This window comes from Bacillus sp. S71, from assembly GCF_016625265.1.
Lineage (GTDB): Bacteria > Bacillota > Bacilli > Bacillales > Bacillaceae_G > Bacillus_A > Bacillus_A cereus.
On sequence record NZ_JACVUW010000008.1, the window covers coordinates 1 to 57,671 of the forward strand.

Here is a 57,671-nt window from a genome sequence, read left to right on the forward strand (position 1 = left end):
CATGTGGAGCTGACGAATACTAATAGATCGAGGACTTAACCATATAATATGTAGCAATGTTATCTAGTTTTGAAGGAATATGCCTTCATAGTTTGGTGATGATGGCAGAGAGGTCACACCCGTTCCCATACCGAACACGGAAGTTAAGCTCTCTAGCGCCGATGGTAGTTGGGACCTTGTCCCTGTGAGAGTAGGACGTCGCCAAGCAAAAACCTAAGTCGTTTCGACTTAGGTTTTTTTGTGTTTATTTTTATTTACCGGATGTTATAATCCATAAATTTAAAAACGCTAAAGACGAAAAAAGAATGAAATAGAGACTGTTTAAAATAATAGCAATGATTTTTTGTGTTTCTGATTTTCCTAATGCCGCTAAAGTAATACTTAAAATAGGACACATTATTTCTATCATAAGTATATATTTTAAATAATGAGATGCTATAAATAAGTATTCAATAATTACAACAATTACTGCGATAGAAAAAATAAATAGGATAATAGCGTAGTTCTTTCTTTCACGTTTATCCTCCTTAGAAATTAAATCGTTATAATAAAAGTTCTATTGATGTGTAGAATACAAGAGTGTACATATTGTGATTTAAAACATACTGAAGTACTATATAAACGATTATAAGTAAATAGATCTCTAGAAATATATATTCTAATTCCCTTTTCTTCTTGCATATAGTTGCAATTATTCTTTTGAATATAACTAAAACACGAACGTTATTGACTACTAATAAAAAAACATTCGATTATTTATTGACATCGTTTATGAAATATTGTTAATATAGCCATAGAAACAATAATATAAGACCTCATATAATCGCGGGGATATGGCCTGCAAGTCTCTACCTAACGACCGTTATTCGTTAGACTATGAGGGAAAGTCACTCGGTATTTTTCTATTCACAAGGGATACGTATGCCTGAGTAGAGCGCTTTCTCTCATAGTAAAGAGAAACTGTTCTATTTCAGGCTTTTTTTATTTGAATCGGGGGGATTCTAATATGAAATCACTAGTTGGAGTCATAATGGGAAGTACGTCAGACTGGGAAACAATGAAATATGCTTGTGACATTTTAGATGAATTAAATATACCGTATGAGAAAAAAGTTGTATCCGCTCATCGGACTCCGGATTATATGTTTGAATATGCAGAGACGGCTCGTGAACGTGGATTGAAAGTTATTATTGCTGGAGCTGGTGGAGCAGCACATTTACCAGGAATGGTTGCAGCGAAGACAAATCTTCCTGTAATTGGAGTTCCAGTTCAATCAAAAGCATTAAACGGCTTAGATTCATTATTATCCATCGTCCAAATGCCAGGAGGTGTTCCAGTTGCAACTGTTGCAATTGGTAAAGCCGGTTCAACGAATGCTGGATTACTTGCTGCACAAATACTTGGATCATTCCATGATGATGTACATGATGCATTAGAATTGAGACGAGAAGCGATTGAAAAAGATGTGCGTGAAGGTAGTGAGCTAGTATGACGAGAATCATTTTACCTGGAAAAACAATCGGCATTATTGGAGGCGGCCAGCTAGGAAGAATGATGGCATTGGCAGCCAAGGAGATGGGATATAAAATTGCTGTTTTAGATCCTACAAAGCATTCACCATGTGCACAAGTTGCTGATATTGAAATTGTTGCACCGTATGACGATTTAAAGGCAATTCAGCATTTAGCAGAGATAAGTGATGTTGTCACATATGAATTTGAGAATATTGATTATAGATGTTTACAATGGCTTGAAAAACATGCTTACTTGCCACAAGGTAGTCAGTTGTTAAATAAAACGCAAAATCGTTTTACAGAAAAGAATGCAATTGAGAAGGCTGGGTTACCAGTAGCAACGTATAGATTAGTTCAAAATCAAGATCAGCTTACAGAAGCAATTGCTGAGTTATCATTCCCTTCCGTCTTAAAAACGACGACAGGTGGATATGATGGGAAAGGGCAAGTTGTTTTAAGAAGTGAGGCTGATGTTGAGACAGCAAGAGATCTTGTGGATAAAGCAGAGTGTATTTTAGAGAAATGGGTGCCTTTTGAAAAAGAAGTATCCGTTATTGTGATTCGTAGTGTAAGTGGTGAAACGAAAGTATTTCCGGTAGCGGAAAATATTCATGTAAATAACATTTTGCATGAATCTATCGTTCCAGCTCGTATTACAGAAGAGCTTTCTCACAAAGCAATTGCTTATGCAAAGGTACTTGCGGATGAATTAAAACTTGTGGGAACACTAGCTGTAGAGATGTTTGCTACAGCTAATGGTGAGATTTACATTAATGAATTAGCACCAAGACCTCACAATTCAGGACACTATACACAGGATGCATGTGAAACGAGCCAATTTGGTCAACATATTCGAGCAATCTGTAATTTACCTCTAGGAGAAACAAATTTGTTAAAACCAGTTGTCATGGTAAACATTTTAGGCGAACATATAGAAGGGGTCCTAAGACAAGTGAATAGATTAACCGGGTGCTATTTACACTTGTATGGAAAAGAAGAAGCAAAAGCACAGCGAAAAATGGGGCATGTTAATATTTTAAATGATAATATTGAAGTCGCTCTAGAAAAAGCGAAGAGTTTGCATATTTGGGACCATCAAGAACAACTGTTGGAGGGAAAAAGATGATTAGTCGTTATACACGCCCTGAAATGGGTGCGATTTGGACGGAAGAGAACAAATTTAAAGCGTGGTTAGAAGTTGAGATTTTAGCTTGTGAAGCATGGGCTGAGCTTGGCGATATTCCAAAAGAAGATGTTAAAAAAATTCGTGAACATGCATCATTTGATATTGATCGTATTTATGAAATTGAAAAAGAAACACGTCATGACGTAGTTGCATTCACTCGTGCTGTATCAGAAACGCCAGCACTAGGCGAAGAACGTAAATGGGTTCATTACGGTTTAACATCTACAGATGTAGTAGATACAGCATTATCTTACATCTTAAAACAAGCGAATGAAATTATATTAAAAGACTTAGAGAACTTTGTAAGCATTTTAGCTAACAAAGCGAAAGAGCATAAATACACAATCATGATGGGAAGAACACACGGTGTTCATGCAGAACCAACGACATTTGGTTTAAAACTTGGTCTTTGGTATGAAGAGATGAAACGTAACGTAGAGCGTTTCAAACAAGCTGCTGATACAGTTCGTGTTGGTAAACTATCTGGTGCGGTTGGTACATATGCAAATATCGATCCATTCGTAGAAAAATATGTTTGTGAAAATTTAGGATTAGAAGCAGCACCAATTTCAACACAAACATTGCAACGTGATCGTCACGCACACTACATGTCAACACTTGCATTAATCGCAACATCTATCGAAAAGATGGCAGTTGAGATTCGTGGCTTACAAAAGAGTGAAACACGTGAAGTTGAAGAAGCTTTCGCAAAAGGCCAAAAAGGTTCTTCTGCAATGCCACATAAGCGTAATCCAATTGGATCTGAAAATATGACTGGTTTAGCTCGTGTTATCCGCGGTTATATGATGACAGCTTATGAGAATGTTCCATTGTGGCATGAGCGTGACATTTCTCACTCTTCAGCAGAACGCGTAATTTTACCAGATGCTACAATCGCATTAAATTACATGTTAAATCGCTTTGGTAATATCGTTAAAAACTTAACTGTATACCCAGAGAATATGAAACGCAATATGACAAGAACATACGGCTTAATTTATTCTCAGCGCGTAATGCTTACACTAATCGACAAAGGTATGGTACGTGAAGAAGCTTATGATATCGTACAGCCTAAAGCGATGGAAGCTTGGGAAACACAAGTACAATTTAAAGAGCTTGTAGAAGCTGATGAGCGTATTACAAGTAAGTTAACACAAGAAGAAATTAATGAATGCTTCAACTATGAGCATCATATGCAACACGTTGATACAATCTTTGAACGCCTTGGATTAAACGAAGCGTAAAATTTCATATGGCACAGAATAGAGTCATTCTGTGCCATTCTTTATAAAAAAATTATTCACATTTTTCAAACTACAGGGGGCTTGCGAAATGCAAAAGCTAGAATTGCTGTATGAAGGTAAGGCAAAAAGAATTTATCGTACAGAATCAGCAGATATGGTTTGGGTAGAGTACAAAGATAGTGCGACTGCTTTCAATGGGGAGAAAAAAGAGACGATTACAGGAAAAGGTCGTTTGAACAATGAGATTACAACTTTATTGTTCAGAAAGTTACAAGAAGTAGGAATTAAAACACATTTTGTTGAGAAGTTATCTGAAACAGAACAACTTGTTAAAAAAGTGAGTATTATTCCTTTAGAAGTTGTCACAAGAAATGTAATTGCAGGAAGTCTTTCAAAACGATTAGGAATGGAAGAGGGAACTGTACTTGCAGAACCAATCGTAGAATTTTACTTCAAAGATGATAATTTAGGAGATCCGCTTGTAACGGAAGATCATATTCGTGTATTAAACGTTGCATCGCCAGAGCAAGTAAGCGTATTACGAGATATGGCTCTACAAATCAATCAAGTGTTGATTGATCATTTCGCAAGCTGTCGTGTAAGATTAGTAGATTTCAAATTAGAGTTTGGTGTAACGGAAGAGGGAGAAATCATATTAGCGGATGAAATTTCACCAGATACTTGCCGTTTATGGGATGAAACGAGCAATGAGAAGTTTGATAAAGACGTATTCCGTCGCGATCTTGGAAATTTAACAGATGCTTATGAAGAGATTTTAAAACGTTTAGGGGGAATTTCACATGTATAAAGTTAAGGTATATGTAACATTAAGAGAAAGCGTATTAGATCCACAAGGAACAGCGGTAAAAGGAGCTCTTCATAGTCTTTCATTCACAGAAGTAAAAGACGTTCGAATCGGAAAGTACATGGAACTAACAATTGATAAATCTGTATCTGACTTAGATAGCAAGGTAAAAGAAATGTGTGAAAAACTATTAGCGAACGTTGTAATGGAAGACTTCCGTTATGAAGTTGAGGAGGTTGTCGCACAGTGAAATTTGCCGTAATAGTATTTCCAGGTTCGAACTGTGATGTCGATATGTTCCATGCAATTAAAGATGAGCTTGGCGAAGAAGTAGATTACGTTTGGCACGATACAGAGAATTTAGATGAATATGATGCAATTTTACTACCAGGTGGATTCTCTTACGGTGACTACTTACGCTGCGGTGCTATTTCTCGCTTTGCTAATGCAATGAAAGCAGTACAAAAAGCTGCTGAGCAAGGAAAGCCGATTTTAGGTGTATGTAATGGATTCCAGATTCTTGTTGAATCAGGATTACTACCAGGAGCATTAATGAGAAACGAAAACTTAAAATTTATGTGTCGTACTGTTCAGTTGCGTGTTGAAAATAATGAAACGATGTTTACATCACAATATGAAAAAAATGAAGTAATCAATATTCCAATCGCTCATGGTGAGGGGAATTACTATTGTGACGAAGAGACTCTTAAACAATTAGAAGAGAATAATCAAATCGCATTCCGTTACGTAGAAAATCCTAACGGTAGCGTTTCAGATATTGCTGGTATTGTAAACAAAAAAGGAAATGTACTTGGTATGATGCCACATCCAGAGCGTGCTGTAGATGAATTACTTGGCGGTGCTGAAGGGTTAAAAGTCTTTCAATCTATCTTAAAACAGTGGAGGGAAACATATGTCGTTAATGCTTGAACCAAATCCAACACAAATTAAAGAAGAGCGTATATATGCGGAAATGGGGCTAACAGACGAAGAGTTTGCCATGGTTGAAAAGATTTTAGGTCGTCTGCCAAATTATACAGAAACAGGATTGTTCTCTGTAATGTGGTCTGAACATTGTAGTTATAAAAATTCAAAACCAGTTCTTCGTAAGTTTCCAACGACAGGTGAGCGCGTTCTGCAAGGACCTGGAGAAGGCGCTGGAATTGTAGATATCGGTGATAATCAAGCAGTTGTATTTAAAATGGAAAGTCATAACCATCCTTCAGCTATTGAACCATATCAAGGAGCAGCAACAGGTGTTGGTGGTATTATTCGTGACGTATTCTCTATGGGAGCACGTCCGGTAGCTCTATTAAACTCACTTCGTTTCGGTGAATTACAGTCACCACGTGTGAAATATTTATTCGAAGAAGTAGTAGCAGGAATTGCAGGATACGGTAACTGCATCGGTATTCCGACTGTTGGCGGCGAAGTACAATTTGATCCATGTTATGAAGGAAATCCACTTGTAAATGCAATGTGCGTAGGTTTGATTAACCACGAAGACATTAAAAAAGGGCAAGCGCACGGTGCTGGTAACACAGTAATGTACGTAGGAGCATCAACTGGTCGTGACGGTATTCACGGTGCAACATTCGCATCTGAAGAACTATCTGAAAGCTCAGAAGCGAAACGTCCAGCGGTTCAAGTAGGGGATCCATTTATGGAAAAACTTCTTATTGAAGCGTGTTTAGAATTAATTCAATCTGATGCACTTGTTGGAATTCAAGATATGGGTGCGGCTGGTTTAACATCATCATCTGCAGAAATGGCAAGTAAAGCAGGAATGGGTATTGAAATGTACTTAGATGATGTACCACAGCGTGAAACAGGAATGACACCATATGAAATGATGCTGTCTGAATCACAAGAGCGTATGTTAATTGTTGTGAAAAAAGGTAGAGAACAAGAAATAGTAGATTTATTTGAGAAGTATGGTCTCGCAGCGGTTACGATGGGGAAAGTAACGGAAGATAAAATGCTTCGTTTATTCCATAAAGGTGAAAAGGTAGCTGAAGTTCCAGCAGATGCTTTAGCAGAAGAAGCACCAATTTATCATAAACCATCAAAAGAAGCAGCATACTTTGCTGAATTCCAAGCAATGAAAATGGAAACGCCAAAAGTAGAAAATTATAAAGAAGCGTTATTCGCTCTATTACAGCAACCAACAATTGCAAGTAAAGAGTGGGTATACGATCAATACGATTACCAAGTTCGTACAAGCACAGTGGTTACACCAGGTTCAGATGCAGCAGTTGTACGTGTACGCGGTACAGAAAAAGGATTAGCAATGACGACAGATTGTAATTCTCGCTACATTTATCTAGATCCAGAAATGGGCGGTAAAATTGCAGTAGCAGAGGCAGCGCGTAATATCGTATGCTCTGGCGGTGAGCCACTTGCAATTACAGATTGCTTAAACTTCGGTAACCCAGAAAAACCAGAAATCTTCTGGCAAATTGAGAAATCAGTAGACGGTATGAGTGAAGCTTGTCGCACATTACAAACACCAGTTATCGGCGGAAACGTATCGATGTATAACGAACGTAGTGGCGAAGCTGTATATCCAACACCAACTGTTGGGATGGTCGGACTTGTACATGACTTAAAACATGTAACAACACAAGAGTTTAAGCAAGCTGGTGATTTAGTTTATATAATCGGTGAGACGAAAGCTGAGTTTGGCGGAAGTGAATTACAGAAAATGATTCACGGAAAAATTTTCGGTCAATCACCAAGTATCGATCTAGATGTAGAATTAAAACGCCAAAAACAAGTATTAGAAGCAATTCAAGCTGGTCTTGTTCAATCTGCACATGATGTTGCTGAGGGTGGTTTAGCAGTTGCAATTTCAGAAAGTGCAATTGGTGCTAACGGCTTAGGTGCTACTGTGAAATTAGATGGAGAAGCAACAGCAGCATTATTCGCTGAATCACAGTCTCGCTTCGTGATAACTGTAAAACGTGAAAATAAAGAGGCGTTTGAGAAAGCGGTAGAAGCAATCCAAGTTGGCGAAGTAACAAGTACAAATGAAGTAACAATTCATAATGAAGAAAATGAAGTATTACTTACAGCAAATGTAGATGAAATGAGAAAGGCTTGGAAAGGGGCAATCCCATGCTTGCTGAAATAAAGGGGTTAAACGAAGAATGTGGCGTTTTCGGAATTTGGGGGCATGAAAATGCAGCACAAGTTTCATACTACGGATTGCACAGTTTACAGCACCGTGGGCAAGAAGGCGCAGGCATTGTCGTAAATAATGGGGAAAAAATCGTCGGTCACAAGGGATTAGGTTTAATATCAGAAGTGTTTTCAAGAGGTGAGTTAGAAGGATTAAATGGAAAATCAGCAATCGGACATGTACGATATGCAACAGCTGGTGGAAGTGAAGTTGCTAACGTTCAACCATTGTTGTTCCGTTTTTCCGATCATAGTATGGCGTTAGCTCATAACGGAAATTTAATTAACGCAAAAATGCTTCGTCGTGAATTAGAAGCAGAGGGAAGTATTTTTCAAACTAGTTCAGATACAGAAGTACTTTTACATCTTATTAAACGTAGTACGAAAGACTCTTTAATTGAAAGTGTAAAAGAGGCTCTAAATAAAGTGAAAGGTGCGTTTGCGTATCTTTTACTAACTGGAAATGAAATGATCGTTGCGTTAGATCCAAATGGATTCCGTCCGCTTTCAATTGGAAAGATGGGGGATGCTTACGTTGTAGCATCTGAAACATGTGCTTTTGATGTAGTAGGTGCAACATACATTCGCGATGTAGAACCTGGTGAATTACTTATCATTAATGATGAAGGAATTCACGTAGATCGTTTCACAAACGATGTAGAACATGCGATTTGTAGTATGGAATATATTTACTTTGCACGACCAGATTCTAATATTGCTGGTGTTAACGTTCATGCAGCGCGTAAAAATATGGGAAAACGTTTAGCAGCGGAAGCTCCTATTGAAGCGGATGTTGTTACTGGTGTACCAGACTCTAGTATTTCAGCTGCGATTGGCTATGCGGAGGCAACAGGCATTCCGTATGAATTAGGATTAATTAAAAATCGTTACGTTGGACGTACTTTTATCCAGCCTTCTCAAGAACTGCGTGAGCAAGGGGTTAAGATGAAGCTTTCCGCAGTAAGAGGTGTGGTTGAGGGGAAACGAGTTGTTATGATTGATGACTCTATCGTAAGAGGAACGACAAGTAAACGAATTGTTCGTATGCTTCGTGAGGCTGGAGCGACAGAAGTTCATGTAAGAATTGCTTCACCACCTCTGAAATATCCATGTTTCTATGGCATTGATATTCAAACGAGAAAAGAATTAATTGCAGCAAATAATACAGTAGAAGAAATCCGCGAAATGATCGGAGCAGATTCTTTAACATTTTTAAGCGAAGATGGATTAGTAGATGCAATTGGACGTCCATATGAAGGGAAATATGGCGGCCTATGCATGGCTTACTTTAATGGGGACTATCCAACAGCTCTTTATGATTATGAGCAAGAGCTTTTAGAAAGTATGAAATAAGAAAAGTGAAAAAAGCTTCTACTTCTTTTGCTGTAGAAGCTAGCTTTTTTCTTAAAACGGCCGGCCCTGGATGGGGAGAAATTAAAAGACGAGGTGTAAATAACGATGGCGAATGCATATAAGCAAGCAGGAGTAGATATTGAAGCTGGATATGAAGCGGTATCTCGCATGAAAAAACACGTACAAACAACTATGAGAAAAGAAGTACTAGGCGGTTTAGGCGGTTTTGGAGGTATGTTTGATCTATCAAAATTTGCATTAGAAGAACCTGTATTAGTATCTGGAACAGATGGCGTGGGAACAAAATTGATGCTCGCTTTTATGGCAGATAAACATGACACAATTGGTATTGATGCAGTAGCAATGTGTGTAAATGATATTGTTGTCCAAGGAGCAGAGCCGCTTTTCTTCCTTGATTATATTGCTTGTGGTAAAGCTGAACCTAGTAAAATTGAAAACATCGTCAAAGGTATATCAGAGGGCTGTCGCCAAGCTGGTTGTGCATTAATCGGTGGAGAAACAGCTGAAATGCCAGGAATGTATTCTACGGAAGAATATGATTTAGCTGGTTTTACAGTTGGGATTGTTGATAAAAAGAAAATTGTAACAGGTGAAAAGATTGAAGCTGGTCACGTGCTAATTGGCTTAGCATCTAGCGGTATTCATAGCAATGGTTACTCTTTAGTACGAAAAGTGTTACTAGAAGATGGAGAACTAACTTTAGAGCGTATTTATGGACGCTTAGAACTACCTCTTGGTGAAGAATTATTAAAACCAACGAAAATTTATGTCAAACCTATTTTAGAACTATTGAAGAAGCATGAAGTATACGGTATGGCGCATATTACAGGGGGCGGATTTATTGAAAATATCCCACGTATGTTGCCAGAAGGAATTGGTGCTGAGATTGAACTAGGATCTTGGAAAATTCAGCCGATCTTCCATTTACTTCAAGAAGTTGGGAAACTGGAAGAGAAAGAAATGTTCAATATTTTTAACATGGGTATTGGTATGGTAGTAGCAGTGAAGGAAGAAGATGCAAAAGATGTTGTTCGTCTTCTTGAAGAGCAAGGAGAAACGGCTCGTATTATTGGACGTACTGTACAAGGAGCTGGCGTTACTTTTAATGGGGGCAAAGCACTATGAGTAGATTAGCAGTTTTTGCTTCTGGAAGTGGATCTAACTTTCAATCTCTCGTTAATGCGGTAGAAGAAAAAAGATTGGATGCAGAAATTAGTTTATTAGTATGTGATAAACCAGAAGCACGTGCTGTTGGGCGAGCGCATTATCATCATATTCCGTGTTTCGCTTTTTCAGCGAAAGCATATGAGTCCAAAGAAGCGTTTGAAAAAGAGATATTAAAGAAGCTAGAAGAATATGAAATTGATTATATTATTTTAGCTGGATATATGCGTTTAATCGGGCCGACGTTACTAGAAGCATACGGCGGAAAGATTATTAATATTCATCCATCATTACTACCGAGCTTTCCGGGTAAAGATGCTGTCGGTCAAGCGTTAGAAGCAGGTGTGAAAGTAACTGGAGTAACAATTCATTATGTAGATGCAGGTATGGATACAGGGCCAATTATTGCGCAAGAAGCAGTGGTTGTTTCTGAAGGGGATACGAGAGAAAGCTTACAAAAGAAAATTCAGCAAGTTGAACATAAATTATACGTAAATACAGTGAATCAAATTGTTCAGTCTGTGAAAGAAACAACTGTTAACTAACATACAACCAGGGGTGAAGGATAAATGAAAAAGCGTGCATTAGTAAGTGTTTCAGATAAAACAGGAGTAGTAGAATTTGTTAAAGGGTTACTAGAGCAAGGGATTGAAGTTATTTCAACAGGTGGTACGAAAAAGTTACTAGAAGAAAACGGCTTACAAGTAATTGGTATTTCTGAAGTAACTGGTTTCCCTGAAATTATGGATGGTCGTGTGAAAACTTTACATCCAAATATTCATGGTGGTCTATTAGCAGTTCGTGATAATGAAACACATGTAGCGCAAATGAATGAATTAGGTATTCAAGCAATTGATTTTGTTGTTGTTAACTTATACCCATTTAAAGAAACAATCGCTAAGCCTGATGTAACATTTGCTGATGCAATTGAAAATATTGATATCGGTGGCCCGACAATGATTCGCTCTGCTGCGAAAAATCATAAATTCGTATCTGTAATTGTAGATCCAGTAGATTATGATATTGTGTTAGCAGAACTGAAAGAGAACGGTGAAGTAGCAGAGGAAACGAAACGTAAACTAGCAGCGAAAGTATTCCGTCATACAGCAGCGTATGATGCGTTAATTTCTAACTACTTAACAGAGCAAATGGGTGAAGAAAGTCCAGAAACATTAACTGTGACATTTGAGAAAAAGCAAGACTTACGTTATGGCGAGAACCCACATCAAAAAGCTACTTTCTATAAAGCGCCATTCGCAGCAACTTCTTCTGTTGCATACGCAGAACAATTACACGGTAAAGAATTATCGTATAACAATATTAATGATGCAGACGCAGCGCTTAGCATCGTAAAAGAATTTACAGAACCAGCAGTAGTAGCAGTAAAACATATGAATCCATGTGGTGTTGGAGTAGGAACTAATATTCACGAAGCATATACTCGTGCTTATGAAGCAGATCCAGTATCAATCTTCGGCGGTATTATTGCAGCAAATCGTGAAATTGATAAAGCTACAGCAGAAAAGTTACATGAAATTTTCTTAGAAATTGTTATCGCACCTTCGTTCTCGCAAGAAGCTTTAGAAGTGTTGCAAAGTAAGAAGAACTTACGTTTATTAACTATAAATATTGAAAAAGCGACAAGTGCAAGCAAAAAACTAACTTCTGTACAAGGTGGACTTCTCGTTCAAGAGGAAGATACGTTATCATTAGATGAAAGTACAATTTCAATTCCAACGAAACGTGAACCTTCAGAGCAAGAATGGAAAGATTTAAAACTAGCTTGGAAAGTTGTAAAACATGTGAAATCAAATGCAATTGTTTTAGCGAAAGATGACATGACAATTGGTGTCGGTGCGGGACAGATGAACCGTGTAGGTTCTGCAAAAATCGCGATTACACAAGCTGGTGAAAAAGCACAAGGTAGCGCGCTTGCATCTGATGCTTTCTTCCCAATGCCAGATACATTAGAAGAAGCAGCAAAAGCGGGAATTACAGCAATCATTCAACCAGGCGGATCGATCCGTGATGAAGATTCTATTAAAGTGGCAGATACGTATGGGATTGCTATGGTGTTCACTGGCGTACGTCATTTTAAACATTAATAGAGCAATTGTGGAAAAAACAAACTAGGAGCAGCATAGCTTCTAGTTTGTACTTATTTAATTATTGGGGGATGAAATATGAATGTTTTAGTAATTGGCCGCGGTGGGCGTGAGCATGCTTTAGCTTGGAAGTTTGCACAATCTGCAAAAGTGAAAAAGGTATATGTAGCACCAGGTAATGAAGGTATGCGAGATGTTGCAATACCAGTTGATATTGATGAAAATGATTTTGATGCATTAGTTTTATTTGCCAAAGAGAATAATGTGGAATTAACTTTCGTTGGACCAGAAATTCCACTTATGAATGGAATTGTTGATCGTTTTAAAGAAGAGGGACTTCGCGTATTTGGTCCGAATAAAGCGGCTGCTGTTATTGAAGGTAGTAAAGCTTTTACAAAAGAGCTTATGAAAAAGTATGATATTCCAACTGGGGCGTACGAAACTTTTACCGATTATGAAGAAGCAGTACAGTACATTCAAAAAGTTGGTGCACCAATCGTTATTAAAGCTGACGGATTAGCTGCTGGTAAAGGGGTAACGGTAGCAATGACGCTTGAAGAGGCATTACAAGCTGTGAAAGAAATGCTACAAGATGTGAAGTTCGGCGCGGCAAGTAAGAAGGTTGTTATTGAAGAGTTTTTAGATGGACAAGAATTTTCATTAATGGCATTTGTAAATGGAACAACTGTACATCCGATGGTAATCGCTCAGGACCATAAACGAGCTTTTGATGCTGATAAAGGCCCAAATACAGGCGGAATGGGTGCATATTCTCCAGTACCACAAATTCCAGAATCAGCAGTCCAAGAAGCGATTCAAACCGTATTACATCCAACTGCTCAAGCGATGCTCCAAGAAAATCGATTGTTTACAGGGATTTTATATGCAGGGCTTATTTTAACAAATGATGGTCCAAAGGTAATTGAATTTAATGCACGCTTTGGTGATCCTGAAACAGAAGTTGTATTACCTCGCTTAGAAAATGATTTAGTTGATGTATGTAACGCTGTATTAGATGAAAGTGAGTTAGTGTTAGAGTGGTCAGAGGAAGCAGTAATTGGTGTTGTACTTGCTTCAAAAGGATATCCAGAAGCGTATAAAAAAGGTGAAATTATTACAGGATTAGATCGTTTAGAAGATGCTATTGTCTTTCATTCAGGTACAGCGATGAAACATGGGGATTTTGTAACAAATGGTGGCCGTGTACTATTTATTGCTTATAAAGCGAAAGACTTACAAGAAGCGAAAGATAGAGTGTATAAAGAAATCGCAAAGATTGAAAGCGATGGCTTATTTTATCGTAGTGATATAGGATATCGTGCGATTGGGCATGAGATTACGCGAAGCTAACATATGTTAGCTTCTTTTTTTATAGGAAATAGAGTATAGTACGTTGAATCTTTTCAAGAGATTATAAACTATTTGTATCTATATACACTTTTTCTCTACCTGCTTACATCTTATTTCTCCAATTAATAATAGCAGTATTGAGATGATTAACGTAAGAGCAGCGACAAGGAGTGGGAGGGAAAAACTTTGCATTTGCTCTGCAATAATACCTGTAAAGATTGGACCGATAATTTGGCCAATCCCATAAACACCTGTCGTATAACCAATGATTTTATTACTTTCATTCGGTCTTATTCGTTTTGCTTCTGTAGTTGTTAAAATTGTAATTCCGACGAATGTAGCACCTAGAAGGAATGCACTTAGAAATGCCCCAAAAAGGTTTGGAATAAGGAGTAGAGAAAGTAAACTTATAATTTGTAACATATAGGCGGATGTAAGAGCTCGTGTTGGTCCGTACTTCCGAGCAACAGTGGACCAAATGTAACTAGATGGGATGACAGCAATACCGACAATAATCCAGCTACAAGATGCATAGAAGGGTGATAGTGTAATTCTTTCTACAATGGTGACAAGGAAGGTCCCTGTAATGATATAGCCAAACCCTTCGAATCCGTAAGCTAAAATAAGCCAAAATAAATAGTTTTTTCTATGAGATGTAGCTTGTATAGTACTTTTTGGTTGCTGTATAGTATGTCTACTGTCCTCTCTTAACCATTTCCATACAAGGATAGCTAAACTAAAACTAATAATTCCTAACCCAATCCATGCACCTTGCCAATTCCAAATTGAGTTGAATAAAGGTGCGAAACTTCCAGAGAAAATAATGCCAATTCCAACACCGCTATAAATCATGCCACCTAGCATGACTTTATTACTTTGAAATAAATAATCTAAAACAATACTAGAGGCAAGAACAAATACAATTGCACTTGTGAAACCACCGATAAAGCGAAGGGGAAACCATAAAAAGATATAAGAGGTTAAGCCCATACAAAGAGTTGAAAGAACATTGAAGAATAAACAGTGGTGTAATATTTTTTCACGATTTTTTATCGTAATGAATCCAATAAAGAATGCCCCAAGTAAATAACCAAGATAATTACTGGACGCTAAATATCCAGCGAGGTCATCTTCTATATGGGCTTGCTTTTCCATAAAAGAAATAATCGGTGTGTAGGCGAACCGACTAATACCCATGACAGCTATTAAAGAACATATCCCAGCTATAATCATTTTCCATGTTTTTGTTTCTTTCATATAATCTCCCTTCTTGAAATATCTTCTAATATATATGATAGAGGAATATATATGGGGCGTAAAATACTGATTTTTTATATGTAATATCAAAATTAATGATATGAACGAAGGGATATGAACGAATGAACTTACAAGATTTTGTAGCTTTTTATATGGTCGCGCAGGAGAAAAGTATTTCAAGAGCAGCTATTCGGTTGAATTTTGTTCAATCAAACATAACAGCAAAAATAAAACGGCTAGAAGCTGAATATGAAACACAATTATTTTATAGGCATCGAGATGGAGTTACATTAACACCAGCCGGAGAAAAGTTGTTAACATACGCTGAAAAAATGATTCAATTATTAAATGAATCAAAAAGGCAAGTGAAACATACAGCGGAGCCTGGAGGAGTATTGAAAATTGGAGCGATGGAAACAGCAGCAGCTGTTAGATTGCCCACGATTCTAGCTAATTATCATATGCGCTATCCAGAAGTGGAAATTATGTTGCAAACGCACAATACGGAAGAATTAACGAAGAAGGTACTCTTATATGAAATAGAGGGGGCATTTGTAGCTGATTGTATAGCTGATCCAGCTTTAGAAAAGATAGAAGTATTCCAAGAGGAAATGATGTTACTTTCAAAGCGGAATGTTTTGTGGGATAACGGATATTCGGAATCGCAGTCTTTTATCGTTTTTCAATCAGGTTGTTTTTATAGAAAAGTTTTAGAAGAATGGTTACTATCTGAAGGGATTGTTCCAAAAAAAATAATGGAATTAAATTCTTTAGACGGTATTATTGGATGCGTAAAAGCTGGACTTGGGGTGTCTATGTTACCACGTGAAGTAGCAGAGCAATTTGATAGCCATAAAGAACTTATTCATACACCGTTAGTACATGAAAACAGGTTTATTCCGACTTATTTTATTTATCGGAAAGATAGTGTGAGAACAGCAGCGTTAAGCAAGTTTATTGATGACTTGCTTTGTATAAAAACAGCCCGCTGAAAATTCAGTGGGCTGTTTGTTCATGCATCTTTATCTTTCTTCAATTTTCCTTTTTGCTTTGCCATTTCTCGAAGTAAATACTCGATGTGTGCATTGACGCTACGAAACTCATCATTTGCCCATTTTTCGATGACTGCGTGTAATTCAGGATCAATACGTAATGGAAAGCTTTTCTTTTTAGCCATAATTACTTATAGCCCTTAGTATAGGCTTCCTGTATTAATAACTGGTTGCGCACCTTTATCTGAAACGATGGCAACTAATAGGTTGTTTACCATATTCGCTTTACGCTCGTCATCTAATTCAAGTACGCCTTCCTCATCTAACATATGGATGGAATCTTTCGCCATCTTCACAGCACCTTCAACAATTTCTTTTCTAGCAGCTAATACTGCTTTTGCTTGCTGGCGTTGTAGCATTGCATGGGCAATTTCTGTTGCGTAAGCTAAGTGCGTTAAACGAGTTTCTAATACTTCTACACCAGCAATTTCAAGACGCGCCTCTAATTCACGTTTTAATTCTTCAGAGATTTCTTCAGTATTTCCGCGTAACGTAACGCAGGTTTCATCTTGGAAATTGTCATAAGGATATTTTGTTGCAACATGGCGGATTGCCGTTTCGCTTTGAATTTCTACAAATCGATCATAATGTTCAACACCGAACATTGCTTTTGCAGAATCAACAACTTTATATACGATAACAGCTGCAATTTCAATTGGATTTCCATCAACGTCATTTACTTTTAATTTTTTACTGTTAAAGTTTTCAACACGTAAAGATACAGTTTGACGGAATGCGAACGGAATCGTTAAAAATAAACCGTTTTGACGAATTGTTCCTAAATAATTACCGAAGAACGTAATAACCTTCGCTTGATTCGGTTGAACAATACCGATACCTGTAGCGAGAACTGCGGCTAATATAATAGTTAGTGCCGCTCCTATGAAAATTTCTTGTGCAAGGAAAAATACACCGATAGCAGCTAAAATCAAAATTCCAATAATACCGAGAAAACCATTTACATAAAATACTTGTTTTTCTTTCATATGATCGCCTCCTGATATAAAAATGATATCACTTTTATATCATTTTAAGCAAGGGGTATGCACCTAATTTTCTGAAATTTATTGATTGATATCTTTTATGTACATTTTAAAGTTAGAAATAAGAATATACGTTCTGTTTTATGGTAAAATAAAGAAGACTTAACCGCCCACTGCAGCAGCTAAGTCCCTTTGAGAGCATCTTGCATCGTGACAAATGATTCAAAGCGGTTTTGCCAGGATTATTTCTTCAATCGCTGACTCAATCTCTTTGTCAGAAGCGTCATAACTTCCCTTTGACTTTGGCTTGTCATGAGCGGAAGTTTGATTCACTTCTTCTTTAGCATGTCCTTTTTCAGTAAAATTCATGCCAGGCATTTTAAATGCGCCCATATTCATGTATTTTCCAAATTTCCACGCTTCAACAATAGGGCAGAAGCGAACAATTCCCTCTGCAACTTTCATTGCACCAATCCATAGAAAAATGTTAGACCAAGTGCACCACGGCTTGCGTACAAGTTTAGTTGCACTACATCCGAAGAGGACAAGCCCAAGTGTAATTCGAATTAGAGCGTTTATTGTCCCGATGTTTTGCTTCATTAGAAAAACACTCCTTTTTATGAAAATTGAAATAGTAAATACTACTTCTCTTATTAGTATCCCGTGTGATTTTTGGGATATGTAATCCAACATTTGACGTTGAAAAAGATGTTGGATTCGGCGTGTGTGTCAGTAGCTTTTTTTGTTATAATGAAAGAATGCATAAAAAGAAGGTGAAATTAAATTCTTCTTTTTGAAAAATATTTAATAGCTATTTTAAAAAATCAAGATAAAAACTAACTGTTATTTTAAACAGAACTATAGATATAACTAGAGAAAAGGAAGGGTGTTTTCATGTACGATATTTCCGGATGGAAACATGTATTTAAGCTTGATCCAAATAAGGAGTTAAGCGATGAATATTTAGAAATGATTTGTGAGTCTGGAACGGATGCTGTTATTGTAGGCGGAAGTGATGGAGTTACAATTGATAACGTATTACACATGCTAGTTAGCATTCGTAGATATGCAGTTCCTTGTGTATTAGAGGTTTCTGATGTAGAAGCAATTACACCAGGATTTGATTTTTATTACATCCCAAGTGTTTTAAATAGCCGAAAAGTAGAATGGGTAACAGGTGTTCATCATGAGGCATTGAAAGAATTTGGGGATATTATGGACTGGGACGAAATTTTTATGGAAGGGTATTGTGTTTTAAATCCCGAAGCGAAAGTAGCCCAGCTTACAGATGCGAAATGTGATTTAACAGAAGATGACGTTATTGCATATGCGCGTTTAGCAGACAAGTTATTACATTTACCGATATTTTATTTAGAATATAGCGGTACGTATGGAGATGTTGAACTTGTTAAAAATGTAAAAGTAGAATTGAAACAAGCCAAGTTATATTATGGCGGTGGTATTTCTAATGCAGAACAGGCGAAAGAAATGGCGCAATATGCTGATACAGTAGTTGTTGGAAATATTATTTATGATGATATAAAATCGGCGTTAAAAACAGTTAAAGCAGTAAAAGGAGAGTAGGTGCAGGCGTATATGAGTATGACAGATAAGTTATTAAACGGTTTAAATCCACAGCAACAAAAAGCAGTACAAACAACGAATGGACCACTTCTACTAATGGCAGGTGCAGGTAGTGGTAAGACACGCGTGTTAACACACCGTATTGCGTATTTGCTTGGTGAAAAAGGTGTAGCACCATGGAATGTACTAGCTATTACCTTCACAAATAAAGCAGCTCGTGAAATGCGCGAGCGTATTGATAAACTTGTGGGACCAGAAGCAGAAGATATTTGGATTTCGACGTTCCACTCTATGTGTGTACGTATTTTACGACGCGATATCGATCGTATTGGTATTAATCGTAACTTTACAATCTTAGATTCAGGTGATCAGCTAACTGTAGTCAAAAAAATTATGAAAGAGCGCAATATTGATCCGAAGAAATTTGAGCCGCGCTCTATTTTAGCGGGTATTAGTAATGCAAAAAATGAACTGTTATCTGCGGATAAATATGCAAAAAAAATTACAATGGCTGATCCATATGAAAAATTAACGAGCGATGTATACACAGAGTATCAAAAACGTCTTTTGAAAAATAATTCATTAGACTTTGATGATTTAATTATGACGACTATTCAGCTATTTGAACGTGTTCCAGAAGTATTAGAGTTTTATCAGCGTAAGTTCCAATATATTCATGTTGATGAGTATCAAGATACGAACAAAGCGCAATATCTTCTTGTTAAACATTTGGCAGCACGTTTTAAAAATCTTTGCGTTGTAGGTGACTCTGACCAGTCTATTTATCGCTGGCGTGGTGCAGATATTTCTAACATTTTGTCATTTGAAAAAGACTATGAGAATGCACAGGTAATTTTGTTAGAACAAAACTATCGTTCGTCACAAAATATTTTAAATGCAGCGAATGCTGTTATTGAAAAAAATACGAATCGTAAACCGAAGAAATTATGGACAGACAATCAAGTTGGAAGTAAAATCTCGTATTATCGTGCCGCAACTGAAAAGGACGAAGCATATTTTGTTGCGAAAAAAATTCGTGACGATCTTCAAATGGGGAAACGAAAATACACTGATTTTGCAGTGCTATATCGTACGAATGCTCAGTCTCGTATGGTCGAGGAGATTTTCCTTAAATCTAACATTCCGTACAAAATTGTCGGGGGAACTAAGTTCTACGACCGTAAAGAGATTAAAGATATTTTGGCGTACTTACGTTTAATCGGTAATCCAGATGATGAAATTAGTTTTGCACGTATTATTAACATGCCAAAGCGTGGTATTGGTGCGACTTCTATCGATAAAATTATTAATTATGGTGTGCAAAACGGAATTTCATTAACTGCTGTATTTGATGAGATTGAGCATGTTGGAGTAAGTGCAAAAATTACAAAGGCAGTAAAAGAATTCGCAAGTTTATTACACAACTGGGTAAATATGCAAGAGTATTTATCTGTTACAGAATTAGTAGAAGAAGTTATTGAAAAAACAGGCTATCGCGATATGTTGAAAAATGAGCGTTCTTTAGAAGCGGAAGGTCGTTTAGAAAACTTAGACGAATTCTTATCTGTTACGCAAACATTTGAATCTCAAAGTGAAGATAAGAGCCTTGTTGCATTCTTAACAGATTTAGCACTTGTTGCTGATATTGATCGTGTAGATGAAGACCCAACTGCTGGTGAAGAAGTTATTTTAATGACGATGCACTCAGCAAAAGGATTAGAGTTCCCGGTTGTCTTTATTGTTGGTTTAGAGGAAGGGATATTCCCTCATACTCGTTCTCTTATGGAAGAGGATGAAATGCAAGAAGAACGTCGTCTTGCTTATGTAGGTATTACTCGTGCAGAAGAAGAGTTATATTTATCTAATGCGCAAATGCGTACTTTATTTGGTAGAACAAGTATGAACGCTGCGTCTCGCTTCATTACAGAAATCCCGGCAGAACTAGTGGAATCATTAAATGAAACAGCGCCGAAGCGTGAAAATTCGTTTGGTGCAAAAGGCAGAACAACAAGTAGCAGTAAAATGACAACCGCAACACGCTCTCGTTCAGCTTTCGCGCGTCCAGCAGCTAAGACGACAGGCGGTGAGCAAATTGGCTGGGCAGTAGGCGATAAAGCTTCCCACCAAAAATGGGGAATCGGTACAGTTGTAAGTGTAAAAGGTGAAGGTGATGCAAAAGAATTAGATATTGCGTTCCCAAGCCCAATTGGTGTTAAACGTTTGTTAGCAAAATTTGCACCTGTGACGAAACAATAGAAAGGAATGAGGATATGTCAAAAGAGATAGCAAAAAAACGTATAGAAGAACTGCGTGATTTGTTAAATACATTTAATTATCAATATCACGTATTAGACAATCCTTCTGTTTCTGATGCGGAATATGACCGTGATATGCAGGAGCTTATAAAATTAGAAGCAGAGAACCCAGAGTTTATGAGTGAAGATTCTCCCTCCGTTCGCGTTGGGGGAACTATTCTTGATATATTTGAAAAAGTAACACATAAGTCACCAATGTTAAGTTTAGGGAATGCATTTAACGAAGGGGATTTGCGTGATTTCGACAGAAGAGTATGTCAAGGAATTGATGGTGCGAATGTAAGATATATATGTGAATTAAAAATTGACGGGCTTGCCGTTTCGCTTCATTATGAAAAAGGACGCTTCATTCAAGGGGCGACACGTGGTGATGGTGTAACGGGTGAAGATATTACTCAAAATTTAAAAACGATTAAAGCTATCCCACTTCGTTTAAATGAAGAAGTAACGTTAGAAGCACGAGGCGAAGCTTATATGCCGAAGCGTTCATTCGTTAAACTAAATGAAGAAAAAGAGCAAAATGGAGAAGATGTATTTGCGAATCCGCGTAATGCAGCAGCAGGTTCAATACGTCAACTTGATCCGAAAATTGCAGCGAAGCGTAACTTATCTATGTTTGTGTACGGTCTTGCGAATGTAGAAGAAAAAACAATTCCATCGCACAGTGAATCGCTTGATTTCTTAGGTGAACTCGGATTTAAGACAAATCCAAATCGCCGTACATGTGAAACAATCGAAGAGGTTATAGCTTATGTAGAAGAATGGCAAGAAAAACGTCCGCATCTTGATTATGAGATTGATGGAATCGTTATAAAAGTAGATGATGTTGCTCTTCAAGAAAGTCTAGGAACTACAGCGAAGAGTCCACGATGGGCGATTGCTTATAAATTCCCAGCTGAAGAAGTTGTAACGAGACTAACAGGCATTGAATTAAGTGTTGGCCGAACAGGGGTTGTAACGCCGACTGCAGAGCTAGAGCCAGTGAGAGTTGCTGGTACGATTGTTCGCCGTGCTTCTTTACATAACGAAGATTTGATTCGTGAAAAAGACATTCGAATTGGTGACTACGTTGTTGTGAAGAAGGCTGGAGATATTATTCCTGAAGTTGTGAACGTTATTTTTGATAAGCGTACTGGTGAAGAAGAAGAATACCGTATGCCAACGCATTGTCCAGCATGTGAGAGTGAACTTGTTCGTTTAGAAGAAGAAGTAGCACTTCGATGTATAAATCCGACTTGTCCGGCTCAAATTCGAGAGGGATTAATCCATTTCGTTTCAAGAAATGCGATGAATATTGATGGACTTGGAGAACGTGTCATTACACAACTCTTTGATGCAGATTATATTCGTACATTTGCTGATTTATATGCATTGACGAAAGAGCAATTATTACAGTTAGAACGTTTTGGTGAAAAATCAGCAACAAACTTAATACAAGCAATTGAAAATTCTAAAGAAAACTCGTTAGAGCGATTATTATTTGGTCTTGGAATCCGCCACGTTGGAGCGAAAGCAGCACGTACATTTGCAGAGCACTTTGAAACGATGGATGAGCTTGTAAAAGCAACAGAAGAAGAACTAAAAGCAATTAATGAAATTGGCGAAAAAATGGCTCAATCTGTTGTGACATATTTTGATAATGAAGATGTATTAGAATTATTACAGCAGTTTAAAGAGTATGGCGTGAATATGACATACAAAGGTATAAAAATTGCAGATTTACAAAATGTTGAATCTTACTTCGCAGGAAAAACGGTTGTTTTAACAGGTAAGCTAGAAGTTATGGGACGAAGTGAAGCGAAGAAGAAGATTGAGGCATTAGGTGGAAAAGTAACAGGAAGTGTTAGTAAGAGTACGGATTTGGTTGTTGCAGGTGAAGCAGCTGGTTCGAAATTAGCACAAGCGGAGAAACATAATGTTGAGGTTTGGAATGAAGAGAGGTTCTTACAAGAGCTAAATAAGTAAGAGGTGCAAACTTACCATGAAAAAAATAGCATTAGCGATATTAAGCCTGGGCCTACTTGTAAGTGGGTGTAGTGCAGGTGCCGACAAAGATGAAAAAGTGGCTGAGAAATCGGGGAAAGCAAAAGAACAATCAGTTGTTCCAAAATACGCTATTTCGGATGAATATTATAAGACGACTATTCCATTTGATGGTGGAAATGCACGTGGTTTAGTGGTGCAAGGGCTAAATAGTCGTCTTGATATAGATGAATTTGAAACAGGATTAATGCGAATTGCAAAAGAATCATTTAATACGAAAGATAATTTTTTAAAAGGCGGAAGTGCTCTAGATACTCAAGTGATACAGATGCTTGTTAAAAGAAAACGTACAGATGCTGAACAAAAGGAACTAGAGGACAAATTAAAAAAAGATGCAGTTAAATTTCCTAATATAGGATTAAACCCTGCGTTAGGAACGGGATCCGAATCACTAGAAGTGAAAAATAAAAAAAATCCAATATATATTTCAAATATTTTAGAGCATGATTATTATGTGAAAAAAGGCGATAACAGCGAGGAACGTGTTGGTATGGTAGTTGGATTAGCAATGAATTCTGTTCAATATTTTAACGAAGAGCATGGTTATCCACGTGAAGCTGCAATCCCGGATGAAAAGATGTTAGCTGAAGGGAAAAAAATGGCGCAAGAAATTTTGAAAGTTATACATCAAAAACAACCTGATACAAAAAATATTCCGATAACATTTGCGATTTATCGCCAATCTCCAAAGTCTTCGCTCGTACCAGGTAACTTTGTTTCTTATGCAAATGTAGAAAAAGGTAGTGAAACGGTTGAAGATTGGAAACAAATTAATGAGAAATACTATTTGTTCCCATCAGAGCAAGCGAAAACAGATAATAAACGTGAAGATCTTGCAAGAGTATCCAACTTTAAGGCAAAACTAAGCGATTATTTCCAAGGCGACTATACAGCTGTTATTGGTACTGGTATGTATAGAGATGATGAATTAAGAGAAATGAAGCTTGATATTCCTGTCCAGTTTAATGGAAAAGCTGAAATAATTGGTTTTACACAATATGTGGCAGGGCTTGTTATGGAATACTTCCCGAATTATATGAAAGTACAAGTAACGATTAAATCTGTAGAACGCCCAGAAGCTATTATTATACGTGAAGCAAAACAAGATGAACCACTTGTGAAAATTTTAGATTAAATATGAAGGCTGTTCCTCTATGGAACAGCTTTTTTTCTTATGTAATTTTGTTATAATTTAAAATGTTGTAAATAATAGGGGTAAGGGGTAAAGTTCATGGAAGAATTAAGTTTTCAAGTCATTATTTTATTAATTGCATTCGGTTTTTTAGCAGCTTTTATTGATTCTGTTGTTGGAGGAGGAGGGTTAATTTCGCTTCCTGCGCTTATGTTTGTTGGCTTATCGCCAGCTTCGGCAATTGCAACGAATAAATTAGCAGCAACAATGGGGACGTTTACGAGTGCGATGTATTTCATTCAATCAGGAAAAGTTGATTTTAAAATTGTAGGAAAGTTAATCCCGTTAACTATTGTTGGAGCTGTTGCAGGTGCTTTAGTAGTAAAATTTATTCCATCGGATATTTTACGCCCATTAGTACTTGTAATGTTGGTATTTATTGCTATTTATATTATTGCAAAAAAGAATTGGGGAAGTGTGTCTACCTATAAGAAGATGACGCAAAGAAAAACATTAATATTTTTCTTTGTTATTTTAATGATAGGATTTTATGATGGATTTTTTGGACCAGGGACAGGGTCATTTTTAATTTTTGCATTTTTATTAATTGGTTTGGATTTTATTCAAGCGGCAGCATCTGGAAAACTTTTGAACTTTGTTAGTAATATTGTATCTTTAATTACTTTTTTATTTTTAGATATAATTCATTTTGAATACGGTATTATCATGGGATTATCAATGATCTTAGGTGCTTATTTGGGATCGAAGTTTGCGGTTCAAAAAGGCGTTGGATATGTAAGGACTTTATTTTTATTAGTTACTATATTATTGATCGGGAAAAATGTTTTGGAATATACTCATATTTTGTAGATTCATACGCATGTATGAATCTCTTTTTTTTATTATATTTTAAAAATTTATTAATTTTTAAAATATAAGTCTAGGAATATTTGAATAAATCTAAATTATCGTGTAGAATAATGTTGTAAAATGTAAACGTTTTTCTAAGGGGAGGCTAAAAAAAATGGTAGTAGCATACAAACATGAGCCATTTACAGATTTTTCAGTGGAGGCTAACAAATTAGCGTTTGAAGAAGGTTTAAAGAAAGTAGAATCTTATCTTGGACAAGACTATCCATTAATTATTGGGGGAGAAAAAATTACTACAGAAGACAAAATTGTTTCTGTAAACCCTGCAAATAAAGAGGAACTTGTTGGTCGTGTTTCAAAAGCAAGCCGTGAGTTAGCTGAAAAAGCAATGCAAGTAGCGGATGAAACATTCCAAACTTGGAGAAAATCAAAGCCAGAAATGCGTGCAGACATTTTATTCCGTGCTGCAGCAATCGTTCGTCGCAGAAAACATGAATTCTCTGCTATTCTTGTAAAAGAAGCAGGTAAGCCATGGAATGAGGCAGATGCTGATACAGCAGAAGCAATCGACTTTATGGAATATTATGGTCGTCAAATGTTAAAATTAAAAGACGGTATTCCAGTAGAAAGCCGTCCAATTGAATATAATCGTTTCTCTTACATTCCATTAGGAGTAGGTGTTATCATTTCTCCTTGGAACTTCCCATTCGCAATTATGGCAGGTATGACAACAGCTGCTTTAGTTTCTGGTAACACAGTATTACTAAAACCAGCTAGTACAACTCCTGTAGTAGCAGCGAAATTTATGGAAGTATTAGAAGAAGCTGGCTTACCAGCTGGCGTAGTAAACTTCGTTCCAGGTAATGGTTCTGAAGTTGGTGACTACTTAGTAGATCATCCTCGTACACGTTTCGTAAGCTTCACGGGATCTCGTGATGTAGGTATCCGTATCTATGAGCGTGCAGCGAAAGTAAACCCAGGCCAAATTTGGTTAAAACGCGTTATCGCTGAAATGGGCGGTAAAGATACAATCGTTGTTGATAAAGAAGCAGATCTTGAATTAGCAGCTAAGTCTATCGTTGCATCAGCATTCGGATTCTCAGGACAAAAATGTTCTGCATGTTCTCGTGCAGTAATCCACGAAGATGTATACGATCACGTATTAAATCGTGCTGTTGAATTAACAAAAGAATTAACAGTTGCTAACCCAGCAGTATTAGGTACAAACATGGGTCCTGTTAATGACCAAGCTGCATTCGATAAAGTAATGAGCTATGTTGCAATTGGTAAAGAAGAAGGTAGAATCTTAGCAGGTGGAGAAGGAGACGATTCTAAAGGCTGGTTCATCCAACCAACAATCGTTGCTGATGTTGCAGAAGATGCTCGCTTAATGAAAGAAGAAATCTTCGGACCAGTAGTAGCATTCTGTAAAGCAAAAGACTTCGATCATGCACTTGCAATTGCAAACAATACGGAATACGGTTTAACAGGTGCTGTTATTACTAACAACCGTGACCATATTGAAAAAGCACGTGAAGACTTCCACGTTGGTAACTTATACTTCAACCGTGGATGTACTGGTGCAATCGTAGGTTACCAACCATTCGGTGGCTTTAACATGTCTGGTACAGACTCTAAAGCTGGTGGACCTGATTACTTAGCACTTCACATGCAAGCAAAAACTACTTCTGAAACTTTATAAGAAATAGTAGAGGAGCTCTTCACAAAGTGTGAAGAGCTCCTTTTAAAATTGAAACCCCATATATTACCGTCGTTCGAAGAGAATGAGCTAAAACCTATTAATAGCGGGATAAACATGTAAACAGAAATAAAATAATGAGAAAAGTTGACGTATTAGTCATATTTTTTAGTATTCATTTTGAGAATTTCCTGTATAATACAATTTGAAAGAAAATCTATGGTTCGACAAGGAACACTCCTTTCGGTTTTGCTCACTGAAAGGAGTGTTTTTTTATTGACATAGATCAAGAGTTTTGATTTCGGAATGTTCAATAATTAGATAGAAGAAAAACTCTCTATTTAAGTAGTTGATTTGGAAAATATTAAATATATAAGAAAAAAATTGAATTTATTTTTAGGATTTTGTATAGTATACTAAGTGGTTTTATAATCGAATATCGAGATTTTAAGTTTCAGTTATTATTTTAATATTGATTATATTCTGGCATAATAGATTTGTACTTTTGGAAAAGACAAAAATGGTGAGGGGAAATGTTATGTGGGAAGGGATGATTGTTAGATGAATAAAAAGAATTATGTTGAATATGTTGACGTACTACGTGTATTTTCGATGTTTGCGGTAGTGTTTCTTCATACTGCTGCAGGAAGTTTACGGGGGAATATCGGTTCGGGTACTTGGCATATAACGAATGCACTGACAACTGTATTTAGTACAAGTGTACCTATCTTCTTTATGATTTCTGGTGCGATGTTAATGAGGAGTAGTAAAACGGAATCACTTAAAATAACTTATACAGAACGTTTGCCAAAATTAATTGTGCCATTTATTATATGGTCAACTATTGCTGTGTTATACTTTACGCCAAGGCCGATACAAATAACAAATGTTATTAAGAGTATTTTATACATACCGAATCAAGCAGCGACAGTACATCTTTGGTTTATGTATGCCATTATTCCTTTGTATATTCTTTCTCCTCTTTTGAAGAAAATGGTAGATGCTTTAAGTAAAGAGCTTATAAAGTACATGTTAATTCTTTGGTTTATAGTAAGTTCGCTATTGCCAACAATTGCAGTACTAGTTCCAAATGAATTAAAACCAATATTTACGTTGTATCCTAATTTTGATATGAACTTTTTAGGCGGATATATAGGGTATTTCCTCATAGGTTATTATTTAATGACATATGAGAAGAAGGTATCCAAAAGGTTGTTACTATCCATAATCGTTATAGATACACTTTTAATTATATTGGGTACTTGGTATGCAACGGTTAAAATAGGGGAATACTCTGAGGATTTTAAGGCATACGTTAGAGTATTCGAAGTAATGCTTTCAGGTTCAATCTTCTTATTAGTAAAAGAGTATTTTAGAAATTACTCAATGAATCCGTTTATGTTTAAGTGGATACAAATTTTATCTGCTTTTTCATTTGGTGTGTATTTAATGCATAATTTAGTAGTTGTATATATTGGGAATAGATTGAATATTTGGCCAGCACAATCAATTTGGATGTTATTAGTTGCTTTCATAATAATTACAGTTATAACAATGATAGCAATTATAATTTTTGCAAGTATAAAAATCACATGTTATCCATTAACAGGAATGAGTTTTAAGGAAGCTTCTCGTACATGTAATATTCAATTTTTATGGGGAAATTGGACTCAATCAAAAGATATTAAAAATGATAATGTATCAATGTAAATAATTAGTGAGATTTTTATAAGTATGATATGAATTCCTCAAAATAGGGCATGAATAGATGGTAAATATAATATAGTCGAAAAAAATCCTTTTGAATTTTCAAAAGGATTTTTTTCGTTGGACAAACTCTTTTGTGCTAAGTATTTCCGCATATATATTATTCAAACTTGCTAAAATTGTATTATGAATATAAACAGCTGGTATAGTAGCATTCTTAAAAGAAAGGTCTTTTGTAGCACAAGCATCATGTATAACGGTACATTGAAATCCAAAATCGAATGCAGCCCTTACTGTAGCATCAATACACATATGAGTCATCATCCCGCATACGACGACATGTTCAATGTCTAAACGCTGTAATTGCTCTAGAAGATTAGTTTCTCGGAAGCTATTTGGATAATGTTTGACTATAACTGTTTCTTCTCTAAGTGGACGTACGCTTTCGTGAATATGTACACCTTCTGTATTAGGTAGGAAAAAAGTAGCGTCATCTTTTATAGCTACGTGTTGGATATGAAAAATAGGTTCGCTGTTTGTTCTAAAGTGTTGTAATAACTGATTAGCATATTCGCTTGCTTCTACTGGATTACGCAATTCCATCTTTCCATTTGGAAAATAATCGTTTTGAATATCGACGAGTAAAAGAGCTGTTTTCATATATTTATCTGCCTCCGAGTTTCATATTCAAATAAATTTATTCAATTCGTAGAGAGGATTCTCCTGTTTAAAAATATGAGGAAGAAGAATTTTAAATAACCTTGAAAGTTACTATTTTCTCATGAATTTTAATCTGAAAATTTTAATAAAGGAATAATTAATATTTTTCTAAAAAATGTATTGACTCTTATTATTCTGAGTTCTATAATGAGAATTAATTAAATGACAATTAAATCGATACATTCTTATCCAGAGAGGTGGAGGGACTGGCCCTACGATACCTCAGCAACGGGTTTTTTAATACCGTGCTAACTCCAGCAAGCCATATAAAGGCTTGGAAGATGAGAAGATGTGAACGAGTACATATAAGTGCTCTCCTTCTTATCTTTATGGTTGATAAGAAGGAGAGCACTTTTTATTTTACCTCGAAAGCTCTACTTCAAGTTTTTACAGCATATAGGAGGGGAAAAAATGATTTCTTTTAACAATGTAAGTAAAGTGTATGAATCAGCTGGGCGATCTGTTCATGCGGTGGAGGATGTAACATTATCAGTTGAGAAAGGCGAAATTTTTGGCATTATCGGTTTTAGTGGCGCTGGAAAGAGTACATTATTACGCTTAGTAAATATGTTAGAGAGACCAACGTCAGGAACGATTGCAATAGATGATAAAGATATTACATCATTATCGACGAAAGAATTGCGCAAACTAAGACAAAGAATCGGAATGATTTTTCAAAGCTTTAATTTATTTAATTCAAGAACAGTGTTTGGGAATATTGCTTATCCATTAAAGTTATCGAAATTGCCAAAGAACGAGATAAAGGAACGAGTGAATGAACTGCTGAAGTTTGTAGGGTTAGAAGATAAAGCAAACTATTATCCAGAACAGCTATCAGGGGGACAAAAGCAACGTGTTGGTATTGCTAGAGCACTTGCGACATCGCCAGATATTCTTATATGTGATGAGGCAACATCAGCCTTAGATCCAGAAACGACGACAGAAATTCTAAACTTATTAAAGAAAGTAAATCGAGAATACAATTTAACAATCCTTCTTATTACACATGAAATGCATGTTGTGAAAGAAATTTGTCACCGTGTAGCTGTAATGGAGAAGGGAAAAGTTATTGAAGAAGGAAAACTGTTCGATGTTTTCACGCAACCAAAAACAAAGACGACTCAAAACTTTGTACGTTCTGTTATTAATGATCATTTACCAGAAAGTGTTCTAGCGAAAATTCAAAATGGTGGTCAAATTTATCGTCTAACATTTACTGGTGAGGAGACAGGACAGCCGGTACTATCATATATCGCAAAAAACTATAACGTCGATGTAAATGTACTGTACGGAAATATTATTGAACTTCAAAATGTGCTATTTGGAAATCTGCTTGTAGAATTGCAAGGTGAGCAGAGGGAAATTCAAAAAGCATTACAACATCTAAGACTGCAAGTGCAGCTGAAGGAGGTAGAAGCTCATGCGAGTTGATTGGAGTATATTTTGGCCGCGCATACTAGATGCGACGGGGGATACCCTCTTAATGGTAATTGTAACCCTTATATTCGCTACAATTCTGGGTATACCTCTAGGTTTACTTTTATATGTAACGAGAAAAGGAAACTTTTTAGAAAATAAATGGGTCTTTTCTATTCTTAACATCATAATTAATACAATTCGTCCGGTACCATTCATTATCTTTTTAGTAGCTTTAAGTCCACTAACGAGAAGCGTTATTGGAACGACGATTGGAACAGCAGCAGCAATTTTCCCGATGACGTTAGTCGCATCAATTGGTATTGCTAGAATGGTTGAAACAAATCTTGTTTCCGTTCCGAAAGGAGTAATTGAAGCAGCGCAAGCAATGGGCGCCTCGCCAATTAGAATTGTTTTTGAAATCCTTGTACCAGAAGCGTTAGCACCATTAATCTTAGGTGTCACATTTATGACAGTTGGTTTAATTGAATTTTCTGCAGTTGCTGGGCTTGTCGGTGGTGGCGGTCTTGGTGACTTGGCAATGACATATGGTTATCAACGTTTTGATACATCAGTTATGTTTGTAACGGTTGTTTTACTTATTATTCTCGTACAGATAGCTCAAAATTTAGGAAACTACTTTGCGAAAGTCTTGTTACGTAGATCATAAAAAGGAAGAGAGGAAAAGAAAATGAAGAAAATTTTAGCATTTGCATTATCAGCGATTGTAGGAGTCTCAGCATTAAGTGGCTGCTCAAGTGGAGACACGGGTGCAGGAGCGAAAGAAAAAGTAGTTCGCGTCGGTGTAACTGGAACGGATGGAGACGCTTGGGAAATTTTGAAGAAAAAAGCTGAAAAAGAAGGGATTAAGATTAAACTGGTGGAGTTCTCTGATTATACAACTCCAAATAAAGCTTTAGCTGATGGAGATATTGAATTAAACTCATTTCAGCATATTGCTTTCTTAGAGCAATTTAAAAAAGAGCATAAGTTAGATATTACAGCTGTTGGTACAACACAAATTGCGCCAATGGGTTTATACTCTGAAAAATATAAGAAGGCAAATGAAATTCCAGATGGTTCAGAAATTGCAATTCCAAACGATCCAACGAACCAAGCACGTGCATTAAAACTTCTTGATGCAGCTGGAGTATTAAAGCTTAAAAAAGATTTTGGCTTATTTGGAGATCCAAGCGGCATTGCTGAAAATCCGAAGAAGTTAAAAATCACGCCGGTTATCGCACAGCAAACACCTCGTGTGTTAAAAGATGTAGCGGCATCAGTTATTAATAACGGTGTTGCTGGTCAAGCTGGATTAGATCCAGCGAAGGATCCTATTTTCTTAGAAGATCCAAAGAATGAAAATGCGAAGCCTTATATTAATATTTTCGCAGCTCGTACGAAAGATAAAGATGATCCAACACTGAAAAAAGTAATTGAACTATACCATTCAAAAGAAGTAACAGATGCAATTAAGAAAGAAACAAATGATGGTTCAATTTCAGTTGATCTTTCACTTGAGGAGCTTGAAAAAATCGTAAAATAATGATTGAGTTTAATGGACTAACAGAAGGAACCCCTCCGCTGTTAGTTCGTTCAACATATAAACTTAACAAACGAACCCTAATTCTGTACCTTCCAATTTTGTATAACGTAGAATCCAATGTTTGTTAAGTAGAGTAATGGACCAGGAGTTTTCCTGGTCTTTTTTTATGAATGAAAGTAGCTAGCGAACAGTAAGGTAATCTGAAAAACCAATTGTTTAGATTGTTTTTTCAGATTAGGCAGAAAACTTTCTTTAAAATAGTATTCTTTTATGATAGATTTATAAATATAAAACTAGAATTTACATAAAAATCCATCATGGTAAATATACTTATCTATAATGGGTATACAGCTAACGAGGGGGAGAACGATGAGAAGACGTAATACGCAAGCGTTCACGTTTTTAGCATGGACTTCATTTGTTTGTGCGCTTTCAGGTATGCTAATTGGGATTTATACGTTAGATGAAACGCTTAGTGTAAAAGGATACTATTTAATTGGAACATTATTTTTAACGATGTCTTGTTTTGTATTACAAAAAACAATTCGTGATAATGAAGAAGATAACGAGAGATTTCCGAAAAATAAACCGTTAGATAAAGAGTAAATTGTAAAGAAAGGCATTTGCCTTTCTTTTTTTATGTAAAAATGGCGTAAGTACTCTGTGTTGACTTGCTTGAAGTACTGAAAATTTGGTATCATCAATAGTATTGTAGATTGAACGATATATTATGGAGGTGGCCTAGCCGTGTCAAGAATTTCCGTTGAGAATGTAAAGCACGTAGCACATTTAGCACGTCTTGCAATTACTGATCAAGAAGCAGAAAAATTTCAAAAACAACTAGATGCAATTGTTACATTTGCAGAACAGTTAAATGAATTAGATACAACAGATGTAAAACCAACAACTCATGTATTAACTATGAAAAATGTTATGCGTGAAGATGTACCAGAAAAAGGTTTACCAGTCGAAGAAGTATTAAAAAATGCACCGGATCACAAAGATAATCAAATCCGTGTTCCAGCAGTATTAGAATAGAGGAGGGGAATTTCGATGTCATTATTTGATCATTCAGTATCAGAGTTACATAAGAAGTTAAACAACAAAGAAATTTCCGTTACGGATTTAGTAGAAGAATCTTACAAACGTATTGCGGATGTTGAAGATAACGTAAAAGCTTTTCTTACATTAGATGAAGAAAATGCACGCGCAAAAGCGAAAGAATTAGATGCAAAAATCGGCGCTGAAGATAATGGTTTATTATTCGGTATGCCAATTGGTGTAAAAGATAACATTGTAACTAACGGTCTTCGTACAACTTGTGCGAGCAAAATGTTAGCAAACTTCGATCCAATTTATGATGCGACAGTTGTGCAAAAGCTAAAAGCTGCTGACACAATTACAATCGGTAAATTAAACATGGACGAGTTCGCAATGGGTTCTTCAAATGAAAACTCAGGATTCTACGCTACGAAAAACCCATGGAACTTAGATTACGTTCCAGGCGGATCTAGTGGTGGTTCTGCAGCAGCTGTAGCAGCAGGAGAAGTACTATTCTCTCTAGGTTCTGATACGGGTGGTTCTATCCGTCAGCCAGCTGCATATTGCGGTGTTGTAGGTTTAAAACCAACTTACGGACGCGTATCTCGTTACGGATTAGTAGCATTCGCATCTTCACTTGACCAAATCGGACCGATTACACGTACAGTAGAAGACAATGCATACTTATTACAAGCTATTTCAGGTATTGACCGCATGGATGCAACTTCTGCAAACGTTGAAGTTGGAAACTATTTAGCTGGTTTAACAGGCGATGTTAAAGGTTTACGCATTGCTGTACCGAAAGAATACTTAGGCGAAGGTGTTGGCGAAGAAGCTCGTGAGTCAGTACTAGCTGCTTTAAAAGTATTAGAAGGTATGGGCGCAACTTGGGAGGAAGTATCTCTTCCACACTCTAAATACGCTCTAGCAACGTATTACTTACTATCTTCTTCTGAAGCATCTGCTAACCTTTCACGCTTTGATGGCGTGCGTTACGGTGTTCGTTCTGATAATGTAAATAACTTATTAGACCTTTACAAAAACACACGTAGTGAAGGTTTCGGTGATGAAGTTAAACGTCGTATTATGCTTGGTACATTTGCTCTTAGCTCTGGTTACTATGATGCATATTACAAAAAAGCACAACAAGTACGTACATTAATTAAGAACGACTTTGAAAATGTATTTGCTAACTATGATGTTATTATTGGACCAACAACACCAACTCCTGCATTTAAAGTGGGAGAAAAAGTTGACGATCCAATGACAATGTATGCAAATGACATTTTAACAATCCCAGTAAACTTAGCGGGTGTTCCAGCGATTTCAGTTCCATGTGGATTCGGTGCTAACAACATGCCACTTGGTCTACAAATCATTGGTAAACACTTCGATGAAGCGACAATTTACCGCGTTGCACATGCGTTTGAGCAAGCAACAGACTATCATACAAAAAAAGCAAGTCTGTAAGGAGGCGAGCATAGATGAATTTAGAAACAATTATTGGTTTAGAGGTTCACGTTGAGTTAAAAACAAATTCGAAAATTTTCTCTGCGAGTCCAACAGAATTCGGAGCGGAGCCAAATACACAAACAAGTGTAATTGACTTAGGATACCCAGGGGTACTTCCTACTTTAAATAAAGAAGCAGTTAACTTTGCAATGAAAGCTGCAATGGCATTAAACTGTGAAATCGCAACGGAAACGAAGTTTGACCGTAAAAACTATTTCTATCCAGATAACCCGAAAGCTTACCAAATCTCTCAATTTGATAAGCCAATTGGTGAAAATGGTTGGATTGAAATCGAAGTAGACGGTAAAAAGAAACGTATCGGTATTACACGTCTTCATTTAGAAGAAGATGCTGGTAAATCAACGCATACAGCTGATGGTTCATTAGTAGACTACAACCGTCAAGGTATGCCTTTAATCGAGATCGTATCGGAGCCAGATATGCGTACGCCAGAAGAAGCATATGCATACTTAGAGAAGTTAAAATCAATCATTCAATACACTGGTGTATCTGATTGTAAGATGGAAGAAGGTTCTCTGCGTTGTGATGCGAACATTTCTCTTCGTCCAGTTGGACAAGAGAAGTTTGGTACAAAAGCGGAACTGAAAAACTTAAACTCATTCACTTACGTACAAAAAGGTCTTGAGCATGAGCAAGTGCGCCAAGAAAAAGAACTGTTATCTGGTGGTATCATCCAACAAGAAACACGTCGTTATGATGAAGCAACGAAGAAAACAATCTTAATGCGTGTGAAAGAAGGATCTGACGATTACCGTTATTTCCCGGAGCCAGACTTAGTTGAACTTTACATCGACGATGAGTGGAAAGAAGCAGTTCGTGCCTCTATTCCAGAACTTCCAGATGCGCGTAAAGCTCGCTACGTTGCAGAAATTGGCTTACCAGCTTATGATGCACACGTATTAACATTAACGAAAGAAATGTCTGATTTCTTTGAAGCAACTGTTGCAGACGGTGCTGATGCGAAATTAACATCGAACTGGTTAATGGGTGAAGTACTTGCATACTTAAACAAACAACAAAAAGAATTAAAAGACGTTGCATTAACGCCTGCTGGTTTATCTAAAATGGTTCAATTAATTGAAAAAGGTACAATTTCTTCTAAAATCGCGAAGAAAGTATTTAATGAATTAATTGAAAAAGGTGGAGACCCAGAAGAAATCGTTAAAGCGAAAGGTCTTGTTCAAATTTCTGACGAGGGTACACTTCGTAAAGTTGTAACAGAAATTCTTGATAATAATGAGCAATCTATCGAAGACTTTAAAAACGGTAAAGACCGTGCAATTGGCTTCTTAGTTGGTCAAATTATGAAAGCTACAAAAGGACAAGCAAATCCACCGCTTGTTAACAAAATCTTACTTGAAGAGATTAATAAGCGATAATAGTAGTGACTTTTAAAGATTAAGCAGAAAAACACCCATACATGGGTGTTTTTCTAGGTTAATCAAACGTTTGTTTAAATGAGACAAAATCGTTTAAACAAACGTTTGATTAACTGTCAAAAGTGGAAAAATGTTTGTATAGCAACTATGGTATGATAGTTGCAAAAAGGTGGGAATAATGATAAATCTAAACATAGAGGTTTTTTTCATCTCATGAAATAATAGATAGTTATTATTCGTTATATGTAAATTTTTATGGAAGAATGGATAGAAATAAAGTGAAACTTTAATCAGTAGGAGGTTCATCTAACACTGATTATTAGCCCTCACCAATCGGGCATTTACTGCCCGCAAATAGCGGGATAAATTTTTGGGTCAAATAAAAAAACCATTGAAATGAATATTTACTTTTGATGGACTACACGAATCGGGTTCTTACTGCCTGTTTGAGCGGGATAAAAGAAGGATAGCAAGATGAGAGGAGGTAGGCATGGGAATACTGAATAGAAGTTCAGTATGTTCTTTTTCGATACATAAAGAAATTTCCTGTGCTAATAAATGATGAAGCGAGCAAGAATTATTTATAATCCTACTTCTGGGCGTGAGCTATTTAAGAAGAGCTTACCAGAAGTATTACAAAAATTAGAACAAGCTGGCTATGAGACATCTTGTCATGCGACAACGGGTCCTGGAGACGCTACTGTGGCGGCGAGGCAAGCTGCGGATCGTAAGTTTGATGTTGTTATTGCGGCTGGTGGCGACGGTACGTTAAATGAAGTAGTAAACGGTTTAGTTGGGCATGAATTCCGTCCGAAATTTGGAATTATTCCAGTTGGAACGACAAATGACTTTGCACGTGCGATTGGTGTACCTCGTTCTATTGAAGAGGCAGCAGATATTATTTGCGAAGGAAAAACAGTGCCATTAGACCTTGGTAGAGCGAACGATACATATTTTATTAACATCGCTGGTGGCGGTCGTATTACAGAATTAACATACGAGGTACCGAGTAAGTTAAAGACAGTATTAGGACAACTTGCTTATTACCTAAAAGGTATCGAGATGTTACCATCATTACATCCAACATATGTTGAAATTGAGTATGATGGAAAATTACTACAAGAAGAAATTACAATGTTTTTAATTACGAATACTCGTTCAGTAGGTGGATTTGAAAAGGTAGCACCGTATGCATCTATTAACGATGGGTTATTTGATCTATTAGTACTGAAAAAAGGTTCTATCGCTGATTTGATTAAAGCAGCAACACAAGCACAACGTGGTGAACATATTAACAATCCAAAGGTGTTATACACACAAGCGAACCGAATTAAAGTACATTCACCAGATAAACTAATGATTAATTTAGATGGTGAGTACGGTGGAGATGCACCGATGGAATTCGAAAATATATATCATTGTTTAGAACTATTTGTTCCTGAACATCAAGAGGATGCCCTGTAAAGGCATCCTCTTTTACTTTGTTAAAATGAATTGTAAATTGGGAGTTAGTTTGATTTTTATGGTATTTTTACAATTCTTTTATTTTACATCCATATTTTATTGATACACTGGAGGAGATAAGAAACGAGAGGTAGGATGCTATGGAGAAGGTAAAAGCAATACTATTTGATAAAGATGGGACATTAATGGATTTTCATTCAATTTGGATAAAAGTAGCTGAAGAACTTGTAGCTGAATGTATAAGTTTATATCATTTACCAAGTACAATAGGGCAGACCTTATTAGAAGAGATTGGTGTAGAGGGAGCATTTGTTAATCCGAGGAGTGCAATAGCTGCTGGAACAAGCCTTGATGTAGCGAAGGGGCTTTGTAATTATATTGAGTCTGCTAGAGAAGAAGAGATGCATCAGTGGGTAAGTGAGAAGTTATTTTCCCTTATGTATGAGCATCGTTCGCATATGAAAATGACAGCGGATTTACCGAAAGTGTTACAGGCATTAAAAGATAAAGGATTTATATTAGGGGTTGTCACGGCGGATGATTTCGCACCAACAGAATTATTTTTAAAACAATATAAGTTGGAGAACTTTTTTGATTATATTATAGCCTCGGATACATTCCTTGCGCAAAAACCAGATAAAAAGATTATAGAAGTGTTTTGTGAGAAATTTAATTTAGAATCATGTGAGGTTGCGGTTGTTGGAGATACGCCAACTGATTTACATTTAGCTAAAAATGGCGATTGCTATGCAATTGGGGTGCTATCTGGTACGGGAGACCGTCCAACATTAGAACCACTTGCTGATTTAGTGTTAGATTCTGTTGGAGAGTTTATTTCTCAATCGGGTGAGTTTTTCTGGGAGAAAGAAAAGTCTAATGTGTAAGGAAAATAAGTCTATAAAGACTCTTAATGAGTCTTTATAGACTTATTTTTTATGCCTGGATACAAAGAATATAGGATAAATGCTAGAAAAGAAAGTTGGCATATATTTTGCAATAAGAAGAGAAAACAATGTAAAGAAAAGGATGGGGTACGCAATGAACACAAAAAAATTTGCTAAAGTAAATGAACAAATTCCAGGACCGAAAGCGGCATCTTTATTAGAACGCCGTCAAAATATAGTACCAAAAGGAGTAAGTAACGGCATCCCAACGTTTGTACAATCTGCAAATGGTGCTCTTGTAACAGATGTTGATGGCAATCAGTACATTGATTTTGCAGGAGCAATCGGGACAATTAACGTAGGGCATTGTCATCCAACGGTTAAAGAAGTGCTCCATAAACAAGTCGATCAATACATTCATACTGGATTTAATGTCATGATGTATGAGCCATATATTGAATTAGCAGAAAAGCTTGCGGCATTGGCACCAGGAAGTTTCGATAAGCAAGTCCTATTTTTAAATAGTGGTGCAGAAGCAGTTGAGAACGCGGTGAAAATCGCTCGTAAATATACGAAGAGACCTGGTATTATCGCATTTTCTAAAGGTTTCCACGGTCGTACATTAATGACAATGACGATGACAAGTAAAGTGAAGCCATATAAATTTGGGTTTGGTCCCTTTGCTCCAGAAGTATATAAAGCGCCATTTCCATACGAATACCGTCGCCCAGAGGGATTAACGGAAGAGCAGTATGATGATTTTATTATTGAAGAGTTTAAGAACTTCTTCATATCGGAAGTAGCACCAGAAACAATTGCAGCTGTTGTAATGGAACCTGTTCAAGGGGAAGGTGGATTTATCGTCCCAAGTAAGAAATTTGTTCAAGAAGTACGCCGCATTTGTTCAGAGAACGGCATCTTATTTGTAGCGGATGAAATACAAACAGGCTTTAGTCGTACAGGAAAATATTTTGCAATTGATCACTATGATGTCGTTCCAGATTTAATTACAGTGTCTAAATCATTAGGGGCTGGTGTACCGATAAGTGGTGTCATTGGACGTAAAGAAATTATGAATGAATCTGCACCAGGTGAACTTGGTGGAACGTATGCAGGAAGTCCATTAGGATGTGCAGCTGCATTAGCTGTTCTCGATGTAATAGAAAATGAGAAATTAAATGATAGAGCGATAGAATTAGGAAAAGTCGTAATGAACCGATTCGAAGAGATGAAAAATAAATATCATTGCATCGGTGATGTGCGTGGGTTAGGAGCAATGTGTGCATTTGAGGTCGTTCAAGATCGTAAGACGAAAGCACCTGACAAAACGTTAACGGCTAATCTATGTGCAGAAGCAAATAAGCGTGGGTTACTTTTATTATCAGCAGGAACGTATGGAAATGTTATCCGTGTGTTAATGCCTTTAGTTATTACAGATGAGCAACTTGAAGAAGGTTTAACAATAATTGAAGAATCATTGCAAGCTTGTTATGAGCAAACGAACATCGCTCGCGTTTAAAAACTGAAGTATAAATAGCAAACATTCTAGCTGACTCTATATTAAATGCAGAAAATTCACTTTATAATAAAGATAGTGAAGTGGATCGATGGATTTGAAGTTAGGGGTGGCTAGGATGGTTGCAGAAAAGGAACGAGTGTTAATGGATTTAAAAGATGTATTTGAATATGCGTTTGACGAAATTTTTGTTACAGATGAGCAAGGGATCGTTGTGCGTGTAAATAGTACATGTGAAAGGCACTACCAACTAGCTGCAGAAGAGTTAGTTGGTAAGCATGTAAAAGAACTACAAAAGGATGGAATCTTTTATCCATCAGCGACATTAGAAGTGATTGAAAAAAAGAGGCCAATTGAACTCGTTCAAACTACAAAATCAGGAGAGTATTTACACGTTCGTACAAGGCCTGTTTTTGATGATGAGGGAAATTTAAGAAGAGTGATTAGTTATTCTCGCGACCTTACTGAACTCTATCAATTACGTCAAAAGGTAGAGGAAATGGATAATCAGCTAAAAACATATAAAAAAGAATTAAGAGAAACATATGAGCATGAAGGACTTATTTTTAAAAGTCTAGCTATGCAAAAAATAGTCGATACAATCAAAAAAGTATCTGTAGTGGATAGTACTGTTCTCGTTTTAGGCGAGACTGGAGTAGGAAAAAGCCGATTAGTACGCCATTTACATGAAGTGAGTCACCGTAAGAATGAAAGTTTCTATGAAATTAATTGTGCGGCATTGCCAACTAATTTAATTGAATCGGAGCTCTTTGGATATTCAGGTGGATCTTTTACAGGTGCGAATCGTGAAGGGAAAAAGGGACTATTAGAATCCGCGCATAAAGGAACTCTTTTTTTAGATGAAATCGGTGAAATGCCGATTGAAATTCAAGCGAAGCTTTTGCAAGTATTGCAAGAAAAAACATTTCGTCCTATAGGCGGAAGAGAATTAAAAAAAGTAGATGTTCGAATTGTGGCGGCAACAAATAGAGATTTAAGCGAGATGGTGAAACAAGGAACATTTCGAAAAGATTTATACTATCGTCTGAATGTCATTCCAATTGCAATTCCCCCGCTTAGGGAAAGAACAGAAGATATTTTACCGCTTATTTATCATTACTTGCAGCACTTTAATAAAAAGTACGGACGTGATGTGAAACTAGCACCGGGTACATTACAAATGTTTGTCGGATATCCGTGGGAAGGAAACAATAGAGAGATAGAGAATGTAATTGAGAGAATTGTTATTACTGTCGATGATGTTGTAACGGTAGAGGATTTGCCACTCTCTATGCAAGAGGCTGCAGTTGAACAATCGGGGCAAAGCCTTTATAAAATGTTGGAAGAGGTAGAGAGAAATATTATTCTTAAAGCGTATAAAACGTATGGATCAAGTTATAAAGTGGCTGAGTTTTTGCAAATTAGTCAATCTGCTGCTACTAGGAAAATTAAGAAGTTCATAGAGGAGGAAGAAAACATTGGATAAAAAGGCGACTTTCGTAAGTATAGATAAAAAGGCGATGTATATAAATGGTGAGTGGATTACACTACAAGAACAAATTGAAGTAAATAATCCTGCGACGAAGGAAATATTTGCAACTGTACCAAAAGGCGGAGTAACAGAGGCAAAGCAAGCTGTTGATGCTGCGCATGAAGCTTTTAAAACGTGGTCTAAGTTAACGGCAGCAGATCGTGCCACGAAGTTAAAAAAGTGGTTTACGCTTATTGATGAAAATAAAGAAGAGATCGCAGCGATTATGACGAAGGAACAAGGAAAGCCGTTTGCAGAAGCGCTTGGTGAAGTAAATTATGCAAACAGTTTTGTTGAATGGTATGCAGAAGAGGGGAAACGCGTATACGGTGAAATGATTCCTGCTTCTCATCCGAATAAGCGCATTTTAGTTATGAAGCAACCAGTTGGCGTTATGGCAGCTATTACACCTTGGAACTTCCCAGCTGCTATGATTACGAGAAAGGTAGCCCCAGCGCTTGCAGCAGGCTGTACAGCCGTTGTGAAACCAGCAAGTCAAACGCCATTAACTGCATTGAAATTAGCTGAATTAGCCCATGAAGCAGATATTCCAAAGGGCGTAATCAATATCGTAACAGGTAGTGCAAAAGCAATTGCTGATACATGGATGAAAGATGGTCGCGTTCGAAAAGTGTCCTTTACAGGGTCAACGGAAATCGGGAAAGAGTTAATGGCTAGTGCGGCGCAAACGATGAAAAAAGTTTCGCTTGAGTTAGGGGGACACGCTCCGTTTATCGTAATGAATGATGCAGATTTAGATAAAGCAGTAGAAGCGGTGATTGGTTCGAAATTCCGTAATGCAGGACAAACGTGTATATGTACAAACCGAGTATTCGTTCAAGAAGAAGTATACGAAGTATTTGTAGAGAAGTTCCAAAAGTCAGTAGGGCAGTTGAAAGTAGGAGACGGTTTCGGTGACGGAACGACTGTCGGGCCACTTATTGATGAGAATGCAGTTTCAAAAGTACAAGAACATATTGAAGATGCTATTCAAAAAGGTGGAACAGTTTTATATGGTGGTCAAAAGGTCGCAGAGTTAGAGGGACATTTCATTCAACCGACTGTAATTGGGTTGGCAAATGATACGATGCTTTGTATGAATGAAGAAACATTTGGGCCAGTGGCACCAGTTGCGAAATTTAAAACAGTTGATGAAGTAATTGAACGTGCAAATAATACACCATATGGTTTAGCTGCGTATATTTTTACGAAAGACATTAGCCAAGCATTCCAAATTAGTGAAGCGCTAGAGTACGGTATTATTGGTCTAAACGATGGTCTTCCATCAGTTGCACAAGCACCATTCGGTGGATTTAAAGAAAGTGGTATCGGCCGTGAGGGAGGCCATTTCGGTATCGAGGAATATTTAGAAATTAAATATATTTCATTAGGACTATAAGTAGTATACTAGAATCTCTAAAAGGTAACAGAGAAGGAGATTCTAGTATGGTATATTGGCTATTATTACTTGTTACAATTATTTTTGAAGTAGCTGGAACAATCGCAATGAAACTATCAAATGGTTTAACAAAGCTCGTTCCAAGTGTACTTATTTTCGTATTTTATGGAATTTGTTTCAGCGTGTTTGCTATCGTCGTTAAAAAGATTCATTTAAGTATTGCTTATGCCATTTGGTCTGGCGTTGGAACGTTACTTATTACAATCATTAGTGTGTACTTTTTTAAAGAGCATATTAGCTTATTCCAAGCATTTTGTATTCTCTTTATTGTTTTGGGTGTCATTGGGCTTAAGGTTTCATCGGCATCATGAAAGCTATCTTTTGTAGAAGATAGCTTTTTTCTATTTGTGCAGTTAGCAATTAATACGACAAAATATGACAAGAAAGAGTAAAGCGTTTTGTTATGATACATATGAAATATTGTCTTATGTGGAGGAAAGAGTATGTTAAAAAAGGTAAGTCAAATTGTTTTAATTTTTGGCATAGCTTTTAGTTTAAGTGCTTGCACTGAGACTAAAGATAGTAATGAAAGTAAACAAGAAGATGTTCAAGATAAAGTGTATAAAATAGGGGAGACAGTAGACGTAGATGGTTTGCAAGTAACTATCGATTCAGTTAAATTAGGATATCCGGATTATGATGAGAATAAAAAGAAAGAGGAGATTTTGGGGATTATTTTCAAAGTAGAAAATAATAGTAAAAAGGAAATACCTTTTGCATTTTATGAATTTGAGATTACCGATAAGAAAGGTACAAGATTTAAAGAATATAATAACCCTGATAGCTTTATTAGTAAAAAGTTAGCACCAGATGAAAAAATTCAAGATATCATGCTATTTGACGTAGCGAAAGAAAATACGTATATCGCTACGTATAGACCGGAGTTTACGCATGAAAATAGAACGATAAAATTTGAATTGAAACCAAATAAATAAAGAAACACATTGGATTATCCAATGTGTTTCTTTATGGTAATAAATTTAAAACGCCCAGTTACCTTTACGGAAGATAGGCTCATGTCTGCCATCAGCAGTAATACCGTCAATATCAAGCTCAGCTGATCCAATCATGAAGTCGTTGTGTGTAATACTAGCGTTTGCGCCGTTTTCAGCAAGTTCTTCTTTAGACATTGTTTTTCCGCCAACTAAGTTAAATGCATAAGCATTTCCGATTGCAAGGTGGCAAGATGCATTTTCGTCAAATAGTGTATTGTAGAATAAAACATTTGTGTTTGAAATTGGTGAGTCATGAGGTACTAAAGCTACTTCTCCTAAGAAGTGAGAACCTTCATCTGTTTCTACTAAATGTTTTAAAGCTTCTTCACCAGCTTCAGCTTTATAGTCTACGATACGTCCGTTTTCAAATGTTAATGTGAAATTATCGATAATATTACCTGCAAATACTAACGGTTTTGTACTAGAAACTTGGCCGTTTACACCTGTTTTAAGTGGCATTGTAAATACTTCTTCAGTTGGAATATTAGCCATAAATGGTACGTTCTTTTCATTTAAGCTACCAGCACCAGCCCATACATGTTTTTCTGGAAGTTCGATTGTTAAATCTGTTCCAGGACCTGTATAGTGAAGAGCTTTATAATGCTTTTCGTTTAAGTAATCCACTTTTGTATGTAATGTTTCATCATGTTCTTTCCATGCTTCTACAGGATTTTCTAAATCAGCACGAGTAGCTTTGAAAATAGCATCCCATAACTTTGCTTCTTGTTCTTCTGGCGCTACGTCAGGGAATACTTTTGCAGCCCATTCTTTCGTAGGAACAGAAATTACACACCAGCTTACTTTATCGGCTTGTACGTAATCACGGTATACTTTCATCGCTTCTCCAGCTACTTTATGAGCTGTCGCGATACGTGTTGCTTCTACACCTTTTAATAAATCAGGGTTTTCTGCATAGATAGACATAAATGCAGCGCCTTCTTTTGCTAATTCTTCACGAGCATGTGCTTTCCAAGAAGGGAATTCAGAGAAAGCTTCTTCAGGAGCTAGATCGAACTTTAAGCGTGTTAACGTCTCATCATTCCAATCTACATATACGTGTTTTGCACCAGATTTATATGCTTTTTCTGTAACGAGGCGTACAAATTGTACAGCTTCAAGAGGTGCACTAATTGATAAAGTTTGTCCAGGTTGAATATTAACACCAACATTAACTGCAAGAGCAGCATATTTCTCTAACGTTTGTTCAAATGACATATGTATAATCTCCTTTAATTTGAAAGATTTCTTACTATATATAATACAAGAAAATTCTAAAAATATATATAAATATAAAGTAAAAAGAGAGCTCAAAATGTATTGAGCCCTTATATTTACTTAATTGAAGAAGCAAACTGCTCTACAGTCGTTGTATGGTGTATACGAACGCGCTTCATCTTTAACAATTCATCAGGTTCACCCTTCGTAATGAATTGCCCAGGCTTTGTCGTCGTCGCAAATTGATAATACTTCTTCGTTTCTGTAACAACCTTATCATCTACATGACCGAATGGATAAGCAATCGCGATAACAGGCTTACCTGTTATTTTTTCTAGTTTTTCTTTTGAACCTTTTAACTCTTCCTCATAGTTTGTAATTTTCGGTAAGTCTGCATGTGTTGCAGTATGAGATTGCACCGAGAAAATGCCGGAATCAACCATTTCTTTTATTTCAGAAGTAGACAATGCTCCTTCTACATCAACGTTATCAACAATCATATATTCTGTTGCTGCCGGTTTAAAAGTATCATCTTTTAGCTTTTGTAAAACGCGAAATGCATTCATATTATTTTTCATACCGTCATCAAATGTAACGAAAATCGGCTTATTTACTTTATTTATATCGCCCCAGCGTTCAAATGTTAAAAGCGTATAACCATTGTCTTTTAAATGTTTCATTTGTGCTTCAAAGTTAGCTGGTGATACGAATAAGTCTTTAATACCTTGACCATGATAATCATCAATTGCGTGATACATAAGAACAGGAACCTTTTGTTCGAAAGTAATAGTAGATTTCGTAAGCGGGATTGTTTTCCCATCTTCTTTCATTCCTGTTGCTTCAATTTGGAACTCACCGCGTTTTCCTTCAAATTCCTTTATATCAAAAGGAAGTGTGAATTGCTTCTCTTTTTCTTTAGAAGAAAAAGATTTAGCACTTTCCTTGCCATCAGCTGTGCGCCAAATTTTATATTGTACTTCATTTAAAGAATCTTTTATGTCTGTAATATGAATACTTGTGTTTGTAGATTCGTGTGTAACTGCATTATATGAGATTTTACCTTGTTTTTGCACAGTCTCTTCTTGATTCTTAATCCCTTGAGCCGTTTTCTCTTTTTTAGGTTCTAGACTTACATTGTTAGTATTACAGCCTGCTAGAATGGCAGACGTACATAAAGCAATTGCTGCGTATTTTCTCATAAAAATCACCTTCTATTGTGTAGTATGTTGCATATTGACATTAAAATCCCCACCGCTATAAGAGTGGTGGGGATATACCCTTGTTCATCATATCATTTGAAGAAAATGAGGGGAATATGATTTTTAGGAGGCTATTAAGGTAATAGATTAGTGACTTTGAATAGATGTATTTTTTTGTTTCTTATTAGAATTAATAATAATATAACCGACTACAAAGATAAGAGGAATAATGAAGACATAGATAGGCATTCCCCATACATAATAGCTTTTCAGCGTTAAGACTAGTAAATGTAAGAAATCGAAAATTGCGTGGGCTTTCATAATATCCTCCAATGGTTTTTTGAAAATTATAACATTTTAAACTTGTTATTTGTATAATTTGGAAAGTAATTTAAGCTAATTTTAAAGTAAGAAGAAGACTTATTGATATGCAATTTTGCATACAGATATAGATTTTATTAAAATATAAAGATTTTATACTATAATAAAAACCGCTATAAAACTAAGTAAGAATAATGTATGGAGTGGAGAATAGAAATGAAATATAAAAAAATAATATATATCTTTTTCATATCACTATTTATAGTTGGTTGCCAAAGTGAAGTGAGTAAAGCGAATAGTGTGGAAGAGTATATTCCATCGCATCTTATGAATGCGGAAGTGACGGCGGATATTATGACACTAGAGATGGATCGTGATACACGTAAAAAAGTAGAGGTTATTACTAAAAAGATGAGTGATCATGTAAAGAATGATAAAGAGTGGTACGTAAACTATATATCAGGGCATATAGATAAACAGGTGAAGCCGTATCATCCTAACTTTGGTATTACAGAAGAAGAATATAACTTTTTTAGAAACGCCGTTGAGAATAGTAGTTTATCTAATACAAGTGATGGAAAACTTCAATTTAAGCAAAAAAGTAACCATGAAATTGAAATTGTTTCAAGTAGAAACCTAGAACTATTCCAGCATCTGGTAATTGATACAGAGAAGAATATAATAAAAACTTCTTTTGGAGAATGTCAGTATGTTGGAGAAATAAAGCCATCTTCAGAAAAAAGAATATTAGGTCGAGTAAATGGCAAACAATGGATGTTACAAAAGGAAAATTTAATCTATTTATTCTCTTTAGGAAAGCTTGAAGGAGAAGATAAATCTGTTATGGTTATTTCAGTAAAAGGCATACACGAAGGAAAACTTATTAGTAACGAGGAAGTAGTCGAATTCCGTTCGATTTCATAAAGAATCAAAAAAATCACCTTACTCGTTAAAGTAAGGTGATTTTTTATTAAATAAACAATCCAGCGATTGTCGCAGATAAAATAGAAGCAAGTGTTGATGCAAATAGCATTTTCCAACCAAATTTAGAAACAACGCTTCCTTGTTTTTCAGAAAGGGCACGGATTGTACCAACGATTGCACCAATTTGGCTAATACTTGCGAAGCTAATTAAGAATACTGTAACGATTCCAACTGTACGTGGAGCTAATGTTGTAGCTGTGTCTTTTAAATCAAGGATTGCTACAAACTCATTTAAAACAATCTTCGTACCCATAATACCACCAGCTGGGATAATATCTTGAGTTGGAATACCCATTAAGAATGCGAATGGAGAAAGTACGTAACCGAAGATTTGTTGTAAAGTAACAGCATGTCCCATTGCACCTGAAGCAGCACTAATTACGTAGTTTACAACTTCCATCACACCGATAAAGGCGATCATTAATGCGGCAACGATACCAGCTACTTTTAAACCATCAAGCGCACCGTTAATCATTGCGCCGATAAAGCTGTCTCCGAATAGAGTTCTATCAAATTTTTGAATCACTTCATCTTCTTTTTTCGTATCAACTGGTGTTAATAACGAACAAACGATTAAGCTTGAGAATAAGTTTAGCGGAAGAGCTGCTAGTACGTATTTTGCATCTAACATCATTACGTATGATGCTGTAACAGAAGCAGAAACGGAGCTCATCGCAGAACAACAAATGATAAACATACGATTTTTATTGAAATGCTGTAAATCGTTTTTAATAACGATTAACGCTTCACTTGAACCGAAGAATACAGAGTTTACTGCGTGGAATGATTCAACGCGTGGTAAACCAGTAATTTTTGAAATAGCACCGCCGACAACGCGAACGATGAATGGTAAAACACCTAAATAACTAAAGATTGAAAGTAGTGCTGAGAAAAATACGATAATTAATAATACGTTTAAGAAAAAGACAAAATCTCTGTGAATTCCATTAAAGAGAAAATCGACACCTGTCGTACCAAGTTTAATTAGTTTGTTGAAAACTTTACTAATGAAAATAATGATTTGTTGACCAACCTTTGTAGCAAACATAAACCAACCGATTAAAATTTGGAAACCAATCATAATTGCAATTGCACGGAAGTTGATTTTACTTTTGTTGTTTGACAAAGCAAAACATAAACCTAACACGGCAAGAATACCGATAATGCTCATTACATATTGCATGTAGTTGCCCCTTTCAGAAGTTCGTATAAAGTTTGTACATAAAACGCTCGTTATATTACTAAAAATAAAAGAACGAGGTTTTATGTCATACGTAAGATGTCTGACCTTTTAGAAAAATAAAAATAAAAAAAGACCCATATGGATTCACTTTCATCTATGAGAGAAAGCTAATCAATATGAGTCCTTTTTTGCGCATAGGCTAATATTCATTAGTTTTCCCCATAGTCCAGCAATTTAAGGTTGCCGGGTAGAAACTCTCGATCCATATTATCAAGTATATATGAGGTAACATCGTCCGTATTAAATTAGTAGTAGCGTAACATTAACAGAGAACTATCGTCAATAGCTTTTTTTCTTCCAATAGAAAAAGACCATATAAGTATGATAAAATGTAACGCAGTGTTATGAAAAAGAGAGGTCGGAAAATGAGTACTAAAATGACGCCACCAGTTGAGAAAAACGAGTTTATAGATGTAGTATTTGAAGATTTAACACATGATGGTGCCGGTGTTGCGAAAGTAAAGGGCTATCCTATTTTCGTTAAAAACGGATTACCAGGTGAAGAAGCGCAAATTAAAATTATTAAAGTGAAGAAAAACTTCGCATTTGGTCGTTTAATGAAGCTTCATACAGAAAGTCCATATCGTAAAGATGCAGAATGCCCAGTATATAACCAGTGCGGCGGTTGTCAGCTTCAGCATTTAACTTATGAAGGACAGCTACAAGCGAAAGAAAAACAAGTACGTGACGTTATGCAGCGTATCGGAGGACTAGGTGATGTTCCTGTTCATCCTGTACTTGGCATGAAGAACCCGTGGGTATATCGCAATAAAGCACAAGTACCAATCGGAGAACGTGAAGGCGGACTTGTAGCTGGTTTCTATCGCCAAGGAACGCATGACATCATTAATATGGAATCATGCTTAATTCAGGCAGAAGAAAACGATACATTAATTCAAGAAGTAAAACGTATTTGTGAAAAGCACGGTATCAATGCGTACAACGAAGAGCGTAACAAAGGAACACTTCGTCACGTAATGGCTCGTTACGGACAAGTAACAGGGGAAATTATGCTTGTCTTCATTACGCGTACAGCAGAATTGCCGAACAAAAAAGCAATCATTGAAGAAATTGCAGCGAAATTCCCAGAAGTAAAATCAATCGTTCAAAACGTAAATACGAAGCGTACGAATGTAATTTTCGGAGACAAAACGACAGTACTGTACGGATCAGAATACATTTATGACTTTATCGGTGACATTAAATTTGCGATTTCAGCACGTTCATTCTATCAAGTAAACCCAGAGCAAACGAAAGTGCTTTACGATAAAACGTTAGAATACGCAAAATTAAATGGTAACGAAACAGTAATCGATGCCTATTGCGGAATCGGATCAATCTCGTTATTCCTAGCGCAAAAAGCGAAAAAAGTGTACGGCGTTGAAATCGTCCCAGAAGCAATCGAAGACGCAAATCGTAACGCAGCACTAAACAACATGACAAACGCTGAATTTGGCGTAGGAGAAGCTGAAGTAGTTATTCCAAAATGGTACAAAGAAGGCGTAATTGCCGACACAATGGTCGTAGATCCACCGCGTAAAGGTTGTGATGAGGCACTACTTAATACAATCATCGACATGAAACCAAAACGCGTTGTATACGTATCATGTAACCCAGCAACATTAGCGCGTGACTTAAAAGTACTAGAAGAAGGTGGATATAAAACACAGGAAGTACAACCTGTTGATATGTTCCCGCATACGACGCATGTGGAGTGTGTGGCTTGGCTTAAGTTAGTATAATAGGAAAGCAGTTGATATAGAAAAAATCTATACCACCTGCTTTTTGGTTTATCTCGCTTTAATGGGCAGTAAGACCCCCACCTCAAAATCCAACGAAAGCAAAGAGGTCTAAACACAATCATAGAAATGAAGCCAAAGCGCGTTGTATACGTATCATATAACCCAGCAACATTAGCCCGTGACTTAAAAGTGCTAGAAGAGGGCGGATATAAAATACAGGAAGTACAACCTGTTGATATGTTCCCGCGTATGATTCATGTGGAGTGCAATGCGTTGATAGAGAGAATGGGAGAATAAGCAGATGGATCCGAGAATCGGTAAAAGATTCTCGGATCCATCTGCTTCTATTTCAATTAGGTTAATAAATCGATGTGAAATCTCAGGTGTGAGCTTTGGGGAATTTATAAAAGCATCAAATTGATCAATGAATGCCTTCATCATTAATTCGTTTTCTTTGGTTTAAAAAGAAGACTTAATTTTCTTAATCTTAGAAGGCGTTTCATTTATTTGTTCATTAATCATATTGATTAAATCATCACACAAAATAAAATAACGATTTTAAAGTGGATCGTATTTAATAATTGTTATGGATAAATGGGTATCATTTACAATAGTTGATAATTTAATTTCAATTTTGTTGTAACTATTTGAAGTTATATAAAAATTAGTTCACTGAAGGGGAGGAAGATTGATGATTGAAATTACAGGTAATGAGATAAGTGAGTTAAGCGATAGCGATTTGAGAGCGTTGGTTGGTCTTCTCTGTGAAGCAGAACTTCGGGAGCAAGGACTGCCGACAGCAGGTGTTACATGGGGAGGGCATCAAAATGCCGCAGATGGCGGAATTGATGTCCGAATTGAACTTCAATCGTCTTTATCAGAAGATGGTTTTATCCCAAGAGGAAACACTGGTTTTCAAGTAAAGAAGCCTGATATGCCACCGTCAGCGATAATTAGCGAAATGCGACCTAATAATGTGTTAAGGCAAGTTATAAAAGACCTGGCGGATGTCGAAGGGGCCTATATTATTGTCAGTAGCCAAGGAACAACTGCAGATGCACGTCTTAATGAGCGTAGAGAAGCCATGCGGAGGGCTTTAACTGATTATCCAAGTTCATCTAGTCTCAAAGTGGATTTCTATGATAGAGAGCGGATTGCAGGATGGGTGCGTAGCCATCCTGCTCTTGTTCTTTGGGTAAGGGATAGAATAGGTAGACCTATTCAAGGCTGGAAGGCTTACGGGAATTGGTCTAACTCCCCTAAGGGTATAGAAGAGAAATATATAATAGATGAACATGTACGTGTTTTTAATAGTGCAAAATACCAATCAGAAGGATCCTCCGCAGTGGATGGAATTAATGAAATCCGGCGAGTGCTACACGTTCCAGGATCCTCTGTACGTTTAGTGGGCTTGTCAGGCGTAGGGAAAACTAGGATTGTTCAAGCATTATTTGATGAACAAATAGGCGAGAGGCCGCTGAACCAATCTCAAGTGTTTTATACAGACCTTAGCGACAGTCCAAATCCAAATCCACGTAGTTTTGCAGAGGGGATAATTGCTCAGAAGATACCAGCCATTTTGGTTGTTGATAATTGTACACCTGATTTGCACAGGCAACTGACGTCAACATGCACTGCATCAAGCAGTTTAGTTAGTTTAATAACAGTGGAGTATGATGTTAGAGATGATTATCCTGAAGAAACTGAAGTGTTCCGATTGGAGCCATCCTCCAATCATCTAATTAAAAAGTTAATCAGTTCCCGATTTGCGTATATTAGTGAAGTAGACTGCCGTACCATTGCTGATTTTGCGGGTGGAAACGCTCGAATCGCAATGGCCTTGGCCAATACTATTCTAAGGGGAGAGAACCTAGGGAGACTAAGAGATTATGATCTCTTCGTTCGGTTATTTCAACAGAGAAATAGTGCAAATCAAGATTTACTCAGAACTGCAGAGGTCTGTTCACTTGTCTACTCTTTTAATACTCAAACTTCTGAAGGTAACAACGATGAACTGAAATTGCTCGGCTCGCTAATTGGGTTGAATGTGCGAGAAATTTATTCAAATATAAGAGAGTTGGAGCGTCGTGATCTTATACAAAAGAGGGGTATATGGAGAGCGGTATTACCTCATGCTATAGCAAACAAACTAGCTGGAAGTGCTCTAGAGAATGTACCAATTGAAGATCTACTTGATGTATTTGTACAACAGGGAAGTCCGAGATTTCTTAAATCATTTTCTAGGCGTTTAAGCTTTCTGCACGAGTCTAAAGAAGTCTTAGAAATATCGATAAGGTGGCTTAGGGAAGATGGCTTGTTAGGATGTGTAAATAAATTAGATGAATTACAAATAGCTATGTTAAAAAATATAGCACCAATAAGCACAGAGCTAACACTTGCTGCTATTGAAAGGGTAGGCAATCAAGATGATGCAGTAATATTCTTTTCACGAGATAACAGATATTATAATGAAATCTCAAGATTACTTAGATCAATTGCATACGATAAAAATCTGTTTGTACGTGCTGTAAAATTACTCTCCCAGTTTGCCTTGTCTGAAAAACCTAAGGAAAATATCAACTCAATTAGGTCTATGCTTAAATCTCTTTTTCATTTATACCTTTCGGGAACACATGCTACAGTGGAGCAAAGACTTAGTATAATTTCAGATTTGATTGAATCCAATGATGAAAACAGTATTGAGCTAGCGCGTTTGCTGTTAAGTTCTGCTTTGAAAGCTGGGAGTTTTCAGTCTTATCATGAATTTGAATTTGGGGCCCATTCGAGAGATTATGGTTACCTGCCAGCAAATAGAAGTGACGTAAAGGAATGGTATAGTTCTTTTATTAAGTATACGGTATCCCTTGCAACTTCTGACTTGCCGTTTGCTCCTAGGTTTAAAACACTTTTAGCAGAAAAGTTCAGAGAGCTATGGGTAAAGGCTGGCATGTACAGTGAGCTCAAGGTAGTTGCCGAAATAATTGGAGCCAATGGAACTTGGAGAGAAGGTTGGCTAGCAATTAAAATGACTGCAAGATTTCATAGTAAAGAAATGAAGCCTGAAATTTTAGCACAACTTAATAAGTTAGCTGTATTAGTTGAACCTAAGAGTTTGGCTGAAAGAGCAAAACTATATGCGCTCTCTAATCATAGAAATTCATTAGATTTGATAGACGTCAAGTATGGGGAAGATGATGAGGGAGTAAAAATTGATTATGTTGGAATAGAAGACATAACTCGGTTATTAGGAGAAGAGGTAGGAGAAAACGAAGAAGTATTAAAGGAAATACTGCTGGAACTCTTGTGCAATGAAGGGGAGAGGTTAATTAGTTTTGGCGAAGGTTTAGCAGCAGGAGTTGCTAATCCAGAAGGTTTATGGCGAACTTTAATGGAACAATTATCATATCTTGATGAGAGTGTTAGAAGCTTTCAACTTCTTAGAGGTGTCCTAAGGGGGATTTCTAAAATAGATATAAACCTGGTCGAGCAATGTCTTGAAATGGTAGTTGCGAATGAAGTATTAGCTCCAATATATCCCTGGCTACAGGCTAGTGTAAACATTAACTCTCGAGGTTTAGAAAGGCTTAAGCAATCACTGTCATTAGGGATAAGCCCAGTGTGGCAATATGTACATTTAGCATATGGAGGTACTCATAAAAGTATTCCTGATAATGATTTATGTGAGTTGTTAAAACTCATTGCATCAAAGCCTGATGGTGTTAATATTGCAATTAAAATCCTAGATATGAGACTTCATGGAAGAGATAAAGAGGGCAAGACTAGTGATATTATTGCTTTAACAGGGCAGTACTTGGTTCTGCAGTATGATTTTTTTAGAAATGATATACGTGCAGATTTAATGGATTATGAACTAGCTAATATTATTAGTGTTTGTTTTGTTGGATATAATGCAGTGGAAAGTGCTAAAACGTTGAGTAATAAGATTTTTAATGCTGTAGAGAGTTATAAGGTATCTCCAATGGATTATAATGATGTTCTAAAAACTCTTGCGATTACCCACCCACTGGTATTTATCAATTCTCTGCTAGGAGAAAGGGACTTTACTAAGAGAACTAGGTTAGAGTTTTCTGAAGAAATGGATCTTTTGTCTGTCATTGGGGATGACATTATTATTACGTGGTGTGAAGAGGAATCAAAAGCAAGATATCCAGCAGTTGCTTTAGCTATACGACCTTACAGGAGGATTGAAAGTAACGGCAGTTTAGAATGGACTCCACTTGCACTAGAGATTTTGGCTAAGGCTGATAATCCAATTGAAATACTGGAGCAATTTAAACTATCTTTTAGACCAATGTCTTGGAGTGGTTCATTAGCAGATATAATGCAGCAATGTTTTGGTTTAATATCAGATTTGAAAAGGTATGACAATGTATCAATTGTGAAGTGGGCTAAGGAAGAAGAGGTTAGACTTGAACAGGAAATTCGTTCACAACGAGAGTGGGAATTAAAGAGGGAAAGTCGTATCAATGAAACTTTTGAATAAGGAAAGAAATTTATTAAAAAAGTAGTATGTTACATTATGCTGTTCCAAAAACAGGTCGGCAATGAGTCATAGGTTAATGGAAACTAAAAGGGTAATGGTATATTATTATTACCCTTTTATAAGAACAATAATATTTATTTAGTATATTATAAGAACTTCTGAATTTTTTAGCTTATCCAGTAGTAATTCAATAGCAAAAAACGGAAAAGGATGCCGTAGAGAATCAAAATACGGCAAGTAAATATCTGAACTGAATAATATCCTGGAACAAGATTATCGATTTATTCAGAGGCGAGTTCTTCTTATGTTAGAGTTCAATTCTTTTGACACGCCTACATCCATTGTAAGATTTAATTCAACACTGTTAATTGTTGTCATGATAGATTCCTTCACATACTCAATTTGATGACTTAGAGCTAGTCGTAATTATATTTTCACCAAAACGTCCCGGATAGGACTACTGGATGGAGTGAGGTTGCCATTCCCACAGCCTCAAAAAGTTTAAGAAATCCTAGTGAGATCCGTTCGCCTTTATTAATAAATACACGATCGATTTGTGGTGGTATTGTGAACGTTTTTGAAGGTGGAATTCCCCTGTTTTTGCCAATATATATACTAACCTACTTCAATCCTACCAGATTATTGATGGAGTCAATATTACGAACAGGATAATATGTGAAATTTTGGAATATACAGTATGTGTTGGTCACAGATCAAGTATACTTTCCAAAAATTAAGGTTATCATTTATAATAAAATTAATAGAATTATGAAGAAGGGAGTGATGTGTATGTACCAACAACTTATCTATCCAGAGCGGGCAGAGGATCTAAAATACAATGAATTTATAAAGGATAATTATAAAATCTTTTTGGATCACTGGCAAGATAACATTCATTTCCTGAAATCTTCCTATGAAAAGGTATTTTCTAATAAGGGTATTTCATTCGGCTTAGTTATTTATGGCCCTCAAGGGGTAGGAAAGACGATATTAGCTAGTAAGCTTATGAGTGATTATGAAACAACTAAAGTTCAAATTGCAGCTAAAAACTTAATTTATGATGAAAATAACTTATGGCACCTAATCACTTGTGGGAATACTCAGTCAAAAGAGCTTATTAAAAATGCAACTGAGAAGACAAAGATGATGAATATGTCAAACGATATGAAATGGGTAGAAAATATAGCACCAGGTGACCATACAAATGTTGTGATAATTGATAATGCTGAAACGGCTAATTTCGGTGCTTCTTTGACTGGCTTGAATGGGATAGAGTACATGGCTCAAAGGAATTCTGAACACGTAGCTCAATTTGCGGCTCAACAGTTTGTATCTTTGGCTCGTGAAAAGGTTAGAGGAACTTTATTCATTATCTTAGGAAATGATGATAAATATCTAAGAAATTTTGCAGAAACTTGCGAAAAGCAACATGCGGGAATGGTAAGGTTTCATAGTTTAGAAATACCTGTATCTGAAAAAAAGGAAAAAATCGTTAGAACCAATATAAATCGATTAAATAGCGCTTCTTATTGGAGTTTGTTAGATAAAGCAAAAAAAGAAGTTAGAGAAACTTTATATGACAAATTACATGATGCTTCAACTTTTCCACAAGTTTTTAATATAGTTAATGAGGCATTTTCAGGTGCTGTTCCTCGTGCAGGAAGACCCGCGAATAAATGTGTACTTTCTTTTGTGCTATGTGTAAATAATTTTGAGGAAGCGCAAAATATTGCAAGTGGTTTAGCAGGAAAACTTATTGAAGAACCTGAATTTGAACATGATTTAGCTAAGATATATATTCTTCCTGACAGTTATTGTAAACAGGTATTAGGTGATAATAATAGTTCAGAAATGCTAGAATCTGAATTTACAATGCACTTAATTATCTTGTCAGATGTATGGTTTTCAAAATTACTTGGAGATGAACTTTCAAGGGAAACTGCTCTTAATACTTTAAACACATTAATTGATAGTAGAGATAAAATTAAAAGAGAAGAGCTAAAAAAAATGTTGGAAGTAAATGGTGGTATAAGTTCAGAAGAGCTAAGAAAATTTTGGAAATTAGGTGCTACGAGGGCAGGTAAATATGAGCCCTTATTAAAAGGATATTACGGTAATTATAACCAAGCTTTCTCTAAAGATACCAATAAACGTCCAGATATTTTAGTTTCTGAATATAAACCATGTTCAATTTTAATGGCACCAATAAAGGAAGATATTAAGGAGTCAATAAAAAGAACATGTCATGCAGTTGAAATAACGTCAATAAAAGATGTAAGTAGCCAGAAGGTAAAAGATTATTTGAAGAAAAAGTTACCAAACTATATTGAACTAATTAAAGAATCTTAATAATAAGGGACAGAGGTTGGTCTCTTATTTTTTTATTTGTGGTATTAGAGATAAATATGGGTAAGT

The 57,671-nt window shown here is 36.4% G+C and carries 48 protein-coding genes, 1 rRNA gene, 1 pseudogene and 3 riboswitches; of the genes and pseudogenes, 40 read left to right on the top strand and 10 right to left on the bottom strand.

The window, feature by feature from the left end:
* Window positions 1-91 precede the first annotated feature (91 nt).
* Window positions 92-207 (top strand): 5S ribosomal RNA (gene rrf / locus IBT51_RS17840).
* 43 nt (window positions 208-250) lie between these two features.
* On the opposite strand, the pseudogene IBT51_RS27320 reads toward rrf, so the two are convergent.
* Window positions 251-516, bottom strand: a pseudogene (locus tag IBT51_RS27320) (hypothetical protein).
* 279 nt (window positions 517-795) lie between these two features.
* Window positions 796-897, top strand: a riboswitch (purine riboswitch).
* Window positions 898-1,006: 109 nt separating this feature from the next.
* On the opposite strand from IBT51_RS27320, the gene purE reads away from it, so the two are divergent.
* The 12 genes from purE to purD all read left to right on the top strand — a co-directional run bounded on the left by purE (window position 1,007) and on the right by purD (window position 13,922).
* Window positions 1,007-1,492, top strand: a complete 486-nt coding sequence (gene purE, locus IBT51_RS17845) for a 5-(carboxyamino)imidazole ribonucleotide mutase (protein WP_053565403.1) — start codon at window positions 1,007-1,009, stop codon at window positions 1,490-1,492.
* A complete protein-coding gene (purK, locus tag IBT51_RS17850) occupies window positions 1,489-2,640 on the top strand; it encodes a 5-(carboxyamino)imidazole ribonucleotide synthase (RefSeq protein ID WP_053565402.1) in 1,152 nt (383 codons plus the stop codon). Before purE ends, purK begins: the two co-directional genes overlap by 4 nt.
* The gene (gene purB, locus IBT51_RS17855) at window positions 2,637-3,944 is read left to right on the top strand and encodes an adenylosuccinate lyase (protein WP_000625682.1); all 1,308 of its coding nucleotides are present in this window, start codon (window positions 2,637-2,639) and stop codon (window positions 3,942-3,944) included. The genes purK and purB overlap by 4 nt, the downstream gene beginning before the upstream one ends.
* An 88-nt stretch (window positions 3,945-4,032) precedes the next feature.
* Window positions 4,033-4,752 (top strand): phosphoribosylaminoimidazolesuccinocarboxamide synthase, encoded by a 720-nt coding sequence (gene purC / locus IBT51_RS17860; RefSeq protein WP_001170549.1) that lies wholly within the window; start codon window positions 4,033-4,035, stop codon window positions 4,750-4,752.
* Window positions 4,745-4,999 (top strand): phosphoribosylformylglycinamidine synthase subunit PurS, encoded by a 255-nt coding sequence (purS, locus tag IBT51_RS17865; RefSeq protein ID WP_075717447.1) that lies wholly within the window; start codon window positions 4,745-4,747, stop codon window positions 4,997-4,999. The genes purC and purS overlap by 8 nt, the downstream gene beginning before the upstream one ends.
* Window positions 4,996-5,679 (top strand): phosphoribosylformylglycinamidine synthase subunit PurQ, encoded by a 684-nt coding sequence (purQ, locus tag IBT51_RS17870; protein ID WP_075717445.1) that lies wholly within the window; start codon window positions 4,996-4,998, stop codon window positions 5,677-5,679. The genes purS and purQ overlap by 4 nt, the downstream gene beginning before the upstream one ends.
* The gene (gene purL, locus IBT51_RS17875; protein WP_000055560.1) at window positions 5,663-7,882 is read left to right on the top strand and encodes a phosphoribosylformylglycinamidine synthase II; all 2,220 of its coding nucleotides are present in this window, start codon (window positions 5,663-5,665) and stop codon (window positions 7,880-7,882) included. The genes purQ and purL overlap by 17 nt, the downstream gene beginning before the upstream one ends.
* Window positions 7,867-9,282, top strand: coding sequence for an amidophosphoribosyltransferase (gene purF, locus IBT51_RS17880; protein ID WP_000879026.1), 1,416 nt, complete (start codon window positions 7,867-7,869; stop codon window positions 9,280-9,282). Before purL ends, purF begins: the two co-directional genes overlap by 16 nt.
* Before the next feature lie 105 nt (window positions 9,283-9,387).
* The gene (gene purM, locus IBT51_RS17885) at window positions 9,388-10,428 is read left to right on the top strand and encodes a phosphoribosylformylglycinamidine cyclo-ligase (protein ID WP_053565401.1); all 1,041 of its coding nucleotides are present in this window, start codon (window positions 9,388-9,390) and stop codon (window positions 10,426-10,428) included.
* Window positions 10,425-11,012, top strand: a complete 588-nt coding sequence (purN, locus tag IBT51_RS17890) for a phosphoribosylglycinamide formyltransferase (RefSeq protein ID WP_053565400.1) — start codon at window positions 10,425-10,427, stop codon at window positions 11,010-11,012. The genes purM and purN overlap by 4 nt, the downstream gene beginning before the upstream one ends.
* A 24-nt stretch (window positions 11,013-11,036) precedes the next feature.
* Window positions 11,037-12,572, top strand: coding sequence for a bifunctional phosphoribosylaminoimidazolecarboxamide formyltransferase/IMP cyclohydrolase (purH, locus tag IBT51_RS17895; RefSeq protein WP_000745406.1), 1,536 nt, complete (start codon window positions 11,037-11,039; stop codon window positions 12,570-12,572).
* A 78-nt stretch (window positions 12,573-12,650) separates the two neighbouring features.
* The gene (gene purD / locus IBT51_RS17900) at window positions 12,651-13,922 is read left to right on the top strand and encodes a phosphoribosylamine--glycine ligase (protein WP_200458683.1); all 1,272 of its coding nucleotides are present in this window, start codon (window positions 12,651-12,653) and stop codon (window positions 13,920-13,922) included.
* A 78-nt stretch (window positions 13,923-14,000) separates the two neighbouring features.
* Here the strand turns inward: purD and IBT51_RS17905 are convergent, their stop codons facing one another.
* Window positions 14,001-15,179 (bottom strand): YbfB/YjiJ family MFS transporter, encoded by a 1,179-nt coding sequence (locus IBT51_RS17905; protein ID WP_053565397.1) that lies wholly within the window; start codon window positions 15,177-15,179, stop codon window positions 14,001-14,003.
* A gap of 122 nt (window positions 15,180-15,301) precedes the next feature.
* Between IBT51_RS17905 and IBT51_RS17910 the strand changes: the two genes are divergently transcribed.
* Complete coding sequence (locus IBT51_RS17910; RefSeq protein ID WP_053565396.1) at window positions 15,302-16,171, top strand: LysR family transcriptional regulator; 870 nt, start codon at window positions 15,302-15,304, stop codon at window positions 16,169-16,171.
* Between the two features lie 20 nt (window positions 16,172-16,191).
* On the opposite strand, the gene IBT51_RS17915 is transcribed toward IBT51_RS17910, so the two are convergent.
* The 3 genes from IBT51_RS17915 to IBT51_RS17925 all read right to left on the bottom strand — a co-directional run bounded on the left by IBT51_RS17915 (window position 16,192) and on the right by IBT51_RS17925 (window position 17,814).
* On the bottom strand, window positions 16,192-16,356 hold the full coding sequence (locus tag IBT51_RS17915; RefSeq protein ID WP_001085171.1) for a type II toxin-antitoxin system antitoxin: 165 nt from the start codon (window positions 16,354-16,356) through the stop codon (window positions 16,192-16,194).
* A 15-nt stretch (window positions 16,357-16,371) separates the two neighbouring features.
* Window positions 16,372-17,217 carry an SPFH domain-containing protein gene (locus IBT51_RS17920; protein ID WP_000660669.1) on the bottom strand — a complete coding sequence of 282 codons (846 nt, stop codon included), beginning with the start codon at window positions 17,215-17,217 and terminating at the stop codon, window positions 16,372-16,374.
* Window positions 17,218-17,436: 219 nt separating this feature from the next.
* The gene (locus tag IBT51_RS17925; RefSeq protein WP_000812341.1) at window positions 17,437-17,814 is read right to left on the bottom strand and encodes a YgaP family membrane protein; all 378 of its coding nucleotides are present in this window, start codon (window positions 17,812-17,814) and stop codon (window positions 17,437-17,439) included.
* 294 nt (window positions 17,815-18,108) lie between these two features.
* On the opposite strand from IBT51_RS17925, the gene pcrB reads away from it, so the two are divergent.
* The 7 genes from pcrB to IBT51_RS17960 all read left to right on the top strand — a co-directional run bounded on the left by pcrB (window position 18,109) and on the right by IBT51_RS17960 (window position 28,567).
* A complete protein-coding gene (gene pcrB / locus IBT51_RS17930; protein ID WP_200458684.1) occupies window positions 18,109-18,798 on the top strand; it encodes a heptaprenylglyceryl phosphate synthase in 690 nt (229 codons plus the stop codon).
* Window positions 18,799-18,810: 12 nt separating this feature from the next.
* The gene (gene pcrA / locus IBT51_RS17935; protein WP_200458685.1) at window positions 18,811-21,054 is read left to right on the top strand and encodes a DNA helicase PcrA; all 2,244 of its coding nucleotides are present in this window, start codon (window positions 18,811-18,813) and stop codon (window positions 21,052-21,054) included.
* Window positions 21,055-21,068: 14 nt separating this feature from the next.
* Window positions 21,069-23,078 carry an NAD-dependent DNA ligase LigA gene (gene ligA / locus IBT51_RS17940; RefSeq protein WP_023520911.1) on the top strand — a complete coding sequence of 670 codons (2,010 nt, stop codon included), beginning with the start codon at window positions 21,069-21,071 and terminating at the stop codon, window positions 23,076-23,078.
* Between the two features lie 16 nt (window positions 23,079-23,094).
* Window positions 23,095-24,291 (top strand): CamS family sex pheromone protein, encoded by a 1,197-nt coding sequence (locus tag IBT51_RS17945; RefSeq protein ID WP_000717011.1) that lies wholly within the window; start codon window positions 23,095-23,097, stop codon window positions 24,289-24,291.
* Between the two features lie 96 nt (window positions 24,292-24,387).
* Complete coding sequence (locus IBT51_RS17950; protein ID WP_200458686.1) at window positions 24,388-25,158, top strand: TSUP family transporter; 771 nt, start codon at window positions 24,388-24,390, stop codon at window positions 25,156-25,158.
* Between the two features lie 154 nt (window positions 25,159-25,312).
* Window positions 25,313-26,860, top strand: coding sequence for an L-glutamate gamma-semialdehyde dehydrogenase (pruA, locus tag IBT51_RS17955; RefSeq protein WP_000259555.1), 1,548 nt, complete (start codon window positions 25,313-25,315; stop codon window positions 26,858-26,860).
* A gap of 558 nt (window positions 26,861-27,418) precedes the next feature.
* Window positions 27,419-28,567, top strand: a complete 1,149-nt coding sequence (locus IBT51_RS17960; protein WP_053565392.1) for an acyltransferase — start codon at window positions 27,419-27,421, stop codon at window positions 28,565-28,567.
* Between the two features lie 99 nt (window positions 28,568-28,666).
* On the opposite strand, the gene IBT51_RS17965 is transcribed toward IBT51_RS17960, so the two are convergent.
* Window positions 28,667-29,224 (bottom strand): cysteine hydrolase family protein, encoded by a 558-nt coding sequence (locus IBT51_RS17965; RefSeq protein ID WP_053565391.1) that lies wholly within the window; start codon window positions 29,222-29,224, stop codon window positions 28,667-28,669.
* Window positions 29,225-29,466: 242 nt separating this feature from the next.
* Window positions 29,467-29,572, top strand: a riboswitch (SAM riboswitch).
* Between the two features lie 123 nt (window positions 29,573-29,695).
* Here IBT51_RS17965 and IBT51_RS17970 point away from each other — a divergent pair.
* From IBT51_RS17970 to IBT51_RS18035, 14 genes are all read left to right on the top strand, one after another.
* A complete protein-coding gene (locus IBT51_RS17970; RefSeq protein ID WP_200458687.1) occupies window positions 29,696-30,715 on the top strand; it encodes a methionine ABC transporter ATP-binding protein in 1,020 nt (339 codons plus the stop codon).
* The gene (locus IBT51_RS17975; RefSeq protein ID WP_001261865.1) at window positions 30,705-31,370 is read left to right on the top strand and encodes a methionine ABC transporter permease; all 666 of its coding nucleotides are present in this window, start codon (window positions 30,705-30,707) and stop codon (window positions 31,368-31,370) included. Before IBT51_RS17970 ends, IBT51_RS17975 begins: the two co-directional genes overlap by 11 nt.
* A 21-nt stretch (window positions 31,371-31,391) precedes the next feature.
* Window positions 31,392-32,246: a MetQ/NlpA family ABC transporter substrate-binding protein gene (locus IBT51_RS17980; protein ID WP_016083725.1), complete on the top strand. Its 855-nt coding sequence runs from the start codon at window positions 31,392-31,394 to the stop codon at window positions 32,244-32,246.
* A 369-nt stretch (window positions 32,247-32,615) separates the two neighbouring features.
* Window positions 32,616-32,852 carry a YiaA/YiaB family inner membrane protein gene (locus IBT51_RS17985; RefSeq protein ID WP_001254393.1) on the top strand — a complete coding sequence of 79 codons (237 nt, stop codon included), beginning with the start codon at window positions 32,616-32,618 and terminating at the stop codon, window positions 32,850-32,852.
* Between the two features lie 141 nt (window positions 32,853-32,993).
* Entirely contained in the window at window positions 32,994-33,284 is a 291-nt protein-coding gene (gatC, locus tag IBT51_RS17990) for an Asp-tRNA(Asn)/Glu-tRNA(Gln) amidotransferase subunit GatC (RefSeq protein ID WP_000086999.1), read from the top strand.
* A gap of 15 nt (window positions 33,285-33,299) precedes the next feature.
* Window positions 33,300-34,757, top strand: coding sequence for an Asp-tRNA(Asn)/Glu-tRNA(Gln) amidotransferase subunit GatA (gatA, locus tag IBT51_RS17995; RefSeq protein WP_000051441.1), 1,458 nt, complete (start codon window positions 33,300-33,302; stop codon window positions 34,755-34,757).
* 14 nt (window positions 34,758-34,771) lie between these two features.
* The gene (gene gatB, locus IBT51_RS18000; RefSeq protein WP_001047683.1) at window positions 34,772-36,199 is read left to right on the top strand and encodes an Asp-tRNA(Asn)/Glu-tRNA(Gln) amidotransferase subunit GatB; all 1,428 of its coding nucleotides are present in this window, start codon (window positions 34,772-34,774) and stop codon (window positions 36,197-36,199) included.
* Between the two features lie 558 nt (window positions 36,200-36,757).
* Entirely contained in the window at window positions 36,758-37,663 is a 906-nt protein-coding gene (locus tag IBT51_RS18005) for a diacylglycerol kinase (protein WP_000977679.1), read from the top strand.
* Window positions 37,664-37,803: 140 nt separating this feature from the next.
* Window positions 37,804-38,547 (top strand): HAD family hydrolase, encoded by a 744-nt coding sequence (locus IBT51_RS18010; RefSeq protein WP_047792104.1) that lies wholly within the window; start codon window positions 37,804-37,806, stop codon window positions 38,545-38,547.
* Window positions 38,548-38,701: 154 nt separating this feature from the next.
* On the top strand, window positions 38,702-40,066 hold the full coding sequence (gabT, locus tag IBT51_RS18015; RefSeq protein WP_200458688.1) for a 4-aminobutyrate--2-oxoglutarate transaminase: 1,365 nt from the start codon (window positions 38,702-38,704) through the stop codon (window positions 40,064-40,066).
* A gap of 115 nt (window positions 40,067-40,181) precedes the next feature.
* Window positions 40,182-41,549, top strand: a complete 1,368-nt coding sequence (locus IBT51_RS18020) for a sigma-54 interaction domain-containing protein (protein ID WP_053565389.1) — start codon at window positions 40,182-40,184, stop codon at window positions 41,547-41,549.
* Window positions 41,542-42,993, top strand: coding sequence for an NADP-dependent succinate-semialdehyde dehydrogenase (gene gabD / locus IBT51_RS18025; RefSeq protein WP_200458689.1), 1,452 nt, complete (start codon window positions 41,542-41,544; stop codon window positions 42,991-42,993). The genes IBT51_RS18020 and gabD overlap by 8 nt, the downstream gene beginning before the upstream one ends.
* A 47-nt stretch (window positions 42,994-43,040) precedes the next feature.
* Window positions 43,041-43,364 carry a DMT family transporter gene (locus IBT51_RS18030; protein WP_000263262.1) on the top strand — a complete coding sequence of 108 codons (324 nt, stop codon included), beginning with the start codon at window positions 43,041-43,043 and terminating at the stop codon, window positions 43,362-43,364.
* A 132-nt stretch (window positions 43,365-43,496) separates the two neighbouring features.
* Window positions 43,497-43,988, top strand: coding sequence for a DUF4352 domain-containing protein (locus IBT51_RS18035; protein WP_000915109.1), 492 nt, complete (start codon window positions 43,497-43,499; stop codon window positions 43,986-43,988).
* A gap of 45 nt (window positions 43,989-44,033) precedes the next feature.
* Here the strand turns inward: IBT51_RS18035 and IBT51_RS18040 are convergent, their stop codons facing one another.
* The 3 genes from IBT51_RS18040 to IBT51_RS18050 form a co-directional block, all read right to left on the bottom strand.
* Entirely contained in the window at window positions 44,034-45,263 is a 1,230-nt protein-coding gene (locus IBT51_RS18040) for an aminopeptidase (RefSeq protein ID WP_000007372.1), read from the bottom strand.
* Between the two features lie 116 nt (window positions 45,264-45,379).
* Window positions 45,380-46,462, bottom strand: coding sequence for a polysaccharide deacetylase family protein (locus IBT51_RS18045; RefSeq protein WP_200458690.1), 1,083 nt, complete (start codon window positions 46,460-46,462; stop codon window positions 45,380-45,382).
* A 147-nt stretch (window positions 46,463-46,609) separates the two neighbouring features.
* Window positions 46,610-46,783 carry a hypothetical protein gene (locus IBT51_RS18050; RefSeq protein ID WP_000643592.1) on the bottom strand — a complete coding sequence of 58 codons (174 nt, stop codon included), beginning with the start codon at window positions 46,781-46,783 and terminating at the stop codon, window positions 46,610-46,612.
* A 216-nt stretch (window positions 46,784-46,999) separates the two neighbouring features.
* Here IBT51_RS18050 and IBT51_RS18055 point away from each other — a divergent pair, with 216 nt between their 5' ends.
* Window positions 47,000-47,707, top strand: coding sequence for a hypothetical protein (locus IBT51_RS18055; RefSeq protein ID WP_000875605.1), 708 nt, complete (start codon window positions 47,000-47,002; stop codon window positions 47,705-47,707).
* A 46-nt stretch (window positions 47,708-47,753) separates the two neighbouring features.
* Here IBT51_RS18055 and IBT51_RS18060 read toward each other — a convergent pair whose 3' ends face one another.
* Window positions 47,754-48,950 carry a NupC/NupG family nucleoside CNT transporter gene (locus tag IBT51_RS18060; RefSeq protein ID WP_001200494.1) on the bottom strand — a complete coding sequence of 399 codons (1,197 nt, stop codon included), beginning with the start codon at window positions 48,948-48,950 and terminating at the stop codon, window positions 47,754-47,756.
* Window positions 48,951-49,152: 202 nt separating this feature from the next.
* A riboswitch (purine riboswitch) is annotated at window positions 49,153-49,254 on the bottom strand.
* A 121-nt stretch (window positions 49,255-49,375) separates the two neighbouring features.
* Here IBT51_RS18060 and rlmD point away from each other — a divergent pair.
* The 4 genes from rlmD (at window position 49,376) to IBT51_RS18080 (ending at window position 57,605) form a co-directional block, all read left to right on the top strand.
* Complete coding sequence (rlmD, locus tag IBT51_RS18065; RefSeq protein WP_200458691.1) at window positions 49,376-50,752, top strand: 23S rRNA (uracil(1939)-C(5))-methyltransferase RlmD; 1,377 nt, start codon at window positions 49,376-49,378, stop codon at window positions 50,750-50,752.
* A gap of 126 nt (window positions 50,753-50,878) precedes the next feature.
* A complete protein-coding gene (locus IBT51_RS18070) occupies window positions 50,879-51,049 on the top strand; it encodes a hypothetical protein (protein ID WP_481748737.1) in 171 nt (56 codons plus the stop codon).
* A gap of 394 nt (window positions 51,050-51,443) precedes the next feature.
* Window positions 51,444-55,256: a hypothetical protein gene (locus IBT51_RS18075; protein WP_200458692.1), complete on the top strand. Its 3,813-nt coding sequence runs from the start codon at window positions 51,444-51,446 to the stop codon at window positions 55,254-55,256.
* Between the two features lie 789 nt (window positions 55,257-56,045).
* The gene (locus tag IBT51_RS18080; RefSeq protein ID WP_200458693.1) at window positions 56,046-57,605 is read left to right on the top strand and encodes an AAA family ATPase; all 1,560 of its coding nucleotides are present in this window, start codon (window positions 56,046-56,048) and stop codon (window positions 57,603-57,605) included.
* Window positions 57,606-57,671: the final 66 nt, after the last annotated feature.

Coding starts and splice junctions, on each gene's coding strand:
- IBT51_RS17915 (WP_001085171.1), bottom strand. CDS start 16,356: ATGGCTAAAAAGAAAAGCTTTCCATTACGTATTGATCCTGAATTACAC.
- purF (WP_000879026.1), top strand. CDS start 7,867: ATGCTTGCTGAAATAAAGGGGTTAAACGAAGAATGTGGCGTTTTCGGA.
- IBT51_RS17950 (WP_200458686.1), top strand. CDS start 24,388: ATGGAAGAATTAAGTTTTCAAGTCATTATTTTATTAATTGCATTCGGT.
- rlmD (WP_200458691.1), top strand. CDS start 49,376: ATGAGTACTAAAATGACGCCACCAGTTGAGAAAAACGAGTTTATAGAT.
- IBT51_RS17925 (WP_000812341.1), bottom strand. CDS start 17,814: ATGAAGCAAAACATCGGGACAATAAACGCTCTAATTCGAATTACACTT.
- purN (WP_053565400.1), top strand. CDS start 10,425: ATGAGTAGATTAGCAGTTTTTGCTTCTGGAAGTGGATCTAACTTTCAA.
- IBT51_RS18030 (WP_000263262.1), top strand. CDS start 43,041: ATGGTATATTGGCTATTATTACTTGTTACAATTATTTTTGAAGTAGCT.
- IBT51_RS18040 (WP_000007372.1), bottom strand. CDS start 45,263: ATGTCATTTGAACAAACGTTAGAGAAATATGCTGCTCTTGCAGTTAAT.
- IBT51_RS18075 (WP_200458692.1), top strand. CDS start 51,444: ATGATTGAAATTACAGGTAATGAGATAAGTGAGTTAAGCGATAGCGAT.
- ligA (WP_023520911.1), top strand. CDS start 21,069: ATGTCAAAAGAGATAGCAAAAAAACGTATAGAAGAACTGCGTGATTTG.
- IBT51_RS17965 (WP_053565391.1), bottom strand. CDS start 29,224: ATGAAAACAGCTCTTTTACTCGTCGATATTCAAAACGATTATTTTCCA.
- pcrA (WP_200458685.1), top strand. CDS start 18,811: ATGAGTATGACAGATAAGTTATTAAACGGTTTAAATCCACAGCAACAA.
- IBT51_RS18035 (WP_000915109.1), top strand. CDS start 43,497: ATGTTAAAAAAGGTAAGTCAAATTGTTTTAATTTTTGGCATAGCTTTT.
- purM (WP_053565401.1), top strand. CDS start 9,388: ATGGCGAATGCATATAAGCAAGCAGGAGTAGATATTGAAGCTGGATAT.
- pcrB (WP_200458684.1), top strand. CDS start 18,109: ATGTACGATATTTCCGGATGGAAACATGTATTTAAGCTTGATCCAAAT.
- IBT51_RS18055 (WP_000875605.1), top strand. CDS start 47,000: ATGAAATATAAAAAAATAATATATATCTTTTTCATATCACTATTTATA.
- IBT51_RS17905 (WP_053565397.1), bottom strand. CDS start 15,179: ATGAAAGAAACAAAAACATGGAAAATGATTATAGCTGGGATATGTTCT.
- purB (WP_000625682.1), top strand. CDS start 2,637: ATGATTAGTCGTTATACACGCCCTGAAATGGGTGCGATTTGGACGGAA.
- IBT51_RS17945 (WP_000717011.1), top strand. CDS start 23,095: ATGAAAAAAATAGCATTAGCGATATTAAGCCTGGGCCTACTTGTAAGT.
- IBT51_RS17970 (WP_200458687.1), top strand. CDS start 29,696: ATGATTTCTTTTAACAATGTAAGTAAAGTGTATGAATCAGCTGGGCGA.
- purD (WP_200458683.1), top strand. CDS start 12,651: ATGAATGTTTTAGTAATTGGCCGCGGTGGGCGTGAGCATGCTTTAGCT.
- IBT51_RS17920 (WP_000660669.1), bottom strand. CDS start 17,217: ATGAAAGAAAAACAAGTATTTTATGTAAATGGTTTTCTCGGTATTATT.
- IBT51_RS18045 (WP_200458690.1), bottom strand. CDS start 46,462: ATGAGAAAATACGCAGCAATTGCTTTATGTACGTCTGCCATTCTAGCA.
- IBT51_RS18005 (WP_000977679.1), top strand. CDS start 36,758: ATGATGAAGCGAGCAAGAATTATTTATAATCCTACTTCTGGGCGTGAG.
- gatB (WP_001047683.1), top strand. CDS start 34,772: ATGAATTTAGAAACAATTATTGGTTTAGAGGTTCACGTTGAGTTAAAA.
- purS (WP_075717447.1), top strand. CDS start 4,745: ATGTATAAAGTTAAGGTATATGTAACATTAAGAGAAAGCGTATTAGAT.
- purL (WP_000055560.1), top strand. CDS start 5,663: ATGTCGTTAATGCTTGAACCAAATCCAACACAAATTAAAGAAGAGCGT.
- IBT51_RS18010 (WP_047792104.1), top strand. CDS start 37,804: ATGGAGAAGGTAAAAGCAATACTATTTGATAAAGATGGGACATTAATG.
- IBT51_RS18070 (WP_481748737.1), top strand. CDS start 50,879: ATGAAGCCAAAGCGCGTTGTATACGTATCATATAACCCAGCAACATTA.
- pruA (WP_000259555.1), top strand. CDS start 25,313: ATGGTAGTAGCATACAAACATGAGCCATTTACAGATTTTTCAGTGGAG.
- purC (WP_001170549.1), top strand. CDS start 4,033: ATGCAAAAGCTAGAATTGCTGTATGAAGGTAAGGCAAAAAGAATTTAT.
- IBT51_RS17975 (WP_001261865.1), top strand. CDS start 30,705: ATGCGAGTTGATTGGAGTATATTTTGGCCGCGCATACTAGATGCGACG.
- IBT51_RS17960 (WP_053565392.1), top strand. CDS start 27,419: ATGAATAAAAAGAATTATGTTGAATATGTTGACGTACTACGTGTATTT.
- purH (WP_000745406.1), top strand. CDS start 11,037: ATGAAAAAGCGTGCATTAGTAAGTGTTTCAGATAAAACAGGAGTAGTA.
- IBT51_RS18020 (WP_053565389.1), top strand. CDS start 40,182: ATGGTTGCAGAAAAGGAACGAGTGTTAATGGATTTAAAAGATGTATTT.
- purK (WP_053565402.1), top strand. CDS start 1,489: ATGACGAGAATCATTTTACCTGGAAAAACAATCGGCATTATTGGAGGC.
- IBT51_RS17910 (WP_053565396.1), top strand. CDS start 15,302: ATGAACTTACAAGATTTTGTAGCTTTTTATATGGTCGCGCAGGAGAAA.
- gatA (WP_000051441.1), top strand. CDS start 33,300: ATGTCATTATTTGATCATTCAGTATCAGAGTTACATAAGAAGTTAAAC.
- IBT51_RS18050 (WP_000643592.1), bottom strand. CDS start 46,783: ATGAAAGCCCACGCAATTTTCGATTTCTTACATTTACTAGTCTTAACG.
- gabT (WP_200458688.1), top strand. CDS start 38,702: ATGAACACAAAAAAATTTGCTAAAGTAAATGAACAAATTCCAGGACCG.
- IBT51_RS17985 (WP_001254393.1), top strand. CDS start 32,616: ATGAGAAGACGTAATACGCAAGCGTTCACGTTTTTAGCATGGACTTCA.
- IBT51_RS17980 (WP_016083725.1), top strand. CDS start 31,392: ATGAAGAAAATTTTAGCATTTGCATTATCAGCGATTGTAGGAGTCTCA.
- IBT51_RS18080 (WP_200458693.1), top strand. CDS start 56,046: ATGTACCAACAACTTATCTATCCAGAGCGGGCAGAGGATCTAAAATAC.
- purE (WP_053565403.1), top strand. CDS start 1,007: ATGAAATCACTAGTTGGAGTCATAATGGGAAGTACGTCAGACTGGGAA.
- IBT51_RS18060 (WP_001200494.1), bottom strand. CDS start 48,950: ATGCAATATGTAATGAGCATTATCGGTATTCTTGCCGTGTTAGGTTTA.